Source organism: Paraburkholderia sp. WS6, from assembly GCF_030464835.1.
Taxonomy (GTDB): domain Bacteria; phylum Pseudomonadota; class Gammaproteobacteria; order Burkholderiales; family Burkholderiaceae; genus Paraburkholderia; species Paraburkholderia madseniana.
This window is the reverse complement of the sequence record NZ_JALQCK010000012.1, coordinates 113,961-171,631: the sequence shown is the minus strand read 5'-3', so window position 1 is coordinate 171,631 and position 57,671 is coordinate 113,961. Positions and strand designations below refer to the sequence as shown.

The window sequence follows — 57,671 nt, the reverse complement described above, 5'->3', positions numbered from 1 at the left end:
GCCGCATCGAAGCGCGAAGAATCAGAGCGCGCGTCCAGGGCGGTGGCGGATGTCGAGGCCGAAGTCATGCTGGCATAGATGGGGACGCGGTGTGCCATATCCAGAGGGCGGCAAGCGCCGGCCTGTTTCAAGGATCAACAATCAGTCTGGCAGGTTTTCGGCGGCTTTGCCGATGCCTGGGTGGCGGCTATCGCGCGGAATAAGGCGGCAATCACTGCGGGTGCGGCCCGCACCGCACCTGCCGCACGGCACGGCGCAAAACTACCAGACCCAACGCACGCCTGCGTCGCCCGTTACCGTTCTCTGGTGTGCGCCACCCAGATTCGTCACCCAGCCGAGCGTCGCGAATACGCTGCCCGACGTGCTGAACTTACCGACCACGCCCGCGCCGAGTTGCGCCGCGGTTTGCCCGACGGTGCCCGGAATCACGGTCCCGCCGCCGAAGGTGACTTTGTCGTCGGAGCCGAATTCGCGTAGGAAGCTGACGCGCAGATAGGGCCGCCACGCGATCGCGAAGGCATCGAACTGAGCTTGCAGGCGCGCACCGATTCGTCCGACGAAAGTATTGCCGCTGTTGAAGCCGACACTCGATACACCATCGTTGAAATCGGACAGCGAGAGGTGCTGCCACACGAGTTGCGCTTGAGGTTCGAGCGTGAGCCCGGCGCCGAGCGGAATCGGCAGACCGCCTTCGAGCGAGCCGGTCACCGCGTTGCCGTGCGTCGTCGTAGCGAGGCCGTCGCGCGAGACCGGATCGACGGTCAATGAACTTCCCATCAGCACGGCGTCCGTGTACCAGCCACTCGGGCCGGTATGCGTCCAGTAGCCGCCGAGGCTGTACGCATTGATCGCCAGATGGCCTGCAGCGAGGTTGGGCACGCCGAGCGCGAAGCCGTCGACGTCGCCGGTGGCCCGCGCGAAACCGACGAACAAACCGTAGTGATTGCGCTGGCCGCTCGCACTGCTGTCGGCGTAAAGATCTTGCCCGGCCTGGATGCCATACACGGAGCCGTCGAATTGCGGACTTGCCGTGCCGTCCTGGCTCAGCACGCTGTGGCCGCCCCACACGCGGCCCCATGCGGCAGGCAGTTTGCCGCTTTCGCTCAGCAAGGCCTGATCGCCTTGCCGGTCATGGAACGTATCGATCTGCATCAGGCCGAGTTCACGCGCGACGCCGGGCGCCGCGGCGTAGACCGGCACTTCGACGCGATACAGCGGCGTGGCGGCCGAGCCGGCGGGCGGCGCGGGCGGCAAGGGCGGCGTGCCCTCGGCCGCAATCGGTATGCCGGTCGCGACAACAGGCGGCTCGCCAGGGGCGCCCGGCGTCGTGACCGGCGGCTGGCCGGGTGTCGTTGTGGGCGGCAGCGGCGCAACCGTATTGCGCAAATACCAGTTGTCCGTGGTGCCGCTGCTCACACCGCCTTTGGCCAGATAGTAGGAATATGCGCCGGCTTTCACCGGTGCAGCCAGCGTAAAAGCGCTCGAGGCGGTGGTGGCGCCGTTGGTCGCCTGAATCACTTGAATGCCGTCAGCTACTGTTTGTGCGCACTGGCCGCCAACGTTCGTGACTTGCAGGCGCGTTGAGCCAGTGGCTGTCCCGCCGCTCAGCACGAGGCGATCGGACGCCGCGCCGTCGCCGGCGACGACGGTGTTCAATCCGATGGTGCCGTTTTGTCCGGCATAGTTGCCCGTCACATTCAAGCGGTTGCCCACACCGCCTGCGGCAGGTCCGCCGATCTGCACGAGTCCGGCATTCACCAGCGAGCCGTTGATCGAGAACGCGCCGTTGCCCTCGCTGGCAAACGACGGCAATGCATTCGCCACCGCGAGCGTGCCGTTGTTCGTGACCGCGCCCGTCACGCTGCCATAGCCGCCGAGCGTCGCGCCTGAGGCCACCGTGGTGGCGCCGCCGCCCGTCAGCGCGGCATTGGCATGGGTCGCATCGCCGATCGCGAGGGTGCCCGCCGCGACTGTGGTTGCGCCGCTATAGGTGCTCACGCCGGTCATCAGCAAGCTGCCGCTGCCGGCTTTCGTCAACGCGCCGGTCCCGCTCACCGCCTGGGAGAGCGTGGTATCGAAGGATTGCGTATCGATCGTGCCGCTGCCTGCGGCCAACGTGATGGCACGCGTGCCGGCGAGGTCGAAGCTTGTCGTCAGTTGCAGCGTGCCGCTGTTGAACGTGAGCCCGCCCGTGTTCGCACCGAGCGCGTTGTCCGCGCCGACGGCGATCGTGCCTTGATCGATCGTCGTGCCACCCGAGTAGGTGTTGCCGTTCGCCGCAGCCGGCGCAAGCGTCAACACGCCAGCTTCGGTTTTGTCGACTGCGCCTGTGCCGCTGATCGATCCCGTGTAGGTGCCCGCGTTGTCTTGGGCAAACCGCACGAGTCCGTTGTCGGTGACATTGGTGGGCAGGTTCACCGCGTTCGCCTGCAAGGTCGCGCCGCTATCGACGAGCGCCGCCGCGCTCGCGCCTAACGTGCCGGTGAGATTGAGCGTGCCGGTCTGCACATGTGCGAGCGTGAAGGTCCCGCTGCCGGTCCAGTTCCACTGTGTGCCTTGCATCAGCAAGGTCTGAAAGTTGGTAAACGCATTCGACGCCGTACCCGTGCCTTGCAAGGTCACCGTATTCGATCCCGCGCCACCGTCGGCCGCGCCGTTGATCACCGAACCGGTTTGCAGAATCAGCGAATCGTTGCCGTTGCCCATCGTGATGGCCGTGCCGATGCCGCTCTGCACGAGCCCCGCATTGATGATGGTGCTGTTGCCGTTGAGCGTGCGGATGCCGGAGCCGTTCTGACTGATGATGCTGCCGCCCGCGAGGTTCTGGATCGTCGCCACGAAGCTCGATCCCGCAGTGTTGGAAAACACCGCATCCGAACCGCTGCCGCTCGCGCTGATCGTGCCGCTGTTGATCAACTGGTCATTATTGCCTTGCAGATCAGCGGTTGGACTGGCCGCGCCCGTGGTAGTCAACGTGCCGCTGTTGTTAATGGTGCCGCTGCCGCCCAGAATCGATGCCGCGCGCGCGTTGCTGCCCGAGGTCGTCACCGTGCCGCTGTTGATCAACGTGTTGTTCAACTGGCCGACGTTCGTTTGTCCCCACGCGGCCGTCATGCCGTAAGCGTTGGGGCCGCTGGTGGTGATCGAGCCGCGATTGATCAGCGTGTTGCCGCTGCCGTTGGCGGCCATGCCGTCGTTGAAGGCGCCGCTCGTGGTGATGACCGCGCCGCTCGCGTTGGTGATCTGATTGCCATTGCCCACGCCGAGCAACACGGCACCGCGCGCGGTGCCCGTACCGCCGCCGCCCGTCAGCGCGAAGTTGCCGCTGCTGTTGATCGTGCTATTGGTGTCGACGCTGAAGACAACTGCATTGGTGCTGTGCACGAAGCTGCCCGAGGCGGTGCTATCGGCATTGATCGTCACGCCGGTGCTGCCGGTTTGCGCAACGACGGCGGCGAGGCCGGTGCCCGTGCAGGTGACTGTGGTGTTGCTCGGCGGCGCGGTATTGCTGCACGCGGCCATCGCTGAAGGGGTGAATGCCTTTGAGAGCAGCACCACGCTGCCGAGGCCGATTCCAAATGTTTTCTTCTTCTTCATACGCACGGTCCTTGTTAAAGGCACTGCACCATACGAGCGGAATGGTCAGACTTATACACGCCTTACCAGAACTTTCCAAATGCCCCCGGCATAACATTACGGGTATGTTGCGCATCGCCGACGCTTGCCGGAGACCCGCATGGCGCCTCGCTTTTGGCAAAGAAGGAAATTTTTCCGGGCCAAAAAAGCTGCGGTAACTACTGCGGGGACCGTAAGTGGTTTGAAACATACGTTCGCCGGATGGCTGGTCAGAACTCACGCCGGGTCCTGTCGAAATTTTCCAGGTGCAGTACTCTGTACGGCTCACCGATTCACGAATCCACGATGGAGTCTCGACGATGCGATACAACCAGTTAGGCCGTACCGGTGTGTTTGTTTCGGAGCTGTGCCTGGGCACGATGACCTTCGGCGGAGGCGACGGCATCTGGAAGCAGATCGGCGATCTGCAGCAGGGGGACGCGGAGCGGCTGGTCGGCCGGGCGCTCGATGCGGGCATCAATTTCATCGACACGGCCGACGTCTATGCCGATGGCCTGTCCGAACAGATCACGGGTCAGGCGTTGAAGAACCTGAAAGTGCCGCGCGACAAGGTTGTGGTCGCAACCAAAGTATTCGGCCAGACGGCAGCGTTTCCGAACGCGCGCGGGGCCTCGCGTTATCACATCATCGACGGGATCAAGGCGAGCCTGAAGCGCCTGCAACTCGACCACGTCGACCTGTATCAGATCCACGGTTTCGATCCGGCCACACCGATCGAAGAAACCGTGCGCGCGCTCGATACGCTGGTTCAGCATGGCCATGTGCGCTATGTCGGGGTGTCGAACTGGGCCGCGTGGCAGATCGTGAAGGCGCTGGGCATTGCGGAGCGCCTCGGCCTCGCGCGCTTTGAATCGCTCCAGGCGTATTACACGCTGGCGGGCCGCGACCTCGAACGCGAACTCGTGCCGATGCTGCACAGCGAAGGGCTTGGATTGATGGTGTGGAGTCCGCTCGCGGGCGGCTTGCTGAGCGGCAAATATGGGCGCGATCAGCAGGGCGAAGCGGGCAGCCGTCGCACGACCTTCGATTTTCCCCCGGTCAATCGCGAGCGCGCCTATGACTGTGTCGACGTGATGCGCGATATCGCGGAGACGAAGAAAGTGTCGGTGGCGCAGATCGCGCTTGCGTGGCTGCTGCATCAACGCGTGGTGAGCTCGGTGATCGTCGGGGCGAAGAAAGTCGAGCAACTCGACGACAACATTGCCGCCACCGGCGTCGCGTTGACCGCCGACGAGCTTGCAAAGCTCGATCAGGTCAGCACGCTGCCGGCTGAGTACCCGGGCTGGATGCTGGAACGCCAGGGCGAAGTGCGCCGCAAGCAGCTTGAAGAGGCGCGTCATTCGGCGTAACGGCGCGTAGTGGGCGCCGCTTCCCTCAATCTGCCGGCTTGCTATCCGCCTGATAAGCGGCGACGGCGTCCATCGTGCGTGCCGAGTACACCATGGTGGCGCCCGCGTTCATGGCGACCGCCACGCCGAGCGCTTCAGCGATCTCTTCACGTGTCGCGCCGTGTTTCAACGCTTCGGCGGTGTGCACGGTGATACAGCCGTCGCATCGCAAGCTCACGGCCACCGCAAGCGAAATCAGCTCGCGCGTCTTCGCACCGAGAAGGTCGGCCTTCTGGCCCGCGCTCGACATCGTTTGATAGGCCTTCACCGTATCCGGCGACAGTTTGGCGATCTCGCCGATGCGGCCGAACAGTTCCTTGCGGTAATCGATCCAGTTCAACATGACAGTGCTCCTTTGTTTGCCACGCCCCGGCGGGTGCCGGTGTCGTTAGGCAAAGTATTGCGCTGTGCCGCGATATCCTGAATACTCGATTCGCTCAACTTTTAGCGCGACCGTCTCATGGATACGCTCAGCCGACTGATCGACCTCGCCCGGCCGCAAGCCAGCCTCGATCTGCGTTGCCTGCTCACGGGCGGCTTCGACATCGATCACGCGCCGATGGAGGCGGGCATTGCACCGTTTCATCTGGTGCTGGATGGAGCGTGCGTCGTCGAGACTGCGGGTGGCGCGCAGGTTGCGCTGCACGCGGGGGACTTCATGCTGTTCCCGCGTGGCGCCGCGCATCGGGTGCGCGATATCGGGCGAGCGGCTGCCACCGCGCCGCTGACGTTGAGTCATGACGGCATGCTGCCGTTGCGCCGCAATGACGAGCACGAGGGCGGCGCCGATCTCGATCTTCTATGCGGCCGGTTCGTCTACGCGCCCGGTTCCTCGGCGTTGCTGCTCAACGCGCTGCCGGATCCATTTCACGTGTCGCTCGGCGGCGTGCAAACGCTCGGCGCGCTGCAGACGGTGATTGCGTTGATGCGAACCGAAGCCGAACAACGTCAGCCCGGCGCGCTCGCGATCGTCACCGCATTGAGCCACGCGCTCTTCGCGATGGCTTTGCGCGTGCATGGCGAACAGAATGCATCGAGCGCAGGCGTGCTGGCGCTGCTGGCCGATGCGCGTCTGGGTGCGTCGGTACAGGGCATGCTGGACGCCCCCGAACGGGCGTGGACGATTGCCGAGCTCGGTGAACGCGCGGCGATGTCCCGCGCAACTTACGCGCGCCATTTCAACGAGCGTGCGGGTATGACGGTGATGGATTTCCTCACGCAGATTCGTATGACGATCGCGTGCGATCTGCTGCTACGCACGCAGCGCAGCGCCGCGGAGATCGGTGAGGCAGTGGGGTATCAATCGGAAGCCGCCTTCGGCAAGGCGTTTCAGCAGAGCGTCGGCGCGACGCCGGGGCGTTACCGGCGTCAACCGCAAGAGAACGATCAGAAATCCGGCTAGGCTTTGTCGGTTCTGCCGTACCAGTGCTTCTCTATCCTCGACATGATCAAGGTCACCAGCAGTGCGCAGACCGTGCCCAACGTGACTTCGCCGAGGCGCAGCAAGGCCTTGTCCCACGGCGAACCGACGCCCGGCACCAGCAGCATGATGGTCGCCGTAATGCCGCCCAGACGCGCGGCGCTGCCCACGTTCACGACCCAGCAAATCACGATTGCCGCGGCAACGGTGGCGGCGTAAGCGGCGAGATAGCCACCGCCGAGGGTTGCGCCGATGAGCCCGCAAACGGCTCCGACCATCGCGCCGATGAACTGATCGCGCGACAGATTGCGGGTGTCGATATAACTGTGCTGGCTGACCGCAATCGCCGTAATCGCGGCCCAGAAAGCTTGCTCCGTATGCAGCCAACGGCCGATCACGAAAGCAAGGCTGCCGCCGGCCACCGCCTGCGCGGCCATCACACTGCCTTCGGCCAGCCGGTCGCCCAGCGGCAGCGCCTTGAGAAAAGCAAACAGCGAATTGGCGGCGTTCGTCCGCGCTTCACGTCTTGATTCGTCGGGAGCGGTCATTGGATGGGGAGGAGCTTGTCGCAGCACGACGGATTCGTATTCTAGCGAGGTCGACGGCGGGGCGTCGTGTCGAGCAACTGTACGATCGCGGCACCGCCGCGTAGTCCGGGCGCATGCCTGCCGGCCGCGCGTATTTTTCAGCGCGATTCCGGCGTGCTGGTTTCCTAAAACGGGACAGCGGCGAAGATACCGCGCTTAGTCCGCTACGTTATTCCGCTACGACTTTCAGATGGTTCCTCACGCTCGAGACGCCATCGATGCCTTTCACGACTTCTCCTGCTGCGGCCTTGTCGTCAGCCGACGGCACCGAGCCCGTGAGCCACACCACCCCCTTGCGGGTCTTCACATGGATGTGGGTCGATTTGACGTTCTTCGCGCTGAGCAGTTCGGCCTTGGCCTTGGTGGTGATGGTGCCGTCGTCGACGTGCTGGCCGATGGTTTCGGATGCGGCCGACGGGGCCGAGCCGCTGGTTTGCGCCGTAGCGTTCAGTGCGAATGCGACGCAAGCGATGCTGCCTGCGGTCTTCAGAAATTGAATGGTCTTCATGGTTTCTCCTTCGGGTGTTGATAAATAGTGTTAACCCGCAAGCTGTGTGCCTGGTACACCGCACGAATGCCCGAGGTCGGGAGAAGCCGTTGCTGCGCATGCGTTTAGGCTGAGGAATAGAGGGGCGGCCACGTGTGGCGTGCTGTCCAATGGTCCGTAAGGCCCGCGACCGGAAATTGCCGGGTTCTTGTAAAAAGGGCGCTCGCCCACTGCGCAATCGGCGGGCCTGAAAAGGCAAAACTCAGAAAAAACAGGGTGTTGGGCGAGCTGGTATGACAGTTGCTGTAATGAGGTGAGATACCTTTTCTCAGCTATTAACGGGACCTCACTACAATGCCGTCAATTGAACTACGCGCAAGGCAGTCCCTCGCACTCACGCCGCGTCTGCAGCAATCGGTGCGCCTGTTGCAGTTGTCGTCTCTGGAGTTCCAGCAGGAGTTGCGCACCGCACTCGACACCAATCCCTTCCTCGAGTACGACTCGACAGACACGGAAGACGTCGCGCTTGCCACCACAGCGCCAGGCGATGATGCCGGCGCGACACCCGCCACGGACACGGTCGCCGCGGCCGAACCCGAATCGTCACCGGTTGACAACAGCAGCGGCGACACGATGGAAAGCGCAGGGCAGGACGACATACCCGGCGACTTTTCGGGCGACTACAGCAGCCGCAGTTCGACGCGCCAGAACGGTGACTCCGACAGTAGCGATCCTGCGGAATGGGCGCGCTCCCAACCGACCTTGCGCGAGCAGTTGCACGACTCGCTGCGTCTGTATCGACTCGACGACCGTGATCGTGCGGTGGCCCGCTTCATCATCGAGGCGCTCGACGACGATGGCTATCTGCGTCAGGAACTCTCCGAGCTCGCCGATAGCGTCGACCTCGAACCCGAACTGACGGAAGAAGAATTGCTGGTGGCGCTGCGCCTCGTGCAATCGCTCGATCGTCCCGGTCTCGGCGCGCGCTCGCTGTCCGAGTGTCTGTCGCTGCAGGTCAACGCCTTGCCCGCCGACACGCCGGGACGCGATGTGGCGCGGCAAATCGTCGACCATCATCTGGAACGTCTCGCGCGCCGCGAACAGGCTGAACTGCAAAAGCAGATCGGCTGCAGCGCCGAGGAACTGCGGGTGGCCTGCGCGCTGGTGCGCAAGCTCGATCCGAAGCCGGGCAACAACTACGGCCGTACCGAAGACAACTACGTGGTGCCGGACGTGATCGTGCGTCAGGTGCGCAACAAATGGGCGGTGACGATCAACCCGGCCGTGCAGCCGCGCGCCCGCATCCATCGCATGTACGCCGAACTGTTCGCGCAGTCGGCCGGTGCAAGCCGCTCGCCGCTCGCGCAGCAATTGCAGGAAGCGCGCTGGTTGATCCGCAATGCGCAGCAGCGCTTCGATACGATTCAACGCGTGGCCGAATGCATCGTCGCGCATCAACGAGCCTTCTTCCAGTACGGTGAAATCGCGCTCAGGCCGATGGTGCTGCGCGATGTGGCCGAGGAGCTCGGTCTGCACGAGTCCACCATCTCGCGTGCGACCGGCAACAAATATATGGCCACGCCGCGCGGCATTTTCGAGTTCAAGCACTTCTTCCCGCGTGAACTCGGCACGGAAAGCGGCGGCACCTGTTCGGCCGCGGCCGTCCGTGCGCTGCTCAAGGAAATGATCGCCGCGGAGAACACGCACGATCCGCTGTCGGATGTGACACTCGCCAGGATGCTCGCGGATCAGGGCGTGCTGGTGGCGCGGCGCACCGTGGCGAAATATCGTCACTTGATGAAAGTGCCGCCGGCGGAATTGCGCCGCCAGGTTTAAACGCATTGCCCTTTGGGGCCAGGGCTTCAGCGAAGCGCCACACGAGACTCAGTACTCGCGTGGCGCTTTTTCGTATCTGGACGTTTCGCACGCGCCCCATTACATTGGCGGCTCAAGTCGAAACGGGGTGTGTTCCATGAAGTATTCGAATCTGGTTGAGCGTTTGCAGGGCAGGCGTACGTCGGCGTGGGAAATCCATCGTGTCGCTCAACAGGCGCTCGCCAATGGCGAAGACGTGATCGTGCTGAGCGTCGGCGACCCCGACTTTGCGACCCCCGCGCCGATCGTCGGGCGCGCCATTGAAGCATTGCGTGGCGGCGATACGCATTACAGCGCCGTGTCCGGGCGTGAGCCGGTGCGCGCGGCGATTGCCGAAGACCATGCGCGCACCACCGGTTGCGCCGTGAGCGCGGCCAACGTGATCCTGACGGCGGGGGCGCAGAACGGCGTGTTCGCGACTTCGCTGTGTCTGCTGGAAGCGGGTGACGAAGTGATCGTCCCCGAGCCGATGTACCTCACATACGAAGCCTGCGTGCGCGCCGCGGGCGCCACGCTCGTGCCGGTGCCGGTCGATCCGGCTCGGGCGTTTCACCTCGACTGCGACGCGCTCGAAGCGGCCGTCACGCCGCGCACCCAGGCCATTTTCTTCGCGACCCCCTGTAACCCGACCGGCGTGGTGATGCCGCGCGCCGATCTGGAACGCATCGCGCAGATCGCGTGCGAGCACGATCTGTGGGTGCTCTCCGATGAGGTCTATGCGGATCTCACGTTCGAGCGCGAGCACGTGAGCATCGCCGCATTGCCGGGCATGGCGGAACGCACGGTGACGCTCGGCAGTCTTTCGAAATCGCATGCAATGGCGGGTTGGCGTGTGGGCTGGGCGATCGGGCCTGCCACGCTGATCGAGCATATGGGGCGGCTCGCGCTGGCGATGTTGTATGGCTTGCCCGGCTTCATCCAGCAGGCTGCATTGACGGCCCTGCAGAACAAGGCGCCGATCGTCGCCGAGATGCGCGAGATTTACCGGCGTCGCCGCGACGTCGTGTTCGAGCGCTTGCACCGCGTGCCGGGCCTGCGTTGCCTGTTGCCCGAAGCCGGCATGTTCATGATGGTCGACGTCAGCGGCACGGGCCTCGATACGGTCGATTTCACCTGGCAACTGTTTCGCGCACAAGGCGTGTCGCTGCTTGACGCCAGCGCCTTCGGCGAGACCGCGAATGGCTTCGTGCGGCTGGGTTTCGTGGTCGACGAGGCAAGCCTGATCGACGCGTGCGAACGGATTGCTGCGTTCGTCGGCGGATTGCCGGTGCGTATGAAGGCGTAGGCTGTGAACAGGGAAAGCCGCCCAAGCCGCGAACGTCAGACGAAGTCCTCGTGGCGCCGCGATAGCGGAGCGGCTTTCTTAAGTATTTCGTATTACTTTCGTTTTCCCCAAGGAAACGATGCGGCTTGGGAGGGACGCGCGTTAGAGCCCGTTTTCGATTGACGGCTTCGATGCTTGCGTCAAGAATCAGTCGCCTGATTCGTCTTAAGCTGGACAATCGGGACATCGACGCCTATCGACTCGCAGCCGGATACCCCATGGCCATTCGCTTCTACCTCTCGTTGCGCCGATCACTGATGGCAGGATCCATGGCGGCCGCGCTGGTGGCGATGGCGCTGGTTCTTGCCATCGTCGCCACGTTCAGTCAGATGTGCGCGGCGGCCGAACTGGACGACTCAGCCACTGCGGCAGCCGACACGGAATCAGCCACCGCGCCGGCTAGCTCGGTAAGCGTGCCCGGCGCGCCTGGCGCTCAGGCAGAGACTGCCGGCCAGACCGTCGATGCGAACGGCCAGCCAGTCAAGGAGCCGCGCGCAAATCCATCTCGTACCGGCCATCCGCCACGGGTTTCCGCGGCCGCTCAGAACGATACGCAGGACAACCCGCCGCACGCTGTCAAACCCGAGACCTCGCCGATCCCTGTACCGCCGGAAAGCGCTGCCGTGACGCAGCATTCGATCCGGCTCGGCGGCCGCAAGATCGACTACACCGCGACGGCGGGCAACCTGCTGCTGCGTGACAAAACCGGGCAGGCCAATGCGAGCGTCTTCTATACCGCCTACACCGTCGCGACCAAGGCGCCCTCGACACGTCCCGTCACGTTCCTTTTCAACGGCGGACCGGGTGCGGGCAGCGTGTTCCTGCTGATCGGCTCGTTCGGACCGAAGCGGGTGCGCACGGCGAGTCCCGCGAGCACGCCGCCCGCGCCGTATGTGCTGGACGACAACCCCGATAGCCTGCTCGATACCACCGATCTGGTCTTTATCGATGCCGTCGGCGCAGGCCTGTCGAGGGTTGTCGGCCATGGCACGGGGAAGGACTTCTGGGGTGTCGACAAGGACCTTGACGCGTTCTCGCAATTCATCGACCGCTATCTGACGGTGAACCAGCGCTGGAATTCGCCGAAGTACCTGCTCGGCGAATCGTATGGCACCGCGCGCGCCGCGATGCTCGCGTATCAACTGGGGCAAAACAATATCGCGTTGAATGGCGTGATCCTGATGTCGTCGGTGCTCGATTCCTCGGCGTTTTCACCCGGCTTCGATTTCAAGAGCGAGAGCTACTTGCCGAGCTTCGCGGCCATCGCGTGGTACCACGACAAGATCGTGCCAAAGCCGGCCAGTCTGCCGGCCTTCCTCGACGAGGCCCGCGCGTTCGCCCGCGGGCCTTATGCGCAAGCGCTCGCGCAGGGCGACGCGTTGCCCGACGCGCAGCGCGACGAAATCGCCGCACGCGTCGCGCAGTTCACCGGGCTCGACGTCGATTACGTGAAGCGAAGCCGCCTGCGTCTCTATCCCTCGCGTTTTCGCAATCAATTGCTGCGCGATCAATCGCGCAGCATTGGCCGTTTCGATGCACGCTTTAAAGGACTCGAGTACGACGGCGTGTCCGAGCGTCCCGATTACGACGCATCGGTGAGCAGTGTGGCGAGCGCTTTCGACGCCGCGCTTCATCAGCATTTTGCGGAGGACCTGCACTTCACGCCTGCCGACCGCTATCGCGTCTTCAACGACGACGCGTTGACGCAGTGGGACTGGAAACACCGTGAGTGGTGGGGGGAACACTTGTCCGTGCCGTATGCGGCGGGCGATCTCGCCGAAGCGATGCGGCAGAATCCGCACCTGCGCGTGATGTCGCTGAACGGCTATTTCGACCTCGCCACGCCGTTCTATGCGACCGAGTACGCGCTCGCGCATCTGGGCATCGATGCGCCGCTGCGCGCCAACGTGCGCATCGCCTACTACCCAACCGGGCACATGATCTATCTCGACGATGCCGCGTTGCATGCGCTCAAGCGGGACCTGGCGAGCTTCTACGCGGCGGGCGCGGGCTAGGCTGGCACGTGGGTGGCGGCACCGCAAGGAGTCTAGCCCCTTGCCGCATTGTCAGCCGTCTCTCCCACGGATTTTGATATCATCACTGTATAAACATACAGGTTTCATGAAAACCCCGTGGCGACAGATGCTCCGTCAGACCTCCGTTCTGATGTCCCCTATTACCTGCTGAACTTCGAGCGTGCGCTGGCGTGGCTCGCCGAGCGTTACGACGATCTGCTGGACGCGCACGAACACGGCTTCCTGCGCGATTTCGCCGCCTTGCCGCAGCCCTCGCGCGCGTTGCTGGTTCGCATGCTGATGCGCAAGGGCACGTTGTTCCGCTCCAGCCGTCTTTCTTACGACGAGATTGGTTGTCCTTTGCAGGCGGTTGCGCCCCTGGCAGTGCTGGGTTGGGTCGACACTGAACCGGGCCTGACGCTCGACGATCTGTTCGCGCTCACCACGCGCCCGGAGTTGCTGCTGATCTTTGCGGACGCCATCGCGTTGATTCCTGGCGCGAAAGGCTTGCGCAAACCCGATCTGCTGGAAACGCTGCGGCCGTTTTACGAAGGCGAAGGCGAGGGCGAGGGCGAATGTGACGGACGAGGCACCGCCGCGCATCCGTTGTCCACATGGCACGGCCAGACCACCGACCGCGTCTTCCACGTCGCCATCGCGCCCCTTTGCGAGCGTCTGCGCCTGATGTTCTTCGGCAATTTGCAGCAGGACTGGTCGGAGTTCGTGCTTGCCGATCTCGGCGTGTTCCAGTACGAGAAGGTTGCATTCGCGCCGTCGTCGCGCGCATTCCAGCAACGCGCGGACGTCGACGTCTATCTTGCGTTACATGCGTGCCGCGAAGCGCTCGAATGGCTGCCCACGGGTGACGCGGAGTCAGAGGCGATCGACGAACTCGTCGCCGCAATTGCCGCCATCGAAACCTCGAATCCCTGGCTCGAAACGCGTCGCGCGAAACTGCTGTTTCGTATCGGCCAACATTGCGAGCGTCAGCAGAACTGGGCCGCCGCGCTCGCGGTCTATGAGCGTTGCGCATGGCCCGGCGCGCGCCATCGGCGCTTGCGTGTGCTGGAACGCAGCGAGCGATTCGACGAAGCCTTCGCCCTCGCTTCGCAAGCCGCGGCCAAACCTGAAAGCGAAGAGGAGGCGCAGCGCGTCGAGCGCATGTTGCCGCGTTTGCAGCGCAAGCGCGGCGAGCGGGTGGCGCGTGTGCCTGCCGCCCGGCCGGTCGAGCGCAGCACACTGGTGCTGCCGAGGCCGGACGCGTCGCAACCGGTCGAATACGTTGCACGCGACCATTTGACTTGCGACGCGGCGCCGGTTCATTACGTCGAAAACGCGCTGATCAACTCGCTGTTTGGCTTGCTGTGCTGGGAACCGGTGTTCGCGGCGCTGCCCGGCGCGTTTTTCCATCCATTCCGGCGCGGGCCGGCCGATCTGCATGCGCCGGATTTTCATGCGCGCCGCGCCGCGCAATTCGCCGCGTGTCTTGCGCAACTCGACAGCAGTGCCTATCGCGAGACGATTCTGCGGCATCTGCAAAGCAAGGCGGGTCTGCAATCGCCGTTCGTATTCTGGGGCTTGCTGACGCCGGAACTGGTCGAATTGGCGCTCGACTGCCTGCCTGCCGCGCATCTGAAACTATGGTTCGAGCGTTTGCTGCGTGATATCCGCGGCAACCGCTCGGGCCTGCCGGACCTGATTCGGTTCTGGCCGGCCGAGCGCCGTTATGAGTTGATCGAAGTAAAGGGGCCCGGCGACCGCTTGCAGGACAACCAGATCCGCTGGCTCGCGTACTGCGCGCAGCACGGCATGCCGGTGCGCGTGCTCGACGTGCGATGGGCCGATGAAGAGATCGTCGCGTCGGAAGTCGTGACGGAGATCACCCCATGACCTACGTGGTCGCCGTCCGGGCGATGTGCGAATTCACCGCGCGGCGCGGCGATCTGGATCTGCGCTTCACACCCGCGCCCACCTCGCTGGAAGGCATGGCCGGCCATGTGACGGTCGCCGGGCGGCGCGCGAGCGGCTATGAGGCCGAAGTCACGCTGACCGGCACGCATCGCGGTTTGATCGTGCGTGGCCGCGCCGATGGTTACGATCCCGTGTCGAACCGGCTGGAAGAGATCAAGACCCATCGTGGCGCGCTCGAACGGATGCCCGCCAATCACCGCACGCTGCATTGGGCGCAGGCGCTGGTGTACGGGCACCTGTTGTGCCAGGCCCGCGGGCTCGCTGGGTTGACGGTCGCGCTGGTGTACTTCGATGTCGGCAGTCAGAAGGAAACCTTGCTGACCGAAACACACACGGCGCGTGAGCTGGAGATTTTCTTCGTCGCGCAATGCGAGCGCTTTCTCGATTGGGCCGTGCAGGAAGAGGTCCATCGCGCCGCGCGCAATGCCGCGCTCGGTGCGTTGCAGTTTCCGCATGGTCAGTTCCGCAGTGGTCAACGCGAGCTGGCGGTGTCGGTGTATCGCGCTGCGCGTGACGGCAAGCCCTTGATGGCGCAGGCGCCGACCGGCATCGGCAAAACACTGGCGACGATTTTTCCGCTGCTCAAGGCGTGTGCGTCGGATCAGATCGACCGCGTGTTCTTCCTGACCGCGAAGACGCCGGGCCGCGCGCTTGCCCTCGATGCGATCGAAACGCTCCATCGAAGCGCCGAGTTGACTTCTGGGCGCTTGCCGCTGAGGACCCTGGAATTGGTCGCACGCGACAAGGCCTGCGAGCATCCCGACAAGGCTTGCAACGGCGAGTCCTGTCCGCTTGCACGCGGCTTCTACGACCGGCTCGACGCGGCCCGCAGCGCGGCGTTGGCCGGCCCGCGGCTCGACCGGGTGTCGGTGCGCGAAGCGGCGCTCCAGCACGACGTCTGCCCGTACTATCTCGCGCAGGAACTGGCGCGCTGGTCCGACGTGGTGGTCGGCGACTACAACTACTACTACGACAGCAGCGCGATGTTGTACGCGCTCACGCAGATCAATCAGTGGCGCGTCGGCGTGCTGGTCGACGAGGCGCACAACCTGCTCGAGCGGGCACGGCGCATGTACAGCGCGTCGCTCGATCAGGCGGCGTTCCGGCTCGCCCGCAAAACCGCGCCTGCGACATTGAAGAAGCCGCTTGAGCGGCTTCAGCGCGAGTGGAACGCCGTCAAGCGCGCCCAGACCGACGCGTATCAGGTCTACCCCGACGTCCCCGGTAAACTGCTTTCGGCCGCACAGAATCTGATCGGCGCGGTGACGGATCAACTCGCCGAAGCACCGCTTTCGATCGACGAAGCATCGCTGCGATTTTTCTTCGACGCCATGCACTTCGTCGCGCTGGCGGAGCAATTCGGCGAGCATTCGATTTTCGACATCACGCTCACCGCGGATCGCTACGCGCCGCGCGACAAAAGCAGCAGCACGCTGTGCGTGCGCAACGTGATCCCGGCGCCGTTTCTTGCGGGGCGTTACGCGGCCGCGCGCACCACAGTGATGTTTTCAGGCACGCTCAATCCGCATCATTTCTATCGCGACACGCTGGGTCTGCCGGAGCAGACGAACTGGCTGGACGTTGAAGGACCGTTTCGCGCCGAGCAGTTGCAGGTGCGGGTGGCCGGCAACGTATCCACGCGCTGGCGAGACCGCGAACGCTCGCTCGTACCCATCGTCGATCTGATCGCAAAGCAGTATGCAGCGCAGCCGGGCAATTATCTCGGGTTCCTGAGCAGCTTCGAGTATCTGCAACAGGTGATGGGGTTGATGCGCTCGCGTCATCCCGAACTGCCGGTATGGGCACAGGAACAGGGCATGGACGAGGCGGCGCGCGACGCGTTCCTTGCGCGCTTTCGCACCATGAACCAGGGCGTCGGCTTCGCGGTGCTAGGGGGCGCGTTCTCCGAGGGTATCGATCTGGTCGGGCAGCAACTGATTGGCGCCTTCATCGCGACGCTCGGCCTGCCGCAGATGAACGACGTCAACGAGCAGATGCGCCGCACGATGGAGGCGAAGTTCGGCAACGGCTACGACTACATGTATCTGTATCCGGGCTTGCAGAAGGTCGTGCAGGCCGCTGGCCGCGTGATTCGCACGGAGCAGGATCAGGGTGTGGTGCATCTGATCGATGACCGGTATCGGCGGCCGGAAGTGCGGCGCTTGTTGCCGCGCTGGTGGCAGGTGCAATAAGCCAATGCAATAAGCCGCTGCAATAAGCGCCTCGTCGCTGGCTCGCAAGCCCATCTCTTTACCTCTCAGGTAATCGACCTGCCTACACCCGCCAGGCAAAGTGGCAGCACGGCCCAACGATTCCGACCCAAGGTAAGGAGGCTTCCATGAACGCGACCGCACCGTATCTCACCGACGATCCCAACACCATCCGCACCGCCGACCACGCGCGCCTTTTCTACCGCGATTGGGGGCAAGGCGCGCCGCTCGTGTTTCTGTCCGGCTGGACGCTGAATTCCGACATGTGGTCCTATCAGATGGAGCCGCTGTCGCGCCTCGGCTGCCGCTGCATCGCTTATGACCGCCGCGGCCATGGCCGTTCGAGCGATCCCGGGCGTGGCTACGACTTCGACACGCTCGCCGACGATCTCGACAGCGTGCTCAGCACACTCGATCTGACCAACGTGACACTGGTCGCACATTCGATCGCGAGCGGCGAAGTGGTGCGATATCTGACGCGGCACGGTTCGGAGCGCGTGGCCAGGATTGCGTTCATCGCGCCCGCAGCTACGCCATATCTGCTGAAAACCGAAGACAACCCCAACGGGATCGACGCCGCATTGTTCGAGCAGGGCCGCCTCGCGCTGAGCCGTTCCTTCCCCGACTGGATCGAGGCGAATGCCGCACCGTACTTCGGCCCGGGTGTGTCGCGCGCGCCGCTCGACTGGACGATCCGCATGATGCTGCAAACCTCGCATCAGGCCATGCTCGAACTCGCCCGCATCCAGACCATCACCGATTTCCGCGCGGAGCTGGCCCGCGTCCGGGTGCCGTCGCTAGTCGTGCAAGGTGACCGGGACGCCTCTGCGCCGCTCGAGCTGACAGGGCGACCGACCGCGGCGCTGATCGAAGGCGCTTCACTGAACGTCTACGAAGGCGCCGGCCACGGCCTGTACTTCACTCATGCGGAGAAGTTGAACCAGGATTTGCTGGCGTTCCTGGGCCACCGGCCGGTTTAGGGTCGACCGGCACTTGATCTTCAACCGGTGCGTCGGCCTTGCCGGCCGCCGCTTTCAGCGAGGCGTCGGCATGCGCTGTTGAAGGCGGTTCGCCTTTCGCTGCAGCGTTGGGGCCAACGTCCGGTGCGCCGTTCGATTCGACTTGGGCCGGTACGCTCTCAGGGTCCCACGTCAGCAGATGCCGCTGCGGGTTCGCGATCTCGATGCCGCGCGCGCTGAACTGGTCGAGAATGCGCCGGTTGAATTCGCGCTGCACGCCCCAGCGCGCGGTGTCGCGACATTGGATCTGGCCGGCCAGCGTGACCGCGGAACCATCCACGCCATCCACGCCCCAGAAGCTGAAGTCGGACAGGATGCCGTCCTTGAACTTCTCGTCTTCGCGCAACGCGGCGCCGATTTCCTTCAGCGTGGCGATCGCCAGATCGACGTCCTCGCCGAACACGATATTCACTTTCACCGCCGCATTGCCGAGTCCGCGGTTGGTGTTGTTCACCGTCGTGACCGAACTGAACGGCACGGTGAAGAGCGAACCGTCGCTGCCGCGCAAGCGTACGGTGCGGATCGACAGATATTCAACCGTACCGGATACGCCCGCGAGCGTGACCCAGTCGCCGACCTGCATGGCGTTTTCCATCAGCAGGAACATGCCGGTGATGAAATCCTGCACCAGCTTTTGCGAGCCGAAGCCGAGCGCCACGCCGAAAATACTCGCGCCGGCCAGCAGCGGCCCGATGTTCACACCGAGTTCGCTCAGGCCGGTGAGCACCACCACCAGCGCGATCACGCAAAAGAGCGCGCTGCGCAACATCGGCAGCAGGGTGCGCAGACGTGCGGCGCGCACGAGGTCGCCGCTGGTGGTCCAGCGGTCCAGCCGCCGTTCGATCGACACGTTGGCGCCTTCCCATACCACCAGCGCGATCACCGCGGCGACCCCGATCGTGACCAGCGCCGAAGCCAGTCGATGACCGATCGAGCCGGCCCGGAACAGCTCGCCCACGTCGACGCCCCAAACCTGCAGCAGCGCCAGCGCGGTGACGATGCCGATGATCCACGCGACGACCCGCCGCACCAGCGGGTAATAGCGGTAGGCATGCTGTTGCACGAGCGACTTCTCCGCGTCGCCCTGTACATTGAACAGCCGCGCCATGGCGCCAAAAATCACGATCGCGACGACCCGCGCGCCCACCAGAATCGCCAGCGTAATGCCACCGAGATGCAGCAGGGTGCGATAGCCGTTCTGCACGTCGAGCGCCCAGATGAACCAAAGCGCCATCACCACGAAGGCCGCGAACCCTGCCCACGCATCGGCGAGCGCGTTGCCGAACATTTGGAGCGATTCGCTCGCGGCAAAGCGCCTGCGGATCAATTCGCCGACCGGCTTCCTGCATTTCAAAATCAGAATCGAGATCATGATGTGGCCGGCGAGCGCGACCACTTTCATGAGCGCGAGATGCGCCGCGTCGTTCAGGCCGAGCGACTGTGCGATCTCCGCGATCGCCGAACCGGCGCCGACCACGGCGACGATCCGTACAATCCAGCGCTGCACGAAAACGGCCCACGCATCGCTCATGCGCAACAGGCGCAGGCGCGGCGCGCTCGGCTGCAGGAAGGAGCCGCTGACTATCACAATCAGGCGGCACAGCACGTAGATGTCGATCAGCGAATCGAGCGCGCGGTCTTGCGGCGTGCCGTCCTCGGTGAAGATCGACATCAGCGCGCTCGCTGCGCCGACGAACACCGCCAGCGGCAACAGGCGCAGCACCATCGTCAGGAGCGCGCGCGGCAGGCGCTGCAGCACCGTCAGGTGATGCACGGCCTTCTGCTCGCCTTTGGCCTCGGTGGCTTTGCCGGTGGTGCCAGTGGCGGGCGTAGGCGTCGTAATGGGCGCGCCGGGTTTCGCCGCCTGTGCAGTTGCATCGGGCGAAGCCGGTGAATCGGGCAGCGGCGGCGCGGCATTCGGCGCATCGGCCGGTTGCGGCAGGACGTCGGCGGGCAGGTCGGCTTGCGTTGCACCGTCTTCATCGTCACGTTCGCGGCGCGCGGCGAGGGCGGTGTACGCGCGGCGCAACAGGCGGCGCGCGAGCCATTCAAGCGCGAGCGCGGGCAGCAGTGCCGCCAGCAGCGACCCCGCGACCTGGCCGAGCACGCCGCGCGCCTGCGGGTTGGTCGATTGCGAATGCCACCAGGCACGCACCGAAGCGACGTCGAGCAGCGCGGCGACCGAACTGCGTAATGACTTGCCGAGGTGCACGGCCCAATGCGCGCCCTGACGCGCCAGTTGCGAGGCGAGGCCATTGGATTGGAAGGCGGCTGGAACGAGCGCGGTGGCGCTGCTGGCCGCGGTGGGTGCCGACGCAGCCGCGGCCGCCGAGGCAGGTGGAGCGCTGAGTGCGCCCGCTGCGGCGATCGCCTGTAGCGTGTCGCTGACTTGCGCGCGGCGTGTCGGGTCATTGAGGACGCTGAGGGCCTGGCGGGCCTGCTCGGGCGTCAGGGTGGGCGCGGCGCCAGATGCCGCAGAGGCGGAGGCGGTGGGTTGCGCCGCGGCGGCAAAGGCCGGCGAGGCGCTCAGGAGGAGAAAAATGACAAGCCAGGCGTGGAGTTTTTTGCGCATAGGGTGTAAGGCGGGGTACCAGGTGCGGACGGCGGTGCCGGGACGCGTGGGTCGATGCGGCGGCGTGACCTTGGACCGACACGCGTTGAGTCGTACAAGTTCCATCCGCGGCGGCTATCGGTGTTCACGCGGAGGTTCGACCAGTTGGTCCGAATTGTAACGTCAGGTAGCAGAAAGCTTTCCTGGCAGGGGCGCCGTCCACGGCGTAGCGCGCAAGATCGCGCGGCTTGAGGCGGCAGGCGCCGTGTGACAGGCGGCCATGCGCGGACGCAGCCCTGCGCGGGGCTGCGTCGGCAAAAGGGCTGGCGCGAAAACACACTGGCTCCGCACCACAGGGGCGCGCAGGCCCGGCAATGCCTATTCCGTTGCTTCCACCGAATCCCTCGCCGCCACACCGAGCGTGCCTTCGACCACCTCGGTGAAGGTGCGCTCCTCGCGCAGAATGAAGCGCTTCGTCTGCGCAAACAGGAAATTTTCCCGTGCTTCGGCGTCGGAGCGCAGCCGCGCCCGATACGTTTCGTACGCGGCGAGGCTGTCGAACGCGATCAATCCCCAGGCGACGTCGTTGGTCCCTTCGTGGGGCAGAAAGTAGCCGATCAGATGGCCGCCGCAGCGCGGAATAATGCGGCCCCAGTTGCGAGCGTAGTCGTTGAAGGCATCGCGTTGGAATGGGTCGATCTGATAGCGGATGAAGCAGGTAATCGTCATGTGCAAGCTCCCGATCGGGTAGAGGTGGTTTGAAGCAGGTGAGTACCAGTATGGAGACTGCTCGACTGCGACGTTTCACTGCTTTCTGAACTGTCGTTGAGCGGGGCGTGCGGCATTTAATGGCCGCGTTCAATGGCGGTATGAAAGCCCGTGCAGATCGCAAGCGGCGCCGTGTCTCGAGGCTCACTCCTTAGCCTCGCGCGGCTGTTTTTCCGCTAGCCTCGTGGATCGTCAACACCGCGAGCGCCGCGCCGGCCAGTGCGCACATCGCCGATACCAGCGCCACCGCCCGCAAGGCAGCCCCGAGTGCCTCGGCTTGCGCGCGCGCTACTTCGGCTCGTGTCGTCGCGTCCGTTGCGCCCGGCGGCGCCGAACTCGCATTCATCGTGCCTTGCGTCAACCGTGCCGTCTCACGCGCCGCTTGCGGCACGTTCGACGCATCGAGCCGCGCGTCGAGCGCCGCATCGTGCGACCACACGAACACGATCCCGAGCACTGCGATCGCCAGCAGACTGGCCACCCTGGCGACGGCGTTATTGATGCCCGAGGCGACACCCGTGCGGGCGGCGGAGACGGATGTCATCACCGTCGTCGTCAACGGTGCGACGGTAATCGTCATGCCGAGCCCGAGCACGACGAGCGCCGGAAAGAAGCCGCGCCAATATTCGCCGCGGACCCAAGGCAGCGCGAGCATCGCAAAGCCGACCGCCGCGATCACCGGCCCGATGCCCAGCAAGGCCCGTGCGCCGTATCGGCTCGTCAGGCCACCGGTGAAGCGCGACAACAGGCCGATCGTGACCGGCACCGGCAGCAGAGCGGCGCCTGCCTCGGTCGCGCTATAGCCATACGCGCGGATCAGCGTGAACGGCAGGAAGAACAGCGCGCCGCCCAGCCCGAAGTAAAGCAGCAGCGTGACGAGATTCGCACCGACGAAGTCACGCGAACGGAACACGTCGAGCGGCATCATCGGATTGCGGGTCTTCGCTTCGAGCACGACGAAACCGGACAGCACCAGGAGGCCGCCGAGGATCGACGCCAGCACCCAGCGGTCGCCGAAGCCGCGCGCCGAGGCGATGGTCAGGCCGTAGGTCAACGCGGCGAGCCCTGCGGCGGCTGTGGCGGCGCCCGGCCAGTCGAGCCTGGGCAGCGCTAGTCCTTTGGACGCAGGGTCCAGGTGCGATGGGTCTTTTTCCTGCCGGCTGTCCGGCACGGCGACGACCGCCAGCGCGATGGTTGCGCACGCAATCGGTACGTTCAGAAAGAAAATCGCCCGCCACGAAAACGCATCGACGAGCCAGCCGCCCGCCACCGGCCCGACCGCCGACGTGATCGCGCCCACGCCGGCCCAGGTGCCAATCGCCTTGCCGCGCTCCTTGTCGTCGAATACCGCGCCGATGATGGCGAGACTGCTCGGCACCAGCAGCGCCGCGCCGATGCCTTGCGCGGCGCGCGCCGCGATCAGGGCGCCGACGCCAGGCGCCAGGCCGCAGCCGATCGAGGCCAGCGTGAACAAGCCGATTCCCGCGATGAACACAGTGCGCCGGCCGAGCTTGTCGCCCAGTGAGCCGCCCACCAGCACCAGCGCACCGAGAAACAGCAGATACGCGTTGACGACCCACTGGATCGCCGCGACGCTCGCGCCCAGTTCGGTCTGGATCGACGGCAGCGCGACGTTGACCACGGAGCCGTCGATGAACGCCATGCTCGAACCGAGGATGGTCGCGGCGAGTGCGAGCTTTTTGCGCCGGCACGGGTGATCGAAGCTGAGGGGCTGAGTGTGGATGGCGAGCGCGTCGCACGGGCTCGCCTGGGCGGGGAGCGTGGAGGAAGGGCGGCGCACGAGCGCCGGGGCGTGCTGATCGGCCAAGTCCACTCCAGGGTGGATGAACGGCTTTCAGCATAGCAACGCCAAGGGAGAACCGATAGGCGGTTACGACGCAAGGCCGGCCGAGCCGCGCCATGCGGCGCGGTCGCGGCAATATTTGCCGGGGTTTGCCCGTTCAGGCGGTCTTAGGTCAAACCAGCGAGGTCAAACCAGCGAGGTCAAACCAGCGAAGGCGCCTGCCGCTCTGCCTCGTCGTCGGCATCCGCACCGCCGTCGGCGTTCGACGTGCGTCCGGCCGCCGGGTCCTGATGCAGCCGGCTCGCATGCATCAGGCGATACAGCGTGGCCCGCGAAATGCCGAGTTCGGCCGCGGCTTCGGACAATTTGTAGCCGTGCCGCTGCAACGCGTGCTCGATGGCGTCCTTTTCGGCCTTACTGCGGATCTCCGCCAGCGTCACGGCCGGTCCGTTGTCGGATTCCGGCAGGCCGAGGTCGCTTGCCGTGATAAAGCGGCCCTCGCTCATCACCACGGCCCGGCGCACGCAGTTGATCAGCTCGCGTACGTTGCCCGGCCACGGATAGTTCGACATGGCGACGATCGCGTCGCTCGACAGCCCGCGCAATTTACGCGCGCCGTCCTGCCGGTACATGCTCAGTGCATAGTTGGCGAGCAGCTTGATGTCGCCGCCGCGCTCGCGCAAGGGCGGCTCGACGAGCCGCAGCACGCACAGGCGGTGATACAGGTCGGCGCGGAAGCGGCCGTCTTCGACGGCTTTGTCCAGATCGACGTGGGTCGCCGAAATCACCCGTGCGTCGACGTTGATTTGCCCATTGCCGCCCAGCCGTTCGATGGTGCCTTCCTGCAGGAAGCGCAGCAGCACCGCCTGGCATTCGTGCGGCATGTCGCCGATTTCATCCAGAAACAGGGTGCCTTCATTGGCGCTTTCGATCCGGCCGATCTTGCGTTGCAACGCGCCGGTAAAGGCGCCGCGCTCGTGGCCGAACAATTCGGCTTGCAGCAGGCTCGGCGGAATGGCCGCGCAATTGATCGCGACGAACGCCCTGCCGGCACGCGGCGAGCGCTCATGAATCGCACGGGCGGTCAGTTCCTTGCCGGTGCCCGATTCGCCGGCGACGAACACTGGCGCGTCGGTCACGCCGCATTTGTCGATGCGCCGGTACAACTGCTGCATTGCCTCGCATTGCCCAACCATGCCGTGCCGGCCGAGCGAAGGCTCGGGGGCGGTCGGCGGATGCCGCAGGCTCGACAGCCCGTGCGCGTGGCCGAGCGCGAATACCAGCCGCTCGTTCAGCCAGGGCCGGGTCACGAAATCGAAGCAATAATCGAGGATGAAGCGGCTGACCAGTTCGTCGTCCGACTGGCCCGGCGCGATCTGCGCGACCCAATTGGTTTCGACGCGGCGCATGCAGGAGGCCAAGGCGGACAAATGCTGGGACGTACACTCACCGGGCAATTCGACGAGGCCGACCTTGATATTGTCGCGCTCGATCATGCGCTCGGCGATTACCGTGCTTTTGGCGTGCACCGCTTGCCAGCCGGATGCGGCGAGGAAGCTGGCCAGATCCCGATCGGGCGAGTTCGCCACGTATAGAACGGTGCGTTCGGTGTCGGCAGGCGTGCAAGTCGTGTTCATGTGACCCCCGGGTTGTTGCGGCTCTCAGAACTGCTCTTCGACGAACTGGACAGACCGGCAATGACAATTTCACGGTAGCGGCAATGGCGGGGGCATGCGGCGGCGTGAGCCGCTGCACTTCGGACAGCTAGCAGAACAGCGTTCAACGCTGAAACCGCCCGACTATTTCATCCCCGAATCACAAAAGCCGTGTTTCGCCTTGTGGTCTGACAGAGGCGCTCTACGTGGCGCATGGCTTAACGATAAGCGAAAGCGCTTTCGAGCGCCATACAAACAAATCTGGATTCAGAAACGTTTTTCCCGCTTTGACGTGGGTGCTTGCCGTTCAGAAATGGTGGGGCAACCGCGACTATGTGCGGAATCCCACATAGCAATAGCAAATCGCATAGCGGTTATCGTGCAACGGATGCCGCGCCGTCGAATCAGCGTGTCTCAAGCTTGCGACACATTGGGCAGCGGCTGCCAAGGGTGCTTCGTGGCCCGAAGCATCGGCATATTTGACCGGGCTACGCCGCAAAGCGCGGCCGGACGTGGTCCGAAGAAGCGAGCATCCGGTCCTGCAAACAGGGAGATCCTTCCGCACTGCGTTAGCGGGTGAACCCCTCGCGTGTCGAATCCGAATCAAGTGTGACGAAAGGCAGGGGCCGGCGAGACGCGTTGCGGCAAAAATCACGGTGCGACAAGGGATTGAAGGTGCATGGCACAGCCATTGCAATAGGAGGCTCACAAGCAGATGCGTTGCCGCCTGGTTCCTCAGGCTCGGGGAAGCACCCAGCGGCAAACAGAGTCTTCGTGAGCACGGCCGGGGAAGCCGATGTGTCTTGCGAGGGTGCGGCGGGGCCACTGAAAAACGGATGTCAAAAAAAACGGGGTGAATGATCGATACGGGGTATCGGCCATTCGTCACCGGACAACGCGAAGCACTGACCTCGCCACTTTTTCCGTCATATTGGACGGACTCGAAGTCGACGGCCGAAATGGATGGCCGAAGTCGACCGCAAGAATGACAGGCACCGCGCTCGGGCAATTTGCGGGCACGCGACGTACAAAACAGGGAAGGGGCAGCGCACGGTAAGGACCGGCCGGCGCGAAGAAGCGGGGAGGAACGGCCTGAGTCTCCATAGAGGGGCGCACGCTACGAGGTGAACCGGGCGCCGTGCCCGCGCACTAGCGCGGGCACGGCTTACCTGGATACGGCCTTGAATGGCCCATCAAGCGGAATCAAGCGGGGGGTGTCATGAAAACGATCAGCAAGCCGGTTGCATTGCGGCTGGACCAGCACACCACGGCGCACGGCGCCGGTTTCTCCTACCAACTTCACTTTGCGCGGCAGCGACCCTTGTTCGCCGCGCCGTCGGCCGACCTGCTCACGCTGGTGATCGCCGAGGCGATGAAACGCAAGGCTCAGGCCGAGATCCAACGCGACGTATTGCGCGAGGCGATCTACGAGATCCCGGTTTCGACCGAACGAGGCCACGATCGGGCTCTGGACATCTACCAATCCGATCCCGACGACTACACCTGAATGTCGACTGTTATTGACGCGGCCTTGCCTACGGGAAGGCCTTAGTCCGGCGGAGACCCGACATGATCGACATCTTCCTGATTTCGTCCAGCGCCGAGCGCGCGCCGCATATCGTCGCGCGTCTCGAAGAAAGCGGCGTGGCGCATCGCCTGCGCACCGCTTACTGCACGGCACGGCAACTGCGCACGCATGCCCGCGCAATCAGGAGCGCCGACCTGCTGATCGTCGACGACGTCGATCTGAGCGCGCACGAGCTGGACGGCGTCGAGGAGGCGCTGGCCTGCTCGCCTGCTTTGCATTGCATTCTGGTTACGCAGGCGCCGTCCGCTGCTTTGCTGACCGCGGCGATGCGCGTCGGCGTGCGGCATGTGCTGTCATGGCCGTTGGATGCATACAAGATCGCCACCGTGCTCACGCATATCGCCGCGAAAAAAAGTGCGGGCGGGCGCCGGGCCGGGCGGGTCGTCTCGTTCGCATCGTGCAAGGGCGGCAGCGGCACCACGCTGATCGCGGTAAATCTCGCCTGGTCGCTCGCCGCACTGCGCGACAGGCGCGTGTTGCTGATCGATCTCAGCCAGCAATTCGCCGACGCCAGCCTGCTCATGGCCAACAAACCGCCACCCGCGACGCTCTCCGATCTGTGCTCGCGGATCGACCAGCTCGACGCCGCTTTGCTGGACGCCTGCGTGATGCACGTCCACGCGAACCTCGACGTGCTGGCGGGGGCCGGCGACCCGCTGAAGGCCGCCGAACTGCGGCCCGAGCAACTGAAGCAGATTCTCACCCTGGCGCGCGAGCGGTACGACGCGGTGCTGATCGACATCGGCCAAAGCCTCAATTCGGTGACGATCCATGCACTCGATCACAGCGATGCAATCTGCATGGTGGTGCGGCAAAACCTGCTTTACCTGCACGGCGGCCGCCGGATGCTCGATATTTTCAAGGAATTGGGCTATCCGCCCGGCAAGGTGCGGGTTGTGGTGAATCAATACGACAAGAACGCTTGCATCAACCTGCCGACGCTTGAACGGACGCTTGGCGCGACGGTCGCGCACCAGCTTCCGCGTGACGAAAAGCAGGTCGACGAGGCGCTCAACCGCAGTGTGCCGCTGGTCACTTCCGCCCACGACAGCGCGCTGGCGCAAGGCATCCGCCTGCTCGCCGATATGCTGTGGCCGCCCATCGCCGAGCCCCGCAAAGGCATGCTCGGCCGCCTGTTTGCTGCGCGGCCGACCGTGCCGCCGCAACTGAAGCCGGGGCACTGAGCCAATCCGATCACCGCGACTCGCTCGCCGGAATTGAATTCGGGCGAGCGTGGCATGATATGGACATTCGGCTGGTGTGGCTGCTACGCTGCGACACTGACGGACCGGCAGCCTTTATGCAGCGGGCTTGAAGAATAATTCGCATATCGAAATGAGTATGCCATGACAAAGACCACATCCTCGCGGGTATTCGATAGTGAGAGCGGTCTGCAGGATGCCGCGAACGGCGATCCGGCGGGCGCAGTACCTCGCGTAGACGATCTAGATGACCTGACGCCGGCTGGCGGCATACGCGAGGCGTTGACCGAAATCCTCGCACGCGCTGCCGCGGCGCTCATGTTGAGCATCTTCACTTACGCGGCGGTCAAGCAATGGCTCGCCGCGCCCACACGGATCACCTTGCTGCTGCTCGTGGTAAGTGCGTTCATGACCTTGGGGTTGTCGCTATTTGCGCGGGTGCCCATCCACCGTGACTGGACGCCTTTCGCTTTCATCTGCTCGGTGGGCGGCACGTTCTATTTTCTTGCTGTGCGGCTTTCGCCCGGCACTCAACTTATTCCAGAGACGGCCGGCGCGTCGTTGCAATTGCTGGGGATTTTCTGGCAATTGTTCGCGAAGGTGTCGTTGCGCAGGTCGTTTGGCATTTTGCCCGCCAATCGCGGGGTTGTTTCCCGCGGGGCTTACCGGTTCGTGCGCCATCCCATGTACCTGGGGTATTTCGTGACGGACGTCGGTTTTTTGCTGGCGAACTTCGGGATTCAGAACGTGATCGTCTACGGATGCCAGTTTGCGCTGCAGGTTGGACGCATTGTGCGGGAGGAGCGGCTCCTGTCCGACGACGAGCGGTATCGGACGTACAGAGGTAAGGTGCGGTTCAGGGTGATTCCGGGCGTGTTTTGACGGTGTATCGTGTAGTTATTCTTACGGTGCAAGCCGCAATGAGCCGCGATCAACGGCAAAAACCCAACCCGCCTGATTACCTTTGAGCGATCCGCACGAGCGCAACATTATCCATGCAAAACGATATAAATCCGTTCATCGACATGGCGTCGATCCTGTCCAATCCGATCCTCAACACGGATTCGTACAAGGCGTCGCACTACCTGCAATATCCGCCGGAAGCGTCGGCGATGTTTTCATACATCGAGTCGCGCGGGGGACGTTATGACCGCACGCTGTTCTTTGGCCTTCAGATGCTGATCAAGGAGTATCTGTGCCGCCCCATTACCGCCGCGATGATCGAGCAGGCGAAGGCGTTTTTCACGGCGCATGGCGAGCCGTTCCACGAAGCCGGCTGGCGTTACATCGTCGAACACTACGACGGCTATCTGCCGGTGCGGATTCGCGCGGTGCCGGAAGGCTCGGTCGTGCCCACGCACAACGTTCTGGTTACGGTCGAATGCGACGATCCGCGGGTGTTCTGGCTGGCCTCGTATCTGGAAACGATGCTGATGCGCGTGTGGTATCCGATTACGGTCGCGACGCAAAGCTGGCATCTGCGCAAAGTCATTCGTGCTTATCTGGAGAAAAGCAGCGACGACCTCGCGCAATTGCCATTCAAACTGCACGATTTCGGCGCGCGCGGTGTGTCGAGTGCGGAGTCGGCGGCGATTGGCGGTTCCGCGCATCTTGTCAGCTTCATGGGCTCGGACACGGTGCTTGGCGTGGTTGCGGCGAACCACTACTACAACGAGCCGATGGCGGCGTTTTCGGTGCCGGCAGCGGAGCACAGCACGATCACGTCGTGGGGGCGTGAGCGTGAAACCGACGCATTCCGCAACATGATCGAGAAGTTCGGCAAGCCGGGGGCGATCGTTTCGGTGGTGTCCGATTCCTACGACCTGTTCGCCGCGCTCGAGGCATGGGGCACGACGTTGAAGCAGGCGGTGCTCGACTCCGGTGGCACGCTCGTGATCCGGCCTGATTCCGGCGATCCGCTGACGATTGTCCTGCAGACCATGCGGGCGCTCGAGGCGTCGTTCGGTTCGACGGTGAACGGCAAGGGGCGGCGCGTGCTCAACAACGTGCGCGTGATTCAGGGCGATGGCGTGAATCCGGATTCGATCGAGGCGATCCTGGCGGGCATGGATGAGGCCGGCTTTGCGGCCGACAACATCGTCTTCGGCATGGGGGGCGCTTTGTTGCAGCAGATCAACCGCGATACACAGCGGTTCGCCATGAAATGTTCGGCCATCCGGCTTGGGGATGAATGGCATGACGTACACAAGGACCCGGTCACGGATGCAGGCAAGCGGTCGATGAAAGGGCGGCTTACGTTGCTGGTGAACCGTCACACAGGCGAGTATCGGACGGTGACGTTGCCGGTGGTGTGGGATGACCGCACTGTTGAAGGGGATTGGGACGAGGCGCTCGTCACCGTTTTCGATTCTGGAAAACTGCTCGTGGATATGGCGTTTTCCGAAGTCCGGAAGAGGGCTCACGCGGGTGAGGCTTAGACGGATGTCTGTTTCCGGCAACGGCGGAGGCCGGGCCGTCATGCCGCTGCCAGAGCTAAACCAAACGACGCGTCAGCTCACAATCCAGACCGACACGCCGGAACCGTCAATATCAATCCGGCAAGGGCTGCCTTCTCGCAACCGGGCATCTTCGTTCGCGATATCGAAGCGCACCCCCGCGATATTCAGACGGACATACCGCTCGCCGCGCCGTAACTCGACCGCGTCGACCATGCCGGCATAGGCGCCATCGGCCGAAATAGCCACGGCGTGGGAAGAGATGCGCCACATCACCCGTTGCCCGGCAGGAATGGCAAAACCGCTATCACCGGTCGCGATCGCCAACTCATTGCCAATCTCGACTCGCCCAGGCAGAGTCATCAAACCTTCGCCGACGTTGTGCAAACCGAGCAATTCGGCAACCCGCATCGAAGCCGGCCGTTCGAACACCCCATCGATGGAACCCGCCTGCAGCACGCGCCCCTGTTCGACAACCAGAACCTCGTCGGCAAGTAAAGCCGCTTCGTCTGGATCGTGCGTGACGATGATGGTCACCGCCGCAATCTCGCGCTGCAACGCCCGCAGCGACTGTTGCAAACGACGCCGCCGCGGCGTATCGAGTGCAGCGAACGGCTCATCGAACAGCAGCAATTCGCTATGACGCGTGAGCGCTCGCGCCAGCGCCACGCGTTGCCGCTGACCGAACGACAACTGATGCGGCAGACGCGCAACCAGTTGCGCGAGGCCGAGATGATCGCGCCAGTAACGTGCGCTGGCTGCATCGGCGTCGACGGGAAACGCGAGTTGCTGCGCCACCGTCATATGCGGGAACAGGCCGTAGTCTTGCGGCATGTAACCGATCTGGCGGCGCTCGGGTGGCAGTGTGCTCAGGTCAGTTGTGCCGAGTCGAACGGAACAGGCTGCGTTGGATTCGAGCCCTGCAATCAGACGCAATGCGAGGGATTTGCCGGAGCCCGACGGGCCGATGATCGCAAGCCGTCGTGTGGCAGGCGCCCATGCGATGTCGAGTTCGAACGCGCCCAAGCGGCGCTGCAAATGAAAGGCGAGGCGAAGGTCGGAAGTCTCGCCCCGGCTCGCCGTCAGATCCGTGCCGGGTTCCAGCGCGTCGTCGCCGTTTCCGGTTTGTTCAAACGAGGTTTTCTGCCGAAGGCTATAAATCGACAACGCCGCGCAGACAATCGCAATCGCGAGCGTCGGCAGCAGCAGGGGCATCATCGCCGGCAGGCCCAGGCCACCGAATACGACGTACGTGTACACCGGCAGCGAATAGGGGTGATAGGCCACCATCACCGTCGCGCCGAATTCGCCGAACGCACGCAACCACGCCAGCGCAAGTCCCGCGCGAATCGCCGGCCAGGCAACCGGCAACATTACGCGGAAGAAGCGGCTGCTTGCATGATGGCCGAGCGTCGCGGCCACGTCGTCGAGCACGGGGTCCACGGCGGTGAACGCCGATTTCGCGGCGATGATCAGGAAGGGCGCGGCCACGAAGATTTCCGCGAGCACGATGCCGGCAAACGAATCCGTCAGCGCCCCACTGGTGAAGCGGCCGACCCAGCTATAAGGCCCAAGCAGAAACAGCAGCAGCACGCCGCTCGTGAGTGGCGGCAACGCGAGCGGTAACTGCACGACGAAGCCGAGCAGCGCCATCTTGCGCGAGTTCGAGCGCGCCAGAAAATAGCCGAGCGGCACGCCGCCGAGCAGAATCACGAACGAGGCCACGCTGGCGCTCGCCGCCGATATGCCGACCGCCGACCACACCGCGCGCCAATCGACATTCGGCCAATCGGCCGCGCCGAGTTGCGGCACGCTCGCGATAAACGGCGCGCACAAATAGACGGCAAGCAGCGCGGCGAGCCACAGCAGGGGTCGCGCGGCGGAGCGCTTCACCGCCTGTTTCACCGCCTGTTCCACCGCTTTATTGCGCGGCGTCGATCACGGCTTGCACCGAAGGCGGCATGGCTTGCACATTGCCGGTAACGGTCGGTTTGATGACGTCCACGCCGTGTTGCTTGAGCAACGCGCGGCCTTGCGCGCTCAGCAGGAAGTCGACGAAGCTGCTCGCACCCGCATGGTTCGGTGCATCGCTGAGGATCGTCAGCGTGTAGCTCGCTTTGGCCTGCAATTCGGGCGCCGGACGGAGCGCCGGAATTTTGAGGTCGGACGTTTCGGTCGAATAGAAGAAGCCGGCATCGAGCTGGCCGGATTGCAGGCGGCCCACCAGCGTTTCTTCAGGCAAAACCTGCTCGGGATTTTCCGCGTCGCCCAGCGTCTTCTCGACGAGGTCCGGCTGATGGTAGAGCTCCGCGGCCTTCGTCATCATCTCGACGGTGAATGCACCCTTCGGATCGAGCTTCGGATCGGTACGGCCGATACGGATGCCCGGCTCCTGCAACACCTGATCCCAGCGCTTGCTCTTGAAGTCCGCAGCAAACTTGCTTTGCGGGTTATAGCCGATCATCAACGGCGATTCGGCGAAGTTCACGTACCACGTGACGTGGTCGCCGTTCGCCTGACCCATCAGGCTGGTGTTCACCTTCGGGCTCGCGCTGATGAACACGTCGCCGCGGCGCAGCTTGCCCTTGATCTCGTTGGCGATCTTGTTCGAGCCCGCCGCGTAGCCGCGGAAGTGCTGGCCGGTGGCCTTTTCGAAGGCCGGCCCCACGCTGCGCTCCATCAGATTGACGAGCGAACCGGCGTACAGCACGTTGACCGTGTCGTCCTGCGCGAAGGCGGGCGCGACCGTCGCCACGCCGGCGACGACCACGAAAGAAGCAAGCAGCTTGCGAATCATGCGATTAACCCCGGTACGTTATTAAGAGCGCTATATTACGACGCCATCGCATTGCGTTGTGGGTCGCTGCGCGCGCCGTGTGGTCAATAGATGTGGACGACGCCGGCGGAGTGGCCGATATGCCTGGCGATATATTGCGTATCGATGCGGTTTTGCACCGAGGCGGCCATCGCAGCGTAATATACACACGGAAATAACGAGTGAACAAGCTGCTCAGGCTTCAATGCTGGAGATAACCGCGTATGGATAGTGTGAATGTGATTGCCGCGCCTGCCGTCGAAAGTGCGCTCGTCCTGAGCGGACGGTTCCAGCGGACGCTGTCTTTGGACCTCGAGCGGCTCAAGGGTTACGAAAGCGTGCTAGCCAGGCCATTCGATCTGCGTTGCTACACGACGAATCGGTTCATCCGCAGCGTTGAGCCGTACCGCGGTGTGCGTCTGACGACCTTGATCTCGGAAGCGGGTTTGCCGAACGAGGTGCCGGGCGAGTTCAAGCGTACGGTGTTCGTGGCGGTGGGGCACGATGGCTACGTCGTGACATTCTCGTGGCATGAACTGTTCAACACGCCGGTCGGCGAGAACGTGCTGGTTGCTTACGAATGCGATGGCCGCGCGCTAAATGCTGAAGACGGTGCGCCGATTCTGTTTTCCGGTTCGGACATTCTGCCCGCGCCACGCCACGTCAAACGGCTCGCGCGTATCGAGGCGCATGTTTTGAAGCCTTTGGCGTAGGTGATTCGAATGACGGGCGTAATATGGTTCGATTTTCTTCATCGTGCCGCCGCCATGTCTGACGAACCGCTTTCGCCTGTTGCGGAACCTGCCGCGCCTAGCCGCGAACCGCTGTTTGCGTCGCTCGATGCGCGGGTTGCCGAGCGCACGGCGAAGTGGCTCGCCGCAGCCACGGACGCCGTCTCACCCGATACGCAATTGTTCGCCAGGCTGATTGCCGCGCGCGACGTCCGGGACGAACTCACCCTGCTTGGGTTGCCTCAGCCCGCGTGGCGCGCGCTACTGGAGCGGCACTTTGTGCACGCACCTGCGCCCGTGTTTGCATCCTTGCCTGGATTGCCACCCGTCGACACCAGCGAACACGCGACATTCGTCGAAACGCTGCATGCGCTGCTGCTCACGTATGCCAGCGCCGCCGTCGACACGAACGACGTGCGCTGCCTCGCCTCAATCATCGCTCATGCGTGCTTGCGGCCGGATCACCTGTGGCGCGACCTCGGTCTTGCGGGCCGGGAAGAAGTCACATGGATGCTGACGCGCTATTTCCCCGCGCTCGTGCTGCTGAATGTCGATAATCTGCGCTGGAAGAAATTCCTTGCTCAGCAACGCGCGCTTTCCTTAGGGCTTGAGCCTGGCCCGGCGCCCGGTTGTCCGGGCTGCGAAGACTATGGGCATTGCTTTCCCGGCCACCCCTGAAGGCCATTCAGCCAGGATGGCAGCGCGAAGCGGTTCGTGTATGCTTTCGCGCATGGCTGATACCGTGAAAACCAAACCAAGCCCCGCGACAAAATCCGCGAAACCGCGCCCCGAAGTGCGCTTCAGAATGCGCATCCGCAGCGGCGACGCTGTTGCGCTCGGGCCGGGCAAAGTCGAACTGCTGGAGGCCGTGCGCGAATACGGCTCGATCTCGGCTGCGGCGCGCAGCCTCGGCATGTCGTACCGGCGTGCATGGCTGCTGATCGACGAGCTGAACCGCTCGCTGAAAACTCCGGCCACGCACTCGGAGCAGGGCGGTCAAAGCGGCGGCGGTTGTACGCTGACGCCGGTCGGCGAACGCATCATTCATCTGTACCGCGATGTCGAAGTCGAGGCTCAACGAAGCTGCGCGAAACAGATCGCTGAGTTGACCAGGCTGATTCGTTCCTGAGCACGGCCTTACTCACAGCTCAGCCGTGGCGCAGACAAAACGCCGAGGGCGGCGGATTGCCCAACTGGGCAAGATGCTCGGGACGCAGCCGGTCCACCAATTCGACAAAGCTCGCCACGCTTGCCGTGCGCAACGGGTGATAGTCGATCTGATGGCGCTCGCACACCCGCTTGAGCGTATTCATCGAATCATGATCGACGCAGTCGACCGGAAACACGACGATATCGGCGCCCGGCAGCGCGGCGGCAAGCAGACCTTTGCGGTCTTCCACGCCGCCGTCGTGCACCACGAAATCGCCACCGGCGGCCTCCACCAGCCGCTTGAGCGCGGCATTCGAGCCGGGGCGGCCGCCCACGTAGACAATCCGTTTACCGCGCACGCTGTCGAGGCTGACTTGCCGCGTCTGCGCGCCATTGCTGTTGTCCCCAGCATCCACCGTCGCGCGTTCCAGCGCGTCGCATTCGTTCTGCACCAACAGGAGCTGCGCCAACGCCTGATCACGGCTCTTGCGTAACGCGAGTGCAGCGCCTTGTTCCTGCAGCGTGCGCTGTTCAGCGGCCTCGCGGCGGCTCGTATGCAGCGCCACCCGCTGGTCGCTGTCGGCGAGCTTGTCGCGCAGCCTCGAAATCTCCGCTTCCAGATCGGAAGGATCCGCCGTCGTCTGGCGCGTGGCCACGGCGGTGAGTTGTGCGATCTGCTCGTTGAGCGCGGCGATCGCCGCGTCGCGCTGCGTGCTGATTTCCTGCAAGCGGCTTTGCTGCCGCTCGACTTTCTCTTTCAACTCGGCGTTTTCCGCTTCGAGCGCAACCAGCCTGTGGATGTCCGCGCGATTCGCCGCGCCGACCAGATGCGACAGCATGTGCAATTCGCCGAACGCTTTCTGGCGCACATGCAGGGTCGCGCACGGATGCGTCATCAAAGCCCAGTAAGCAGGCGGGATCTCGCCGCTTTTCAGCGCTTCGTCCCAGAGCTTCAGCAGCGCGACGTCGTCGGCGGCTTTGTCGAAGCGGCGGATCGCCGCCGCATAGTGCTCGTCGAGCAACTTGTGCAAGGCTTTGGCGCCCGCGCCGCCATCGATCGCGAGTTCGACGGCCGAGTGATGAATCTCCAGATCGCTCGCGTCCCGGCGATCGAGGCCAGTGAATTTAGGCACCAGCTTGCGCAGTTCGTGCGTGCTGAGACAGGTGCCGATGATCGAGCAATGCAGTTGGCCATCGAGCTCGGCGAGGCGCGCGCGCCGTTTGGTGTTCGAGAACGACACCTTGGCGGGCGTGCAGCACGGATCGGCCACGCGCAAGCCGGTACCGGCAAGCTCGTCGCCGGACAGTTTGAGGCGCGAAGGCTGGGCGAGACGAAACGGCGGTGTGTGCATGAGGACCTCAAATCCGGATCTGGCGTCAGGCTGATTGAACGTGCTTGCTGGACATCCGCGCCGTGCAGGCGCTGCTGGCGATATATTCGAAAAGATATAGCGATCGGCAAAAGAAAACGTTCATATGCGGCAATGACGAATTAGTCGTTCGGGTGGACGAGCGTCCGCTCAGCGCGTGATTTGCGCTGAGTGATCGTGGCAGAAGCGGCGGCAGAAACCGTGGCAGAAGCAGCGGCAGCACCGGTGGCGGGAGCTGCCGCGGTGGTGCGGCCGGCGGCACGACGGACGACGGTCGGCTCTGCGCCGCCGGCTGCCCGTGCATGCTGATCCAGAACATGCCCAACGCACAGACCGATAAACGCGGTATCGAGCCGTTCGAGTTCCGCCACCACCTTGCGTAACGCGGCCAGGTCGTTGCTGAACGCATCCGAGAAGATCGCGTCGCGAAGTTGCTCGGCCGAGCGCGCTTCTTCGATCGAAGCTTTCAGATCGCGCAGACGGGCAAAACCCGCCGCCTTGGCCTGTTCGGCCAGGATCGACAGCAACTGGTTCAATGAGTGCGAGCCCGACGTGCCCACCGACGCGAAGTTCAACTGGTCGCCAGCCAGCATCAGCACGAAACGCTGCACGCTGCCGTAAAGGCGCCGGTAAGCATCGACGACGTCGCGGATCAGTTCGGCGCGGCCACGTTCGGACGCCGACTTCACCGCGACGATAGTCGACGGAAGTTCTTTCGGGCGGCGCCCCGCCGGGTCGGACGAGGTGGGTCGCAATGTGGGTCGACTAGGCACTGCTGCTGGCTCCTGCTTGCTTGTTTCGCTTCGTCGTACGCGATCGGCGGGCGAGTTGCCGCGCTGCACAAAAGCATACCGTGATATTCGAGAGGATATAACGAAAGGTGGCGCGAGGGTAGCGCGGGCGGTTTTAGCTGCCCTGCGCGAACTCGAGAAATGCCCGCACAGCCGGCGCCCGTTCGAACTTTCGATAGGCAATGGCAATTTCCGAGGCGATAGGTTTGCCGGCGATGCCTCGGTAGACGACGCCCGGCAACGCGATGCAATCAGCGAGGGTATGCGGTACGACCGCCACATTACCGCCTAGCGATACGCAGGCCAACACCGCCGCGAGCGTGCCGGGACGTGACCCGAGCCGCGGCGAAAAACGCCCGCGCCGTGCGACTTCGAAGGTACCGGCTTCCTGTTCCGGCAGCACGAAACACTGATCGTGCAGTTGCGCGGGTTTAATGTGGGGTAAACGGGCGAGTGCGCAATTTTCCGGCAGCGCGAGGACGAACGTATCGCGGTGCACGGTGCTTGTCTGAATACCGTCGACGAGTGGCATCGGCGGGCGGACGTAGGCTGCGTCGAGCAGGCCATCGCGCAGCATCTCGGCCGCGCCGTCCATCGGCACCTCGCGAATGGAGACATCGACGCCCGGATACCTGGAGCGAAAGCCGCCGACCGCCCGTTGCAATACGCCCGCATAGGCAGCCGAAGCGACGTAGCCGACTTCGATCCTGCCCAACTCGCCGCGCTCGGCGAGAATCGCGCGCTCTTCGCCGCGCGCGAGGTGGTCAAGCGCGCTGAGCGCTTCGGCGAGGTAGGCGCTGCCGGCCGCGCTCAATGTCACCGACCGCTTGGTGCGATGAAAGAGCCGCACACCGAGCAACCGTTCCGCTTCCTGGATCAGCTTGGTTAGCGTTGGGGCGGCGATGCCTAATTCATCCGCGGCGCGGGAGAAGTGAAGATGCTTCGCGACACAAACGAATGCGTGAATATGGCGGAGTTCGAGCTTTCGCATGGTTTTCGGTATTTCCGCCGGAGCTAATTATTTTGTGATTCTATGCCAATGACAGGCAATAGATGCGTCGCTACCATCGTATGACTTCGATTCGACGCCACCTGCCTGTATGTCATCCACGTCCCCCCGTCCCGCACTGCCGGTGCAGTCGTCAGACTCCAAAGACTCAAAACCCGTCAACCCGCGTTCGTGCTGGCCACCGCGTCGGCGACCTGTGCGTTGATCGTGCTCGATACCAACGTCGTGGCCGTCTCGTTGCCGTCGATTGCACGCTCGTTTCACGCGAGTTTTGCCGATGTGGAATGGGTGGTCAGCGCGTATATGGTCGCTTTCGCGTCGTGTCTGCTGCCCGCGGGTGGTCTGGCCGACCGCGTCGGCCGTAAGCGGATGCTGCTGCTCGGGCTCGCGCTGTTCTTTCTGGCGTCGCTCGGTTGCGGGGCGGCGCCGTCGGCGGCCATGCTGAACGTGGCGCGCGCGGTCAAGGGCGCCGGCGCCGCGATGCTGCTCACCGCCGCGCTCGCCGTGATCGCGAACACCTTCCACGAAGGACCCGCGCGCGTGCGGGCATGGGCCGTGTGGGGCACCTGCATGGGCCTTGCGACGACGGTGGCGCCGCTCGTCGGCGGCGTGATTACCCAATGGCTCGGCTGGCGCTGGATCTTCCTGCTCAATCTGCCCGTATGCGCCGTCCTCGCGTGGTGCGCGTTGCGCTCGATTCGCGAGTCGCGCAATCCCGAGCCCGGTCCGCTCGACGCCGCCGGCAGCATCCTGTTCGGCCTTGCGCTTGCGCTCGGTATCTGGGCGTTGATCGAGGTGCCGGCCGACGGGCTTGCGAGCTGGACAACCGGCGCCAGGCTCGTGGCATGCGTGCTGCTGTTTGGCGCATTCGTTCAGGTGCAACGCTCGCGGGCGCATGCGATGGTCGATCTTGCGCTGTTTCGCCAGCCACGCTTCGTCGCCGCCGTGCTCGCGATGTTCGGCTACGCTGCCTGCGCTCAGGTGATGATGACGTTTTTGCCGTTGTATCTGCAGAACGCATTCGGCCTGTCAGCGGTGAGGGCGGGCGTCGGCATGTTGCCGTTCGCGCTGGCGATGGTGCTCGGGCCGTACATCGGCGCGGCGCTCGCAAAGCGCTTGTCGGGCATGGCCCTGCTGTCGAGCGGGCTGTTGCTGATCGCGGCCGGCAATCTGCTGACGGCGCTGGTCGCCGGCGACGCACGCTATGCGCTGGTGGCGCTCAGCATGGTCGTAACCGGGCTGGGCGCGGGGATCATGAATGGCGATACGCAGAAGGCCATCATGGCGTGCGTGCCGCCGGATCGAACCGGCATGGCGTCCGGTATCAGCACGACAACGCGCTTCACGGCCATCGTCACGTCGGTGGGTGTGCTGGGCGCGGTACTCGCGGCCCGCACGCACGCTGTGTTCGTGGCGGGCACGCCCATGACGCCGGATATCAGCGCTGCGCTCGACGCGGGTTTCATGTCGCGCCTGCTGGCGGGAGATATGGCGCAGGCCACCGCGCATCTGCCGCCGGCTCTCAGGGCCACGGTGGTGTCGGCCGCGCATGCCAGCTTTGCCAGTGGCTTTGCCGCGGCGCTCTATCTGGCTGCTGCGGCGGCGGCGCCAATTGCAGCGGGAATCTGGCTGCTGGGTCGCAGAGGTGAAACTGCACGGGTCCGTGGGATTGCGGCGAACGGTTAGCGGAGCAATCGTGCCGTGCGCTTAATCGATTCATCGTTGCTGAAGCTGAGCGTTGTTCCGCCGACGCGCTGACGTTCACCGGCTAACGCTCTGCCTTCGAAGCAGCCGGCTCGACCACGGCCGTCCCATTTTCCGATATCGTGTGCTGCTCGTGCGCGCTCAAACTCAAATCCTTGCGCGCGCTCCTTTCCGAGCCGTTTCCACGACCGGCTGACCGGGTAACGCATAAGCACAAGAAAATGAGCCATCCCAACACCGAACTGATCGAGCGTTTTTACACCGCGTTCCAGCAACGCGACGCGGAAACGATGGCCGCCTGCTATGCCGACGATGTGGTCTTCAGCGATCCGGCCTTTGGCGAGCTGCGCGGCGAAGAGGCCCGCGACATGTGGCGCATGCTGGTGTCGCGCGCGCAGGATTTCTCGCTGACGTTCGACGGCGTCGAAGCGGACGAGCTCAACGGCCGCGCCCACTGGGTAGCCCGTTACACATTCAGTCAGACGGGCCGCACGGTGGTGAACAGCATCGACGCCCGCTTCGGGTTCCGCGAGGGCCGCATCGTCGAACACCGCGATACCTTCGACCTTTGGCGTTGGGCCCGTGAGGCTTTGGGGATCAAGGGCCTGCTGCTCGGCTGGACACCTTTCGTGCAGGGCGCGATCAGGGCGCAGGCGAGAAAAGGCCTCGACCTCTATCGGCGCCGGCAGCGCCGCGCGTAACGGGTCAGCCAGGGGCAGCCCGGGGTCAGCCCGGCGCATTCCCCCAGTCTTGCTATGAACCGGCCAGTTGATGCAGTATTTCGTGAAATCGACAAGCGGGGAGTTCTATGCCGGTAGTGGATGCGTCATGGGAAGCGTGGCTAAGCAGCAACGTAGCGCGCGGTTGCAGCATCGACTCGATGATCGATGCGATGGTGCAAGCCGGTTTCGCTACGGAAGCCGCGCGCGCGGAAGTGCGAAAAGCGTTCGGCATGAACCCGGCGGACGCGGAAGCGGCCTCGGCGGCCGTAGCGACCGAGGCCACCCTGGTCAAAACCGCGTCACAGACCTACCAATACGACGAGTCGCCCGTTGCGCGCGGCAATACGATCCGTGCGCACGATCGTGACGTCCGCGTGTTGATGCGCTGCGAGCGGCCCCAGGTGATCGTGTTCGGGGATGTGCTTTCGCCTGACGAATGCGACGAGATGATCGAGCGCTCACGTCATCGATTGAAACGCTCCACCACGGTCAATCCCGCCACCGGTAAGGAAGACGTGATCCGCAACCGTACCAGCGAAGGCATCTGGTACCAGCGCGGGGAAGACGCGTTCATCGAAAAGATGGACCGCCGCATCTCGAGTCTGATGAACTGGCCGGTTGAAAACGGCGAGGGGCTGCAGATTCTGCATTACGGCACGACCGGCGAATATCGCCCGCACTTCGATTATTTCCCGCCCGATCAGCCCGGCAGCGCGGTGCATACCGCCCAGGGCGGCCAGCGCGTGTCGACTCTGGTGATCTATCTGAACGACGTGCCCGACGGCGGCGAGACGATCTTCCCGGAAGCGGGCATGTCAGTCGCGGCGGTCAAGGGTGGCGCGGTGTATTTCCGCTATATGAACGGCCAGCATCAACTCGATCCATTGACCTTGCACGGCGGCGCGCCGGTGCTGGGCGGCGATAAATGGATCATGACGAAGTGGATGCGCGAGCGCGCCTACGGCTGAGGCGCGCGCTATTCGGCCGCGTGCGGTGCGGCGGTTTTTCCCGGAGCACCGGCTGATAGTTGCTTCAATGCGCTGCGCGCGCCGACGCAGCCCATGCGCATGATCATCAGGCCGATTGCCGAGCCTGCCACGTGGTCGAGCATCGGTATGCCCGCGATGCTGCCGGCCACCCCCAGGGTCGCGACCAGCGCCGACACCGCATCCATTCGCGCATGCCATGCACCTGCCAGCAGAATCGCCGAGCCGGTGCGCTGGCCTTCGGCGCGCATGTAGCGGAACAACGCTTCCTTGGCGATCGTGACGAAACCGCTGACGGCGAGCGCGCCGACTTGCATCTTCGTGTTGCCGCTCAACGTGGCGGTTTGGCCGATGCTGTGCCAGAGCATTTCGGCTGCCGTGACAATCAGCAGGGCGGCGATGAAGAGGGATGCCAGGGCTTGCACGGTGTTGCCATCCCCTTCACGCGACCTTGCGTTCAGGTGTTTCGTGCTGAGAACCAGCACGATGAGCACGACGCCGTCGGCGGTCAGGTCGCTCAAGGTGTGGATGCCGTCCGCGACCAGCCCGCCCGAATGCGCTGTCAGGCCGATGGCAATCTGCAGCGCCATGAGAAAGGCGTTGAGCAGTGCACTGGTGGAGGCGGCTTTAAGCAAAGCGGCCGCCTTGTGTGGTGCGGCTGTGGCTGTGGCAGTCGCTGTCGCGCACGGAAGGCTGTGGCATCGGGTCGGGACGGGTTAGGTTGTCGCAGGAAAGTACCCGTCGAACGTGGCGCGCAAATGACAGTGCCGCAACGGCTACCGGCGATCAGGACCACCTCGTCCGCCCGGGCGTCGGTGAGTAGGACATTTCGTAGCTCGCGATGCGTTGAATCCGACGCTCGATGCGTTTCAGCTAGGGCCCGTTTCCGAATCGTCGCGTGAAATGCGGCGGGACGGCCACCTATCATCCTTCGCTTTAGTCAGCATCGCCCGATCGGCAGCACGCCCGGTCCGCGCGTGCTGAGCGAGCGAACTCTGGATGTGGGATGAGACGTATGCCTGTCGTAAATGATGCCGTGAAAACCTGGTTGAACAGTCATGTCGAGCGCGGCTTTAGCCCGGCGGCGTTGGTGGATGCCATGGTAGGCGTCGGCTTCGAGTCGGAACTCGCGCAAGCCACGGTGAACGCATCGTTCGATGCCGCCGAGGCGGCTCGCGCGGCCGTTGCTGCCGCGCCGTCCGGTATCGAGGCGGCTGCGGGCGAATACCGCTACGATCCGGCGCCGGTCGCGGCCGGCAATGTGACTCGCGCCTATGACCGCGACGTCAAGGTGCTGATGCGCTGCGAGCGCCCGCAGATCGTCGCGTTTGCCGACGTGATGTCAGACGAGGAGTGCGATGAGATGATCGAACGGTCGCGTCCGTTGCTCAAGCGGTCCACCACCGTCAATCCGGAGAACGGCTCGAATGACGTGATTCCCAATCGCACCAGCGAAGGCGCCTGGTATCACCGAGGCGCGGACCCTTTCCTCGAGCGGCTCGAAATGCGCTTTGCCAGTCTGATGAACTGGCCGGTCGAGAATGGCGAAGGCTTGCAGGTGCTGAGGTATGGCGTTGGTGCTGAGTATCGGGCGCACTTCGATTATTTTCCGCCGTCACAGACGGGGAGCGCCGTGCATATGGAGCGGGGTGGTCAGCGGGTTGCCACACTGGTTGTGTATCTCAACGACGTGGCGGCTGGAGGGGAGACTTTTTTCCCCGATGCCGGCGTCTCTGTCGCCCCCAGGCGCGGTGGCGCTGTCTATTTCCGCTATATGAACGGGGAGCGGCAGCTCGATCCCTTGAGCTTGCATGGGGGAGCGCCTGTTCTGGAAGGCGAGAAATGGATTATGACCAAGTGGGTTAGGGAAGGGGTCTTTGCTTAAGCCGTTTTGTAAACGTCCGGGTTGTGGACTTCCATATAACGCTCCGGCGTCGCCAGTGCCTTGAAGCCGTGCGGTTCGTAGACGTGGTGGGCGTCTGTCGTCACCAGCACGATTCCGCGCAAACCGGTCAGCGACGGGCTGCCGAATATGTGCTTCATCAACGCCGATGCGTATCCCTTGCCGCGATACGCCGGTAGCACGAATACATCGCACAGGTACGCGAATGTCGCCTGGTCCGTGATCAGGCGGGCAAACGCGATCTGCCTGCCTTCGATATACGCGCCGAAACATAGCGACCCCGCTATCGCCCGGTCGAACGTCTCGCGCGGCATGCCCTTCGCCCACGCCGTTTCCTGCGACAGAAACGCGTAGACCATCTCTATGTCGAGGTCGGCCTTGTTGCTCGAAATCGTCAAATCGTTTGCTTGCACTGCGCGTTCCTGCTTGTTCTGATCAAGCAATCAAAGGATGCGGCGCCGCTTGGGCGCTGCGCCGCTGCTTCAACTCCGCTTCAAACCTTTCCATCCTTCCAGCCCGCTGCGGGCTCAACCCTTCGCCGGATCTTCGGTGCCGCGCGAACCGCCGCCAATGCTCTGTCCGGCGTCGCGCGCGAGACCCAGGTAGCCGGTCACGGACACCAGTGTCAGCACGCCGGCAAACAGAAACGCGAGGCGGAAATCGTCCAGGGTGAATACACGGCCGGTCGTCTCGCCGTTGAAGAACGCTGCTGCGCGCAGCGAGACGGCGCCGAAGGCAATGCCCAGTCCGATCGTCATCTGGGCGGCGGCGCTCCATAGCGTGCTTGCCGCGCTCATCTGCGGCTGTGCGACGTCGGCGTAGGCGAGGGTGGCAAGCGTCGAGAATTGCATCGACCGCGCCACGCCGTAGATGAACACGACGAACAGCACCAGCACGAGCGGCACGTTCGGCGTCAACAGCCCGCAGGCAATGATGAAAACGCCGGCCACCGCCACGTCGATAATCGACACCATGCGGAAACCGTAGCGTTGCAGGATGCGCGTGGTCAGCGCCTTCATGCCGAGATTGCCGAGCGCGCTCGCGAGCAACAACAGGCCCGACTTGAACGCCGACAACCCGAAACCGACCTGGAACAGCAGCGGCATCAGATACGGCACCGCGCCAATGCCGATCCGGGTGAACGAGCCGGTTACCACGGTCACGGAGAAGGTCGGGATTTTCAGCGTGGAGACGTCGATCAGCGGATGCGGGTGACGCTTCGCATGCTGGAACGCCACCACGCCCATCAGCAATCCGCCGACGATGAACGCGCCAGCCACCCAGGCATTTTCGCCGGGCTGGCTCGCCAGTTCAGCGCCATACAGAATCGCCGTGAGCGTCGTGGCGCTCAGCAGAAGGCCGACGACGTCGAGCGGCTTGCGTTCGGTGCCGCGCAGGTTCGGGACCAGCGCGAGCGCGACGGCCATCGCTGCGAGACCGAACGGCACGTTCAGCAGAAAGATCCAGCGCCATGACGCATAGGTGGTGATGAAGCCACCCACTGGCGGTCCGACCACCGGTGCGGCAATGGCCGGCCAGGTGATGGTCGAGATCGCCTGCATCATCCGGCTCTTTTCCGTGCTGCGGACCACGATCAAACGGCCCACCGGCACCATCATGGCGCCACCCATGCCTTGCAGCAGCCGCGCGGCGGTAAATTCGGTCACGTTCTGCGACAAGCCGCACAACACCGAAGCCACCGTGAATACGCCGATCGCGCTGAAGAATACCGTGCGCGAGCCGCAGCGGTCGGCGACCCAGCCGCTCACCGGGATGAAAATCGCCAGCGCCAGCATGTAGGCCGTCATGCCAAGGCTCAGGCTGTTCGGCCCAACGCCGAACGAGTGCGCCATCTGCGGCAAGGCAGTGGCGATCACCGTGGTGTCGAGATACTCCATGAAGAAGGTGGCCGCGACGATATACGGCAGCCAGCCGACATGTGAATTGCGTGCGCCGCCGGTCATGGCGCCGTCCTCGACACCTTGCCGTTGCGTGTGGATTCGATGACGCCTTTGGCGTCTTTAGCGTGCCGGCATGTCCCGCGCGATTGTGTTGACTTCATGTTCTTGCGACAACCTTTCGAAAGCGTGTTTCCGGCATCCCTCGATGGATGGGCAACGAGGTTGCGGCCTGTTTGGCGTCAGCCAGCCCAGCATCGTAACGCAACAATCCGCTGCAGACAGCGGCGGTCCACGCCAACGCTGCGAAGACCTCGCCGGAAACACGGCTTTCTTGCCGCTCAGTCCTTCGCCGCGTATTCGCGATCGAGCTTGTCGTACAGCGGTTTGTTCACAAGGCGCTGGCGTTCACTGAACGGCGCGACGAGAGATGCGTCTTCATCGAGACGCCCATTGCTCTTCAACGTGCCGAGCGCGCGTTGCATGCCGAGCACCGCGCCTTGCAGCGCCGCGTTTGCGTACAGGACGATGCCGTATCCGAGCTTGGCGAGCGCTTCACGCGATTGCACCGGCGTCTTGCCGCCGATCACGATGTTGATCAATTGCGGCGTGTCGAAAAGCCCCGGCAACCGCTCAATGTCGGCGAGCGATTCAGTCGCTTCGATAAACAGAATGTCCGCGCCGGCCTCGATGAAACGATGGCCGCGCTCGATCGCGTCTTCGATGCCGTGGACAGCGGCCGAATCGGTGCGCGCCATGATCTGCAGGTTGCCGTCTTCGCGAGCGTCGACAGCGGCGCGGATCTTGCCGACCATCTCGCTCGTGCTGACGACTTCCTTGCCGGAGAAGTGGCCGCATTTCTTCGGCATGATCTGGTCTTCGAACTGGATCACGTCGGCGCCGCTGCGCTCGAGCACGCGCACGGTCTGGCGCACGTTCAGCGCGTTGCCGAAGCCGGTGTCGGCATCGACGATCAGCGGCAGCGCAACCGCGTCGCGAATCCGCGCGCAATGTTCAGCGACTTCGGCCAGACCGATGAAGCCGAGGTCGGGCAGGCCGAGCGACATGTTAGTGACGCCCGCGCCCGTGATGTAGATCGCTTCGAAACCCGCGTCTTCAATCACGCGCGCACTCATCGCGTTGAAGGCGCCCGGCACGAGCAGGCCCTGGCGTTGGTTGACTTTGGCGCGGAACGCGGCGCGGCGATTAGCAGAAGTGCTCATGACGGCGTGTCTCCAGATGGGAAGTGAGTGATAGAACGCTGAGCTGAATTTGCAGGAAGCATGCCATTTGCCGCGTTTCACGATTTGTGCCGGACAATCAAAAGCTTAGGCGGAAAGGGGCCGTGCCGCAGTTCATGGCAGAATAGCCGATATGTTCCATGAAACGTTTCATGGAACGTTCCAGCTACGAGCGGAGCGTCGCAGTGTCCACTTTCACGTCGTCCCTTGCCAATTCCAATCCCGGCCGCCCAGGCGTCGCCCTGGTCAGTATCAGCCGGTTGCAATCGCTTTGCGAGACGGTCGCGCCGCGTTATACCGAGCGGGCTAGATTTTTTTCGGTCCGGGAAGGCTATGGCGCCGCCGTCACGGCCTTGCAGGCCTATGTGGATGCTGGCTCGGTTGATGTCGTGCTGGCAGCCGGATCGAACGGCGCTTACCTGCGCGACAACTTGAGCGTGCCGGTGGTGATGGTCAAGGTAAACGGCTTCGACGTGTTGAGTGCGATCACCCGCGCCACGACGACCTGGCCCGGCGCAAAGATTGGTCTTGTCCTGCACGAAACCATCTCGCACGAACTCGCCGACCTGAGCGCGTGGCTGAATGTCGGCCTGAAACAGCGCGCCTACCGTTCGATCGATGAAGTGCGGCTCGCGGTCGCGGGCCTTGCAGCAGAGGGCTGCAGCGTCATCATCGGCCCCGGTATGGCGTGCGATTTTGCCCAGCAAGCCGGCTTGGAGAGCGTCTTCCTGTACTCGCTGGGCGCGGTCGAAGAAGCGTTCGAGCGCTCCGTCGAACTGGCGCGCGTGAGTCGTCAGAAGGAATCGAAGCGGGTGCGCCTGAACACGATCGTCGCCCATCTGCGCGACGGCGTGGCCGCCTTCGACGACGCCGGTCAGCTCGAAGCAGTCAATCCGGCGATGCTCGATCTGCTCGGCCTCGACCGCGACCAGGACGTCCCGGCGCAATTGACGCGCGCTGTCGGCCCGTTACTGCGCGAGACGCTCGAGCATGACATGCCGGTCGAGGAGCGTATCGAACAGATCGGCGGCCGCGCGTTGATCGTCAACTGTGTGCCGATCCTCGAGCAGGGCTTGCGTTCGGGCTCAGTGGTCACGGTGCAGGACGCCTTGGTCGCGCAGCGGATCGACCGCTCGCTACGCACCAGCCAGCGGCCCAAGCATCTGGTCGCGCGGCACCATCTGGACGATCTGATCGGCAGTTCGGCGGCGCTCGAGCGGGTGCGGCGGTTGGCGCGGGCTGGCGCGGCTCACGATGCCACCGTGCTGCTGAGCGGCGAAAGCGGCACCGGCAAGGAACTGGTCGCGCAGGGCATCCACAATGCCAGCCGGCGGCGCGGCAATCCGTTTGTCGCCTTCAATTGCGCGGCGCTCCCTGAAGGGCTGATCGAAAGCGAGCTGTTCGGCCACGAGGAAGGTGCGTTCACCGGCGCGCGCCGGGGCGGCAAGCCGGGGCTCTTCGAAATCGCCCACACCGGGACGATCTTCCTCGACGAAATCGGCGAGATGCCGGCGGCGCTGCAAAGCAGGTTGCTGCGGGTGTTGCAGGAGCGCGAGGTCATGAAGCTCGGCTCCGGGCGCGCAACCCCCGTCGACGTGCGGGTGATTGCCGCCACCCATCGCGATCTGCACGCGCTGGTCGAGCAGGGTGCGTTTCGCGCGGACCTGTATTTTCGGCTGAATCTGCTTCAGATAGAATTGCCGCCGCTGCGCGAAAGACGCGGCGATGTCGCGCAACTGGCGCGGCATTTGTTGAACCGCAGTGCGCTCCAATATGGGCTGTCGGGAGCCGCGCTCGAGCGGGTGCTGGCGTTCCTCGCGCCTTTGTTCGAGCACTATGCGTGGCCCGGCAATGTGCGGGAACTGGAAAATCTGCTGGCGCGCGCCGCGATTTATCTGAGCGACTCGGCCGGTGAGGGCTGGCAGGACCAGCAGGCAGTGTTTCCGGAGTTCGGGCGGATGCGGCAGACAGCCGCGGACGTGCATGGCGCCATGGCTCCCGCCCACGCCACCGGCGACGCCTCGGGCCGTCGTTCACCCACCCGCGAGGATGTCATACGCGCTCTCGAACAGGCTGGCGGCAATCGCGCTGCAGCAAGCCGGGCGTTGGGCATCGGCCGCACGACCCTCTGGCGGCTCATGAGAGACTGATCCCAGAATTGGTGCGACGCAATAGTCGCAGGTAGCCAGTCAAATAGTAATAAACTATCGAAATAATTTAAACACACCGCTTTACCTATTAAGTGACGTCTGACATACTGACTCCACTTTCCAACCACTCCGAAAGAGGACTCAGTAAATGCCGATCATCAACAGTCAAGTCAAACCGTTCAAGGCGCAGGCTTATCACAATGGCGACTTCCAGACCGTCACTGAAGAGAGCCTGAAGGGCAAGTGGTCGGTTTTCGTTTTCTACCCGGCTGACTTCACGTTTGTTTGCCCGACCGAACTGGGCGACCTGGCAGACCGTTACGCCGAATTCAAGAAGCTCGGCGTCGAAATCTACAGCGTTTCGACCGATACGCACTTCACGCACAAGGCATGGCACGACACGTCGGACACGATCCAGAAGATCAAGTACCCGATGATCGCTGACCCGACCCTGGCAATCTCGCGCAACTTCGACGTGCTGATCGAAGAAGAAGGCCTGGCACTGCGTGGCACGTTCGTGATCAACCCGGAAGGCGAGATCAAGCTGGCCGAAATTCACGACAACGGCATTGGCCGTGACGCCGGCGAACTGCTGCGCAAGGTGCAAGCTGCGCAATACATCGCGGCTCACCCGGGTGAGGTTTGCCCCGCCAAGTGGACGCCGGGCGCAGAAACGCTGACCCCGTCGCTCGACCTGATCGGCAAGATCTAAGGTCTAAAAGCCTTTCGCAGTAAGCGCCTCACGGCGCATTGCCGTGCGGACCGCTTGATACAGCGGTTCGCACGTCCCCGGACTGTGCGCCTCCTACCCGGATGCGTGCGGCGCCCGGGACCCAACACCCCTCGTCACGGAATCGAATAGCCATGCTGGACGCCAATCTTAAGACTCAGTTGAAATCCTACCTCGAAAAGGTTAGCAGGCCTATCGAGATCGTCGCCTCGCTCGACGACAGCGCGAAATCGCAAGAGCTGCTGGCATTGCTGAACGATATCGCGACGTTGTCGGAACGCGTCACGGTGGTCGAACGTCGCGGCGACAGCGAACGCAAGCCGTCGTTTTCGATCGGCGAGCCGGGCAAGGAAACCGGTATTCGTTTCGCCGGCATTCCGATGGGGCATGAATTCACGTCGCTCGTCCTTGCGCTTTTGCAGGTCGGCGGCCATCCGGTCAAACTCGACGACGCGGTGATCGAACAGATCCGCAGTCTCGACGGCGACTATCAATTCGAAACGTATTTTTCGCTGTCATGCCAGAACTGCCCGGAAGTTGTTCAGGCACTGAACGTGATGGCGCTGATCAACCCGCGCATCCGCCACGTCGCGATCGACGGCGCGTTGTTCCAGAACGAAGTCGAAGCGCGCCAGATCATGGCGGTACCGACCATGTTCATGAACGGCGAAGTGTTCGGCCAGGGCCGCAGCGGTGTGAAGGAAATCCTCGCGAAGCTCGACACCAATGCCGGTGCGCGTGCGGCGAAGGAACTGGAAAAGAAGCCGGTGTTCGATACGCTGATCGTCGGCGGTGGCCCGGCGGGTGCAGCTGCGGCGATTTACTCGGCGCGCAAGGGTATTGCGACGGGTGTCGTGGCGGAACGCTTCGGCGGCCAGGTGCTCGATACGCTGGCGATCGAGAACTTCGTCTCCGTAACGGAAACCGAAGGACCGAAGTTCGCCACGGCGCTCGAACAGCACGTAAAGAGCTACGAAGTCGACATCATGGACGTGCAGCGCGCTGAAGCGCTGATCCCGGGCCGCATCAACGAAGTGCGTCTGGCGAACGGGGCGGTGCTGAAGGCGAAGACGATCATTCTGGCGACGGGTGCCCGTTGGCGCGAAATCAACGTGCCGGGCGAGCGCGAGTACCGTAACCACGGCGTGGCGTACTGCCCGCATTGCGATGGTCCGCTGTTCAAGGGCAAGCGCGTTGCGGTGATCGGCGGCGGTAATTCGGGCGTCGAAGCGGCGATCGATCTCGCGGGTATCGTCCGTGAAGTGACGTTGTTCGAATTCGGCGCGCAATTGCGTGCCGACGAAGTGCTGCAACGCAAGCTGCGCAGCCTTGCCAACGTGACGATCGTCACGCAGGCACAGACCACGGAAATCACCGGCGACGGCAAGAAGGTCAACGGTCTGGTCTACAAGGACCTGCGTTCAGGCGAAACGAAGAACATCGAACTCGAAGGCGTTTTCGTGCAGATCGGTCTTGTGCCGAATACCGAATGGCTGAAGGGCACGGTCGAGTTGTCGAAGCACGGCGAGATCGTTGTTGATGCACGCGGCGCGACTTCGGTGCCGGGCGTATTTGCCGCCGGCGACGTGACCACGGTGCCGTTCAAGCAGATCGTGATTGCTGTGGGCGAGGGTGCGAAGGCATCGCTCTCCGCGTTCGATCATTTGATCCGCAGCAGCGATGTGGATGAAGTGGTGAGCGAAGCGGAAACCGAAGCGACAGTTTGATGGGTGTTGCGTGAGTAGTGGACGGCGGCCTGCGGGCCGCCGTTTTTGCTTGAGGTTGAGGCCGGACCGCACGTCAATGCGGGCTTCGCCATTTGGTGATTTCGACTCACCACGAAGCTGACGCCCTAACAGGCTGTTGAATTTGGATCCCGTGTAAACGGGGTTTGAGGGACAGGCGTTATGGATATCGTGTTCATGATCTTTGGCAGCGGATGCGATGCGCGGAATGGATGAGATGCAGGAGCCCCTGTTCACGACGGTCAAGCTGGAGGACTTCGTCCCGGCAGATCACCCGTTGCGACCGATCCGGTTGCTGGTGAATGATGCGTTGAAACGGCTCAACGGGCTGTTCAGCGTCATCTACGCGGACACCGGCCGTGCCTCGATTGCGCCTGAGAAGCTGATGCGGGCGCTGCTGTTGCAGGTGTTCTACTCGGTGCGCAGCGAGCGCATGCTCATGGAGCAGATGCGCTACAACCTGCTGTTCCGCTGGTTCGTCGGGCTGGCGATTGAGGACGCCGTGTGGGACCACTCGGTGTTCTCGAAGAACCGCGACCGGTTGCTGGAGCATGAAGTCGTGGAAGCGTTCTTCACCGAAGTCATGAGCCTGGCGGACAAACGGGGCTTGCTGTCGAGAGACCATTTCTCGGTGGACGGCACGCTGATTCAGGCGTGGGCCAGTCACAAGAGCTTCCGCCGCAAGGACGGCCCGGACGATGGTCCGCCAGCCGGCGGTGGCCGCAACGCCGACACTGACTGGAAAGGCGAGCGACGTAGCAATGCCACGCACGAGTCGACTACTGATCCGGAGGCGCGATTGTTCAAGAAGAGCCACAAGAGCCCGGCCATCCTGTGCTACCACGGGCACATCCTGATGGAGAATCGCTCGGGGCTGGTGGTCGGCGCCGTGGTTAGTCACGCGGATGGTTTCGCCGAGCGGGCCAGCGCGTTGCAATTGCTCGATTGCGTGCCAGGCGCTCATGCGAAGACAGTTGGCGCCGACAAGGCGTATGACACCCGCGACTTCGTGAACGATTGCCGCGCTCGCAACGTGACACCGCATGTCGCGCGCAACGATGAGCGTTGGGGCGGCAGCGCAATCGACGGTCGCACTTCGCGGCATGCGGGCTACCGGATTAGCCAGATCATCCGCAAACGAATCGAAGAGCATTTCGGCTGGGGCAAGACCATCGGACGGATCCGGCAGACCGTCTATCGCGGTATCAAGCGCGTCGACCAGCACTTCAAGCTGACGATGGTTGCGAGCAATCTGACCCGCATGGCCCGAATGCCAGGTGTGGTGCCGCAAGGAGCGACGCGATGAGCCGCTACGGCGCGAAGACTGCGCGCCACAAGGGCTGCATGCGTGCGCATGCCCCGCGCAGATTGCGCGGCGAACCGGTAATTCAGAGGGAAATCGCACGCGCAAGCCTCCTGAACATAGCTTCGGTCCTCATGACGGGGCGCTTTTCAACAGCCTGCTAAAGTGCACTGCAGCAAATCAGCAAACACCCGTTTCATTCACCCGCTCGACGCCCACCCCGAATGCCCCATCAACGGCCCCTTCGTTTGGAGCCTCCCATCTAGGCCAATTCCTTGGCTGTCCCACCCGTCAGGCCATATAAATCTGGGAGTCGGGCACGGTCCCGCCGACATGCGTACTGGCTCGCAAGCGCACAGCTTGCCGATACCAGGCGACATAAAACAAGGAGGGAGACAATGGCAACATCGCAAGCGGCCCCCGCTCGGTGGGTCGACAGCAAGCGCTATCTGTGGCTGCTGGGCGCACTCACCATCACCTTGCCGCTGCATGCGGCCAATCTGGCGTTGCAGACTGGCTGGCATATTTTCTGGTGGTTCGGGCCGATTTTCGTGTTCGGCATTATCCCGGTGCTCGACTATCTGATCGGTGACGATCCGAGCAATCCGCCCGAGGAGGTCGTCCCCACGCTCGAACGGGAGCGTTATTACCGCCGCGTGGTCTATCTGGCCACCTTCATCGAATACGTGTCGTTCTTCGGCGCGCTATGGATCGTCGGCACGCACGCTCTGACGTGGTACGACTATCTGGGTTTTGCTCTCTCGCTTGGCGCAGCGACTGGCGTATCGATCAATACCGCGCACGAGCTAGGTCACAAGACGGATGGTTTCGAACGATGGCTCGCCAAGATCACGCTGGCGCCGGTCGCCTACGGCCATTTCTTCGTCGAACACAATCGTGGACACCACGTGCGTGTCGCTACGCCGCCCGATCCGGCGAGCGCGCGCTATGGCGAATCATTCTGGCGGTTTCTGCCGCGCACGGTATTCGGCAGCATCGCGTCGGCGTGGCGCCTCGAGAAGCATCGGCTCGAACGCCTCGGCAAATCGCCCTGGACATGGCGCAATGAAGTCCTGCACTCGTGGGCGATGACCGTCGTGCTGTGGGGCGCGATGATCGCGCTGTTCGGTAAAACGGTGATTCCGTTTCTGCTGATTCAGGCAGCGTACGGAGCCTCGCTGCTCGAAGTGGTCAACTATCTGGAGCACTACGGGCTCGGCCGCAAGCAACTCGCAAGTGGCCGTTACGAGCGCTGCCAGCCGCAGCACTCATGGAACAGCAATCGTATCGTGACGAATCTGTTTCTGTATCAGCTGCAGCGTCACGCCGATCATCATGCGAATCCGACGCGCTCTTATCAGGCACTGCGTCATTTCGACGGCGCGCCGCAATTGCCCTCCGGTTACGCGACGATGATCATGCTCGCGTACGTGCCGCCACTGTGGTTTCGCGTGATGAACCCGCGCGTGGTCGCGCATTATCAAGGCAACATGGCGCAGTCGAATATCCGGCCGGCCATTCGTGAGCGGGTGTTGGCGCAGTTTGCAGGCTAACGTGGATTGCTTCTTGCAAAGAGGAAGCCGCCCGGGCAATGCCGGGCGGCTTTTTTACCGAGCCTATCGAAGGCCGGCAGCGCAGCCTTAATGTCGGTCGATTGAATACTTACCGGCCCCGGTCACGCATAACAACAGCAGTGCACCCATGATGCTGATGTTCTTGTAGAAGTGGATCATGTTGTCGTACTGCATCGCGCCCGTCATATTCCAATAGTGATGGCCGATGATTGCCGCGCCCAGCGTATAGATCGCAAGCAGCAACGCAAGCGGCCGCGTATAGAAGCCCACCACCAGCGCGATGCCCACCACTAATTCCATCACGACGGCGATAACTGCGGACAACTCAGGCGCAGGCGCGCCGGTCGACGTCATATAAGCGACGGTGCCGGAAAAGCCGGTCAGCTTCGACCAGCCGAACATCACGAACAGCACCATCAACAGGATGCGGGCGACGAGAATGACTGTATCTTTCTGGTTTTCAAATAGCGTATAGCGCATGATTTTTCTCTGTAGGTAAGGGACGGTGCGGTTCGCCGCAAACTTCGCGGCGAGCCACGCTTAAGCCGGCCAGATCTATCGACAGGATTGAGCCGCTTAAGCCCACAACTCCGATACTTCAATGTTACGCAGATCGAACACCAACACCTCCGCGTCGTGACCTTGCGTGAGGGTCAGGGCTTCTTCGCCGCGGATCCGCGCGCCGTCGCCTTCGCCGAGCTCGACGCCATTCACCGTGACGCTGCCGCGCGCCACGTGAATATAAGCATAGCGATTACTGGCCAGTTCGAGGCGCGCAGTTTCGTCACCGTCGAAGAGACCGGCATAGATCCGCGCGTCCTGTTGCAGCACCAGCGAGTCGTTCGCACCGTCCGGCGACATCACGAGGCGCAACACACCGCGCTTTTCGTCCGCGCCAAAGCGCCGTTGCTGATAGCGGGGCGTGGTGCCTTTCTGCGCCGGCGCAATCCAGATTTGCATGAAGTGCACCGGGTCGGTCTTCGAATGGTTGTATTCGCTATGCGCGACGCCGGTTCCCGCGCTCATCAACTGGATGTCGCCCGGCACGATCACCGAGCCGGTGCCCATCGTGTCCTTATGTTCCAGCGCGCCTTCCAGCACGTACGAAAAGATCTCCATGTCGCGGTGCGGGTGCTTGCCGAAGCCTTGCGCCGGTGCGACACGGTCGTCGTTGATCACGAGCAGGTCGGAAAAGCCGTTCTGCTTCGGATCGTGATAGTTCGCGAAGGAAAACGTATGACGCGAGCTAAGCCAGCCGTGCTCCGCGCGGCCGCGTTGATTGGCGTGTCTGATTTCGAGCATCGTATTTCTCCTTGATTCTGTTGTGCGATCCGGCCAGATGTTTGGCCGCGATCCATGAAAGACAGTGTAGGTCAATCAAGATGGTTATAATCGGTCGTAAACTGGAAACACTGTCTCCATTAGGTGGACAATACGATGCAACTCGATGATATGCGGATCTTTGTCGCCACGGTCGACGCCCATAACTTCACCGCTGCGGCAAAGCGGCTGGCGCTGTCCAAGCAGTTCGTCAGCCGGCGAGTCATGGCGCTGGAAGAGGCGCTTGGCGTGCAATTGCTGATTCGCAACACGCGCAAGCTGGCCGTGACCGAGCTCGGTCAGGAGTTCTATGAGCGTGCGCGGCGCATTCTCGGTGAGGTGGAAGACGCTGAGCAGGCGATGTCGTTGCAGCGCGCTGGGCCGCGCGGGCTCTTGCGGGTTAGTGCGCCGATGTCGTTCGGGATGATGCATCTGTCGCCATTGGTGGCGAGCTTTCTGCGCGAGCATAGCGACGTGCGCTTCGATATGGAGTTGAGCGATCGCACCGTCGACGTGGTGGGCGAGGGGTTCGATATGGCGATTCGGATTGGTACGTTACCGGATTCCACGTTGATTGCGCAGAAGCTCGTCGATGTGAGGATGGTGGTGTGTTGTAGTCCGGGGTATGTGCGGCGGCGGGGGGCGCCGGTTGTGCCTGCTGACCTTGCTCGGCACTCATGTCTGTTGTATGGGCATGGTGGGGTTGTGAGTTGGGATTTTGTTGTTGATGGGGTCTCGAAGGGAGTTGAGGTGAATGGGCCGCTTCGGGCTAATAATGGGGAGTTGATTCGCGATGCAGCTGTGGCTGGGTTGGGGATTGTTCGGCTTCCTGATTTTATTGTTGCTGATGCGGTTGGGAGTGGGTTGCTGGTGACTGTTCTTGAGGAGTTTTTGCCTTCGGCGGCGACTGTTTATGCTGTTTATCCGCAGCATCGGCAGAGCTCTGTCACTATTCGGGTTTTTGTTGAGTTTTTGCGGGGGGAGTTGAGGAAGAGGTTAGTGGCTTGATGTTTTTGCCTGCGCGGTTCTTGTTTGTCTGTGTTCTTAGGGTGTTGGCCTTTCCTTGTTTTGTTAGTGGTCTATTAGCGTTGCCCCTGTGCGGGGCGGCACCTACTTCTCTTTGCCGGCTGCAAAGAGAAGTAGGCAAGAGAAAGCAGCTCAAACCACTCCTGCTAAGTGGGTCCCATAGCTTCCAAAGGGCAGTGGCGCATCTGGAATCTGTGTTCGTGCACCTGCATGCGCTAGTGACAAGCGAGTCATTCTTCCGGCGGCGCCGCGCGCGCCGAAGAGTACTTCAAAAACCGCCCGCTGCGTTTCAGGCTTCGGCTTCGCCGCTGATCAGCGACACTTCGCGGAGCAGCGGCGGACCTTGTCGCGGCAAACTAATCACCGTCCGCCACTCGCCGCTCCCAGACCCACCGCCGTTTAGCCGTTCCGGAAAATGAAGCTGTAGCCGTTCAGCGCCGGCACGCCGCCCAAGTGCGCATACAACACCCGTGAGCCTTCCGGGAATTCGCCGTTTCGCACCATGTCGATCATGCCGTGCATCGATTTGCCCTCGTACACCGGGTCGGTCAGCACGCCCTCGAGTCGCGCGCACAAACGGATCGCCTCCAGCGTGCCTTCGTTCGGCAAGCCGTATTCGGGGCCGGCGTAGCGCTCGTCCAGTACCACGTCCTCGCTCGTGATGTCGCGGTCCAGGCCGACTTTTTCTGCGGTCTGCTTCGCGATTCGGGTGATCTGCTCGCGCGTCTGTGCCGGTTTCGCGGATGCATCAATGCCAATCACGCGCTCGGCGCGGCCGTCGGCGGCGAAACCCACTACCATGCCGGCCTGGGTGCTGCCCGTCACGGAACACACCACGATGTAGTCGAATTTGAAGCCCAACTCGGCTTCCTGTTGGCGGACCTCTTCGGCAAAGCCGACGAACCCGAGGCCGCCCAGCGGATGGTCAGAGCAGCCGGCCGGGATCGCGTACGGCTTGCCACCCGCGGCACGCACGCTCTCCAGTGCATCCTCCCAACTCTTGCGAAAACCAATGTCGAAACCGTCGGCAACCAGGCGGACGTCTGCGCCCAGAATGCGTGACATCTGGATGTTGCCGACGCGGTCGTACACGGCGTCCGAATAGTTGACCCAGTTCTCCTGCACCAACACACACTTCATCCCCAGATGCGCCGCGACCGCCGCTACCTGGCGGGTCTGGTTCGACTGGATGCCGCCAATCGACACCAGCGTGTCACAACCCTGCGCCAATGCCTCCGGAATCAGATACTCCAGCTTGCGCGTCTTGTTGCCGCCGAAGGCAAAGCCGCTGTTGCAGTCCTCGCGCTTCGCATAGAGATGCACCTTGCCGCCCAGGTGGTCGCTCAAACGCTTCAGCGGCTGGATCGGCGTGGGCCCAAAAGTCAGCGGGTAGCGAGGGAATCGTTGCAGGTTCATGGCAGCTCCGAAATTGTAGGTTTGACGCGAGCAGCAAGCAGTCGCGTTACAACAAATGGTAGGGAAAAGCGCTAGAAATGAGCTTGCAAATAAATTCCGTTCAACATACTTTTAAGACCATGAAGTAGAAAT

46 protein-coding genes (1 of these 46 only partly in view) are annotated in these 57,671 nt (G+C 63.3%); 25 read left to right on the top strand and 21 right to left on the bottom strand.

The genetic code is table 11. From position 1 onward, the window contains the following. Both M0D64_RS17085 and M0D64_RS17080 read right to left on the bottom strand, forming a co-directional pair. Positions 1–98 carry the start of a DEAD/DEAH box helicase gene (locus tag M0D64_RS17085; RefSeq protein ID WP_266258599.1) on the bottom strand. It extends 4,483 nt beyond the left edge of the window, so 98 of the gene's 4,581 nt are visible here — the first part of the coding sequence; its start codon is at positions 96–98; the stop codon falls past the left edge of the window. Positions 99–261: 163 nt separating this feature from the next. After that, positions 262–3,597, bottom strand: a complete 3,336-nt coding sequence (locus tag M0D64_RS17080; protein ID WP_266258597.1) for an autotransporter outer membrane beta-barrel domain-containing protein — start codon at positions 3,595–3,597, stop codon at positions 262–264. Between the two features lie 338 nt (positions 3,598–3,935). On the opposite strand from M0D64_RS17080, the gene M0D64_RS17075 reads away from it, so the two are divergent. After that, complete coding sequence (locus M0D64_RS17075; RefSeq protein WP_266258596.1) at positions 3,936–4,985, top strand: aldo/keto reductase; 1,050 nt, start codon at positions 3,936–3,938, stop codon at positions 4,983–4,985. Positions 4,986–5,010: 25 nt separating this feature from the next. On the opposite strand, the gene M0D64_RS17070 is transcribed toward M0D64_RS17075, so the two are convergent. Beyond that, positions 5,011–5,367, bottom strand: a complete 357-nt coding sequence (locus M0D64_RS17070; protein ID WP_266258595.1) for a carboxymuconolactone decarboxylase family protein — start codon at positions 5,365–5,367, stop codon at positions 5,011–5,013. Positions 5,368–5,484: 117 nt separating this feature from the next. Here M0D64_RS17070 and M0D64_RS17065 point away from each other — a divergent pair, with 117 nt between their 5' ends. Continuing rightward, complete coding sequence (locus M0D64_RS17065; protein WP_266258594.1) at positions 5,485–6,426, top strand: AraC family transcriptional regulator; 942 nt, start codon at positions 5,485–5,487, stop codon at positions 6,424–6,426. On the opposite strand, the gene M0D64_RS17060 is transcribed toward M0D64_RS17065, so the two are convergent. Continuing rightward, entirely contained in the window at positions 6,423–6,992 is a 570-nt protein-coding gene (locus tag M0D64_RS17060) for an aromatic acid exporter family protein (protein WP_171927919.1), read from the bottom strand. The genes M0D64_RS17065 and M0D64_RS17060 overlap by 4 nt on opposite strands. A 208-nt stretch (positions 6,993–7,200) precedes the next feature. Next, positions 7,201–7,539, bottom strand: a complete 339-nt coding sequence (locus M0D64_RS17055) for a BON domain-containing protein (protein ID WP_154561813.1) — start codon at positions 7,537–7,539, stop codon at positions 7,201–7,203. A 333-nt stretch (positions 7,540–7,872) separates the two neighbouring features. Between M0D64_RS17055 and M0D64_RS17050 the strand changes: the two genes are divergently transcribed. From M0D64_RS17050 to M0D64_RS17025, 6 genes are all read left to right on the top strand, one after another. Next, positions 7,873–9,354, top strand: a complete 1,482-nt coding sequence (locus tag M0D64_RS17050; protein WP_266258593.1) for an RNA polymerase factor sigma-54 — start codon at positions 7,873–7,875, stop codon at positions 9,352–9,354. A gap of 136 nt (positions 9,355–9,490) precedes the next feature. Further along, entirely contained in the window at positions 9,491–10,678 is a 1,188-nt protein-coding gene (locus M0D64_RS17045; RefSeq protein WP_266258592.1) for a pyridoxal phosphate-dependent aminotransferase, read from the top strand. A 257-nt stretch (positions 10,679–10,935) separates the two neighbouring features. After that, positions 10,936–12,732, top strand: coding sequence for a S10 family peptidase (locus M0D64_RS17040; RefSeq protein ID WP_266258591.1), 1,797 nt, complete (start codon positions 10,936–10,938; stop codon positions 12,730–12,732). Between the two features lie 117 nt (positions 12,733–12,849). Beyond that, complete coding sequence (locus tag M0D64_RS17035) at positions 12,850–14,622, top strand: VRR-NUC domain-containing protein (protein ID WP_266258590.1); 1,773 nt, start codon at positions 12,850–12,852, stop codon at positions 14,620–14,622. Continuing rightward, the gene (locus M0D64_RS17030; protein ID WP_266258589.1) at positions 14,619–16,895 is read left to right on the top strand and encodes an ATP-dependent DNA helicase; all 2,277 of its coding nucleotides are present in this window, start codon (positions 14,619–14,621) and stop codon (positions 16,893–16,895) included. The genes M0D64_RS17035 and M0D64_RS17030 overlap by 4 nt, the downstream gene beginning before the upstream one ends. Before the next feature lie 146 nt (positions 16,896–17,041). Continuing rightward, positions 17,042–17,893 (top strand): alpha/beta fold hydrolase, encoded by an 852-nt coding sequence (locus tag M0D64_RS17025; protein WP_266258587.1) that lies wholly within the window; start codon positions 17,042–17,044, stop codon positions 17,891–17,893. Here M0D64_RS17025 and M0D64_RS17020 read toward each other — a convergent pair. The 4 genes from M0D64_RS17020 to M0D64_RS17005 form a co-directional block, all read right to left on the bottom strand. Continuing rightward, a complete protein-coding gene (locus tag M0D64_RS17020) occupies positions 17,832–20,504 on the bottom strand; it encodes a mechanosensitive ion channel family protein (protein ID WP_266258586.1) in 2,673 nt (890 codons plus the stop codon). The genes M0D64_RS17025 and M0D64_RS17020 overlap by 62 nt on opposite strands. A gap of 357 nt (positions 20,505–20,861) precedes the next feature. After that, positions 20,862–21,212 carry an NIPSNAP family protein gene (locus M0D64_RS17015; RefSeq protein ID WP_154561825.1) on the bottom strand — a complete coding sequence of 117 codons (351 nt, stop codon included), beginning with the start codon at positions 21,210–21,212 and terminating at the stop codon, positions 20,862–20,864. A 190-nt stretch (positions 21,213–21,402) separates the two neighbouring features. Beyond that, the gene (locus M0D64_RS17010; protein WP_266258585.1) at positions 21,403–23,079 is read right to left on the bottom strand and encodes an MFS transporter; all 1,677 of its coding nucleotides are present in this window, start codon (positions 23,077–23,079) and stop codon (positions 21,403–21,405) included. A gap of 176 nt (positions 23,080–23,255) precedes the next feature. Next, the gene (locus M0D64_RS17005; protein ID WP_266258584.1) at positions 23,256–24,692 is read right to left on the bottom strand and encodes a sigma-54 dependent transcriptional regulator; all 1,437 of its coding nucleotides are present in this window, start codon (positions 24,690–24,692) and stop codon (positions 23,256–23,258) included. A gap of 1,237 nt (positions 24,693–25,929) precedes the next feature. Between M0D64_RS17005 and M0D64_RS17000 the strand changes: the two genes are divergently transcribed. The 4 genes from M0D64_RS17000 (at position 25,930) to M0D64_RS16985 (ending at position 29,938) form a co-directional block, all read left to right on the top strand. After that, positions 25,930–26,217, top strand: a complete 288-nt coding sequence (locus M0D64_RS17000) for a hypothetical protein (RefSeq protein WP_154561831.1) — start codon at positions 25,930–25,932, stop codon at positions 26,215–26,217. Positions 26,218–26,279: 62 nt separating this feature from the next. Further along, on the top strand, positions 26,280–27,482 hold the full coding sequence (locus M0D64_RS16995; protein ID WP_266258583.1) for an AAA family ATPase: 1,203 nt from the start codon (positions 26,280–26,282) through the stop codon (positions 27,480–27,482). A gap of 336 nt (positions 27,483–27,818) precedes the next feature. Continuing rightward, positions 27,819–28,382, top strand: coding sequence for an isoprenylcysteine carboxylmethyltransferase family protein (locus M0D64_RS16990; protein WP_266258623.1), 564 nt, complete (start codon positions 27,819–27,821; stop codon positions 28,380–28,382). Positions 28,383–28,495: 113 nt separating this feature from the next. Then, the gene (locus M0D64_RS16985) at positions 28,496–29,938 is read left to right on the top strand and encodes a nicotinate phosphoribosyltransferase (protein WP_266258582.1); all 1,443 of its coding nucleotides are present in this window, start codon (positions 28,496–28,498) and stop codon (positions 29,936–29,938) included. A 72-nt stretch (positions 29,939–30,010) separates the two neighbouring features. Here the strand turns inward: M0D64_RS16985 and M0D64_RS16980 are convergent, their stop codons facing one another. Next, on the bottom strand, positions 30,011–31,849 hold the full coding sequence (locus tag M0D64_RS16980; protein WP_266258622.1) for an ATP-binding cassette domain-containing protein: 1,839 nt from the start codon (positions 31,847–31,849) through the stop codon (positions 30,011–30,013). Positions 31,850–31,877: 28 nt separating this feature from the next. Then, positions 31,878–32,753, bottom strand: coding sequence for an extracellular solute-binding protein (locus tag M0D64_RS16975; RefSeq protein ID WP_266258581.1), 876 nt, complete (start codon positions 32,751–32,753; stop codon positions 31,878–31,880). Positions 32,754–32,995: 242 nt separating this feature from the next. Here M0D64_RS16975 and M0D64_RS16970 point away from each other — a divergent pair, with 242 nt between their 5' ends. The 3 genes from M0D64_RS16970 to M0D64_RS16960 all read left to right on the top strand — a co-directional run bounded on the left by M0D64_RS16970 (position 32,996) and on the right by M0D64_RS16960 (position 34,631). After that, a complete protein-coding gene (locus tag M0D64_RS16970) occupies positions 32,996–33,484 on the top strand; it encodes a molybdopterin-dependent oxidoreductase (RefSeq protein ID WP_266258579.1) in 489 nt (162 codons plus the stop codon). Positions 33,485–33,595: 111 nt separating this feature from the next. Next, on the top strand, positions 33,596–34,180 hold the full coding sequence (locus tag M0D64_RS16965) for a nitrogen fixation protein NifQ (protein WP_266258621.1): 585 nt from the start codon (positions 33,596–33,598) through the stop codon (positions 34,178–34,180). A gap of 52 nt (positions 34,181–34,232) precedes the next feature. Beyond that, a complete protein-coding gene (locus M0D64_RS16960) occupies positions 34,233–34,631 on the top strand; it encodes a winged helix-turn-helix domain-containing protein (RefSeq protein WP_266258578.1) in 399 nt (132 codons plus the stop codon). 19 nt (positions 34,632–34,650) lie between these two features. Here the strand turns inward: M0D64_RS16960 and M0D64_RS16955 are convergent, their stop codons facing one another. The 3 genes from M0D64_RS16955 to M0D64_RS16945 all read right to left on the bottom strand — a co-directional run bounded on the left by M0D64_RS16955 (position 34,651) and on the right by M0D64_RS16945 (position 37,803). Next, a complete protein-coding gene (locus M0D64_RS16955) occupies positions 34,651–36,003 on the bottom strand; it encodes a DUF2325 domain-containing protein (protein ID WP_266258577.1) in 1,353 nt (450 codons plus the stop codon). Positions 36,004–36,143: 140 nt separating this feature from the next. Beyond that, positions 36,144–36,794 carry a hypothetical protein gene (locus M0D64_RS16950; protein ID WP_266258576.1) on the bottom strand — a complete coding sequence of 217 codons (651 nt, stop codon included), beginning with the start codon at positions 36,792–36,794 and terminating at the stop codon, positions 36,144–36,146. Positions 36,795–36,927: 133 nt separating this feature from the next. After that, a complete protein-coding gene (locus M0D64_RS16945; RefSeq protein ID WP_266258575.1) occupies positions 36,928–37,803 on the bottom strand; it encodes a LysR family transcriptional regulator in 876 nt (291 codons plus the stop codon). Positions 37,804–37,992: 189 nt separating this feature from the next. On the opposite strand from M0D64_RS16945, the gene M0D64_RS16940 reads away from it, so the two are divergent. The 3 genes from M0D64_RS16940 to M0D64_RS16930 all read left to right on the top strand — a co-directional run bounded on the left by M0D64_RS16940 (position 37,993) and on the right by M0D64_RS16930 (position 41,215). Next, on the top strand, positions 37,993–39,507 hold the full coding sequence (locus tag M0D64_RS16940) for an MFS transporter (protein ID WP_266258574.1): 1,515 nt from the start codon (positions 37,993–37,995) through the stop codon (positions 39,505–39,507). Positions 39,508–39,746: 239 nt separating this feature from the next. Then, complete coding sequence (locus M0D64_RS16935; protein ID WP_266258573.1) at positions 39,747–40,226, top strand: nuclear transport factor 2 family protein; 480 nt, start codon at positions 39,747–39,749, stop codon at positions 40,224–40,226. A gap of 107 nt (positions 40,227–40,333) precedes the next feature. Next, on the top strand, positions 40,334–41,215 hold the full coding sequence (locus M0D64_RS16930) for a 2OG-Fe(II) oxygenase (RefSeq protein ID WP_266258572.1): 882 nt from the start codon (positions 40,334–40,336) through the stop codon (positions 41,213–41,215). Between the two features lie 8 nt (positions 41,216–41,223). On the opposite strand, the gene M0D64_RS16925 is transcribed toward M0D64_RS16930, so the two are convergent. Then, complete coding sequence (locus tag M0D64_RS16925; protein WP_266258571.1) at positions 41,224–41,868, bottom strand: cation diffusion facilitator family transporter; 645 nt, start codon at positions 41,866–41,868, stop codon at positions 41,224–41,226. Positions 41,869–42,248: 380 nt separating this feature from the next. Here M0D64_RS16925 and M0D64_RS16920 point away from each other — a divergent pair, with 380 nt between their 5' ends. Further along, on the top strand, positions 42,249–43,118 hold the full coding sequence (locus M0D64_RS16920) for a 2OG-Fe(II) oxygenase (RefSeq protein ID WP_266258570.1): 870 nt from the start codon (positions 42,249–42,251) through the stop codon (positions 43,116–43,118). On the opposite strand, the gene M0D64_RS16915 is transcribed toward M0D64_RS16920, so the two are convergent. From M0D64_RS16915 to M0D64_RS16905, 3 genes are all read right to left on the bottom strand, one after another. After that, positions 43,115–43,549, bottom strand: coding sequence for a GNAT family N-acetyltransferase (locus tag M0D64_RS16915; RefSeq protein WP_266258569.1), 435 nt, complete (start codon positions 43,547–43,549; stop codon positions 43,115–43,117). The two genes, M0D64_RS16920 and M0D64_RS16915, sit on opposite strands and share 4 nt — an antisense overlap. 114 nt (positions 43,550–43,663) lie before the next feature. Then, a complete protein-coding gene (locus tag M0D64_RS16910; protein WP_266258568.1) occupies positions 43,664–45,100 on the bottom strand; it encodes an MFS transporter in 1,437 nt (478 codons plus the stop codon). 275 nt (positions 45,101–45,375) lie between these two features. Then, a complete protein-coding gene (locus M0D64_RS16905; protein ID WP_154561861.1) occupies positions 45,376–46,257 on the bottom strand; it encodes an oxaloacetate decarboxylase in 882 nt (293 codons plus the stop codon). A gap of 170 nt (positions 46,258–46,427) precedes the next feature. Here M0D64_RS16905 and prpR point away from each other — a divergent pair, with 170 nt between their 5' ends. The 5 genes from prpR (at position 46,428) to M0D64_RS16880 (ending at position 53,756) form a co-directional block, all read left to right on the top strand. Next, positions 46,428–48,425, top strand: coding sequence for a propionate catabolism operon regulatory protein PrpR (prpR, locus tag M0D64_RS16900; RefSeq protein ID WP_266258567.1), 1,998 nt, complete (start codon positions 46,428–46,430; stop codon positions 48,423–48,425). A gap of 148 nt (positions 48,426–48,573) precedes the next feature. Then, a complete protein-coding gene (ahpC, locus tag M0D64_RS16895) occupies positions 48,574–49,137 on the top strand; it encodes an alkyl hydroperoxide reductase subunit C (protein ID WP_054035375.1) in 564 nt (187 codons plus the stop codon). A 152-nt stretch (positions 49,138–49,289) separates the two neighbouring features. Next, on the top strand, positions 49,290–50,882 hold the full coding sequence (gene ahpF / locus M0D64_RS16890) for an alkyl hydroperoxide reductase subunit F (RefSeq protein ID WP_266258566.1): 1,593 nt from the start codon (positions 49,290–49,292) through the stop codon (positions 50,880–50,882). Positions 50,883–51,108: 226 nt separating this feature from the next. Then, entirely contained in the window at positions 51,109–52,206 is a 1,098-nt protein-coding gene (locus M0D64_RS16885; protein ID WP_200567724.1) for an IS5 family transposase, read from the top strand. A 395-nt stretch (positions 52,207–52,601) separates the two neighbouring features. Next, positions 52,602–53,756, top strand: coding sequence for an alkane 1-monooxygenase (locus M0D64_RS16880; RefSeq protein WP_175051513.1), 1,155 nt, complete (start codon positions 52,602–52,604; stop codon positions 53,754–53,756). Positions 53,757–53,843: 87 nt separating this feature from the next. Here the strand turns inward: M0D64_RS16880 and M0D64_RS16875 are convergent, their stop codons facing one another. Next, entirely contained in the window at positions 53,844–54,257 is a 414-nt protein-coding gene (locus tag M0D64_RS16875; RefSeq protein WP_266258565.1) for a DoxX family protein, read from the bottom strand. A 96-nt stretch (positions 54,258–54,353) separates the two neighbouring features. Beyond that, complete coding sequence (locus M0D64_RS16870; RefSeq protein WP_266258564.1) at positions 54,354–55,079, bottom strand: pirin family protein; 726 nt, start codon at positions 55,077–55,079, stop codon at positions 54,354–54,356. 135 nt (positions 55,080–55,214) lie between these two features. Here M0D64_RS16870 and M0D64_RS16865 point away from each other — a divergent pair, with 135 nt between their 5' ends. Continuing rightward, positions 55,215–56,105 (top strand): LysR family transcriptional regulator, encoded by an 891-nt coding sequence (locus M0D64_RS16865; RefSeq protein WP_266258563.1) that lies wholly within the window; start codon positions 55,215–55,217, stop codon positions 56,103–56,105. Between the two features lie 417 nt (positions 56,106–56,522). Here the strand turns inward: M0D64_RS16865 and M0D64_RS16860 are convergent, their stop codons facing one another. Then, complete coding sequence (locus M0D64_RS16860; protein WP_266258562.1) at positions 56,523–57,539, bottom strand: 1-aminocyclopropane-1-carboxylate deaminase; 1,017 nt, start codon at positions 57,537–57,539, stop codon at positions 56,523–56,525. Positions 57,540–57,671 lie beyond the last annotated feature (132 nt).

Bases quoted from the DNA above. Each gene is read 5' to 3' on its own strand.
- M0D64_RS17080 (WP_266258597.1), bottom strand. From the start codon at position 3,597: ATGAAGAAGAAGAAAACATTTGGAATCGGCCTCGGCAGCGTGGTGCTG.
- M0D64_RS17075 (WP_266258596.1), top strand. From the start codon at position 3,936: ATGCGATACAACCAGTTAGGCCGTACCGGTGTGTTTGTTTCGGAGCTG.
- M0D64_RS17070 (WP_266258595.1), bottom strand. From the start codon at position 5,367: ATGTTGAACTGGATCGATTACCGCAAGGAACTGTTCGGCCGCATCGGC.
- M0D64_RS17065 (WP_266258594.1), top strand. From the start codon at position 5,485: ATGGATACGCTCAGCCGACTGATCGACCTCGCCCGGCCGCAAGCCAGC.
- M0D64_RS17060 (WP_171927919.1), bottom strand. From the start codon at position 6,992: ATGACCGCTCCCGACGAATCAAGACGTGAAGCGCGGACGAACGCCGCC.
- M0D64_RS17055 (WP_154561813.1), bottom strand. From the start codon at position 7,539: ATGAAGACCATTCAATTTCTGAAGACCGCAGGCAGCATCGCTTGCGTC.
- M0D64_RS17050 (WP_266258593.1), top strand. From the start codon at position 7,873: ATGCCGTCAATTGAACTACGCGCAAGGCAGTCCCTCGCACTCACGCCG.
- M0D64_RS17045 (WP_266258592.1), top strand. From the start codon at position 9,491: ATGAAGTATTCGAATCTGGTTGAGCGTTTGCAGGGCAGGCGTACGTCG.
- M0D64_RS17040 (WP_266258591.1), top strand. From the start codon at position 10,936: ATGGCCATTCGCTTCTACCTCTCGTTGCGCCGATCACTGATGGCAGGA.
- M0D64_RS17030 (WP_266258589.1), top strand. From the start codon at position 14,619: ATGACCTACGTGGTCGCCGTCCGGGCGATGTGCGAATTCACCGCGCGG.
- M0D64_RS17025 (WP_266258587.1), top strand. From the start codon at position 17,042: ATGAACGCGACCGCACCGTATCTCACCGACGATCCCAACACCATCCGC.
- M0D64_RS17020 (WP_266258586.1), bottom strand. From the start codon at position 20,504: ATGCGCAAAAAACTCCACGCCTGGCTTGTCATTTTTCTCCTCCTGAGC.
- M0D64_RS17015 (WP_154561825.1), bottom strand. From the start codon at position 21,212: ATGACGATTACCTGCTTCATCCGCTATCAGATCGACCCATTCCAACGC.
- M0D64_RS17005 (WP_266258584.1), bottom strand. From the start codon at position 24,692: ATGAACACGACTTGCACGCCTGCCGACACCGAACGCACCGTTCTATAC.
- M0D64_RS17000 (WP_154561831.1), top strand. From the start codon at position 25,930: ATGAAAACGATCAGCAAGCCGGTTGCATTGCGGCTGGACCAGCACACC.
- M0D64_RS16995 (WP_266258583.1), top strand. From the start codon at position 26,280: ATGATCGACATCTTCCTGATTTCGTCCAGCGCCGAGCGCGCGCCGCAT.
- M0D64_RS16990 (WP_266258623.1), top strand. From the start codon at position 27,819: ATGTTGAGCATCTTCACTTACGCGGCGGTCAAGCAATGGCTCGCCGCG.
- M0D64_RS16985 (WP_266258582.1), top strand. From the start codon at position 28,496: ATGCAAAACGATATAAATCCGTTCATCGACATGGCGTCGATCCTGTCC.
- M0D64_RS16975 (WP_266258581.1), bottom strand. From the start codon at position 32,753: ATGATTCGCAAGCTGCTTGCTTCTTTCGTGGTCGTCGCCGGCGTGGCG.
- M0D64_RS16970 (WP_266258579.1), top strand. From the start codon at position 32,996: ATGGATAGTGTGAATGTGATTGCCGCGCCTGCCGTCGAAAGTGCGCTC.
- M0D64_RS16960 (WP_266258578.1), top strand. From the start codon at position 34,233: ATGGCTGATACCGTGAAAACCAAACCAAGCCCCGCGACAAAATCCGCG.
- M0D64_RS16955 (WP_266258577.1), bottom strand. From the start codon at position 36,003: ATGCACACACCGCCGTTTCGTCTCGCCCAGCCTTCGCGCCTCAAACTG.
- M0D64_RS16945 (WP_266258575.1), bottom strand. From the start codon at position 37,803: ATGCGAAAGCTCGAACTCCGCCATATTCACGCATTCGTTTGTGTCGCG.
- M0D64_RS16935 (WP_266258573.1), top strand. From the start codon at position 39,747: ATGAGCCATCCCAACACCGAACTGATCGAGCGTTTTTACACCGCGTTC.
- M0D64_RS16930 (WP_266258572.1), top strand. From the start codon at position 40,334: ATGCCGGTAGTGGATGCGTCATGGGAAGCGTGGCTAAGCAGCAACGTA.
- M0D64_RS16920 (WP_266258570.1), top strand. From the start codon at position 42,249: ATGCCTGTCGTAAATGATGCCGTGAAAACCTGGTTGAACAGTCATGTC.
- M0D64_RS16910 (WP_266258568.1), bottom strand. From the start codon at position 45,100: ATGACCGGCGGCGCACGCAATTCACATGTCGGCTGGCTGCCGTATATC.
- M0D64_RS16905 (WP_154561861.1), bottom strand. From the start codon at position 46,257: ATGAGCACTTCTGCTAATCGCCGCGCCGCGTTCCGCGCCAAAGTCAAC.
- prpR (WP_266258567.1), top strand. From the start codon at position 46,428: ATGGAACGTTCCAGCTACGAGCGGAGCGTCGCAGTGTCCACTTTCACG.
- ahpC (WP_054035375.1), top strand. From the start codon at position 48,574: ATGCCGATCATCAACAGTCAAGTCAAACCGTTCAAGGCGCAGGCTTAT.
- ahpF (WP_266258566.1), top strand. From the start codon at position 49,290: ATGCTGGACGCCAATCTTAAGACTCAGTTGAAATCCTACCTCGAAAAG.
- M0D64_RS16885 (WP_200567724.1), top strand. From the start codon at position 51,109: ATGGATGAGATGCAGGAGCCCCTGTTCACGACGGTCAAGCTGGAGGAC.
- M0D64_RS16880 (WP_175051513.1), top strand. From the start codon at position 52,602: ATGGCAACATCGCAAGCGGCCCCCGCTCGGTGGGTCGACAGCAAGCGC.
- M0D64_RS16875 (WP_266258565.1), bottom strand. From the start codon at position 54,257: ATGCGCTATACGCTATTTGAAAACCAGAAAGATACAGTCATTCTCGTC.
- M0D64_RS16870 (WP_266258564.1), bottom strand. From the start codon at position 55,079: ATGCTCGAAATCAGACACGCCAATCAACGCGGCCGCGCGGAGCACGGC.
- M0D64_RS16865 (WP_266258563.1), top strand. From the start codon at position 55,215: ATGCAACTCGATGATATGCGGATCTTTGTCGCCACGGTCGACGCCCAT.
- M0D64_RS16860 (WP_266258562.1), bottom strand. From the start codon at position 57,539: ATGAACCTGCAACGATTCCCTCGCTACCCGCTGACTTTTGGGCCCACG.